The 57,671-nt window shown below is 40.7% G+C and carries 45 protein-coding genes and 1 riboswitch (2 of these 46 only partly in view); of the genes, 25 read left to right on the top strand and 20 right to left on the bottom strand.

The window, feature by feature from the left end; genetic code table 11:
- Positions 1 to 470, bottom strand: partial view of an acyl-CoA thioesterase gene (locus tag QUE03_RS17885; RefSeq protein ID WP_286263326.1) — the 5' portion only. 10 nt of this gene lie to the left of the window's left edge; the window shows 470 of its 480 coding nt (coding positions 1-470); the start codon lies at positions 468 to 470; the stop codon falls past the left edge of the window.
- A 166-nt stretch (positions 471 to 636) separates the two neighbouring features.
- Here QUE03_RS17885 and QUE03_RS17880 point away from each other — a divergent pair, with 166 nt between their 5' ends.
- Complete coding sequence (locus QUE03_RS17880) at positions 637 to 1,761, top strand: MltA domain-containing protein (protein ID WP_286263324.1); 1,125 nt, start codon at positions 637 to 639, stop codon at positions 1,759 to 1,761.
- 49 nt (positions 1,762 to 1,810) lie between these two features.
- Here QUE03_RS17880 and QUE03_RS17875 read toward each other — a convergent pair whose 3' ends face one another.
- The 6 genes from QUE03_RS17875 to QUE03_RS17850 all read right to left on the bottom strand — a co-directional run bounded on the left by QUE03_RS17875 (position 1,811) and on the right by QUE03_RS17850 (position 9,284).
- The gene (locus QUE03_RS17875; protein ID WP_286263322.1) at positions 1,811 to 3,739 is read right to left on the bottom strand and encodes a polysaccharide biosynthesis protein; all 1,929 of its coding nucleotides are present in this window, start codon (positions 3,737 to 3,739) and stop codon (positions 1,811 to 1,813) included.
- A 105-nt stretch (positions 3,740 to 3,844) separates the two neighbouring features.
- On the bottom strand, positions 3,845 to 5,035 hold the full coding sequence (locus QUE03_RS17870) for a DegT/DnrJ/EryC1/StrS family aminotransferase (RefSeq protein WP_286263321.1): 1,191 nt from the start codon (positions 5,033 to 5,035) through the stop codon (positions 3,845 to 3,847).
- An 11-nt stretch (positions 5,036 to 5,046) separates the two neighbouring features.
- Complete coding sequence (locus QUE03_RS17865) at positions 5,047 to 5,667, bottom strand: acetyltransferase (protein ID WP_286263320.1); 621 nt, start codon at positions 5,665 to 5,667, stop codon at positions 5,047 to 5,049.
- A complete protein-coding gene (locus tag QUE03_RS17860) occupies positions 5,667 to 6,260 on the bottom strand; it encodes a sugar transferase (protein WP_286263319.1) in 594 nt (197 codons plus the stop codon). The genes QUE03_RS17865 and QUE03_RS17860 overlap by 1 nt, the downstream gene beginning before the upstream one ends.
- Complete coding sequence (locus QUE03_RS17855) at positions 6,253 to 7,491, bottom strand: glycosyltransferase family 4 protein (protein ID WP_286263318.1); 1,239 nt, start codon at positions 7,489 to 7,491, stop codon at positions 6,253 to 6,255. Before QUE03_RS17855 ends, QUE03_RS17860 begins: the two co-directional genes overlap by 8 nt.
- Positions 7,488 to 9,284 (bottom strand): heparinase II/III family protein, encoded by a 1,797-nt coding sequence (locus QUE03_RS17850; RefSeq protein ID WP_286263317.1) that lies wholly within the window; start codon positions 9,282 to 9,284, stop codon positions 7,488 to 7,490. The genes QUE03_RS17855 and QUE03_RS17850 overlap by 4 nt, the downstream gene beginning before the upstream one ends.
- Before the next feature lie 512 nt (positions 9,285 to 9,796).
- Between QUE03_RS17850 and QUE03_RS17845 the strand changes: the two genes are divergently transcribed.
- From QUE03_RS17845 to QUE03_RS17815, 7 genes are all read left to right on the top strand, one after another.
- Positions 9,797 to 10,792: an MATE family efflux transporter gene (locus QUE03_RS17845; protein ID WP_286263316.1), complete on the top strand. Its 996-nt coding sequence runs from the start codon at positions 9,797 to 9,799 to the stop codon at positions 10,790 to 10,792.
- The gene (locus tag QUE03_RS17840) at positions 10,789 to 11,475 is read left to right on the top strand and encodes a sulfotransferase family 2 domain-containing protein (protein WP_286263315.1); all 687 of its coding nucleotides are present in this window, start codon (positions 10,789 to 10,791) and stop codon (positions 11,473 to 11,475) included. Before QUE03_RS17845 ends, QUE03_RS17840 begins: the two co-directional genes overlap by 4 nt.
- A 1-nt stretch (position 11,476) precedes the next feature.
- Positions 11,477 to 12,733, top strand: coding sequence for an O-antigen ligase family protein (locus QUE03_RS17835; RefSeq protein WP_286263314.1), 1,257 nt, complete (start codon positions 11,477 to 11,479; stop codon positions 12,731 to 12,733).
- Positions 12,733 to 14,607 carry an asparagine synthase (glutamine-hydrolyzing) gene (gene asnB, locus QUE03_RS17830; RefSeq protein WP_286263313.1) on the top strand — a complete coding sequence of 625 codons (1,875 nt, stop codon included), beginning with the start codon at positions 12,733 to 12,735 and terminating at the stop codon, positions 14,605 to 14,607. The genes QUE03_RS17835 and asnB overlap by 1 nt, the downstream gene beginning before the upstream one ends.
- Positions 14,607 to 16,649, top strand: a complete 2,043-nt coding sequence (locus QUE03_RS17825) for a glycosyltransferase (protein WP_286263312.1) — start codon at positions 14,607 to 14,609, stop codon at positions 16,647 to 16,649. Before asnB ends, QUE03_RS17825 begins: the two co-directional genes overlap by 1 nt.
- A 114-nt stretch (positions 16,650 to 16,763) precedes the next feature.
- Complete coding sequence (locus QUE03_RS17820; RefSeq protein ID WP_286263311.1) at positions 16,764 to 18,941, top strand: TonB-dependent receptor family protein; 2,178 nt, start codon at positions 16,764 to 16,766, stop codon at positions 18,939 to 18,941.
- 119 nt (positions 18,942 to 19,060) lie between these two features.
- Positions 19,061 to 19,891, top strand: a complete 831-nt coding sequence (locus QUE03_RS17815) for a mechanosensitive ion channel family protein (protein WP_286263310.1) — start codon at positions 19,061 to 19,063, stop codon at positions 19,889 to 19,891.
- Positions 19,892 to 19,986: 95 nt separating this feature from the next.
- Here the strand turns inward: QUE03_RS17815 and QUE03_RS17810 are convergent, their stop codons facing one another.
- The 3 genes from QUE03_RS17810 to QUE03_RS17800 form a co-directional block, all read right to left on the bottom strand.
- The gene (locus tag QUE03_RS17810) at positions 19,987 to 20,178 is read right to left on the bottom strand and encodes a hypothetical protein (protein ID WP_286263309.1); all 192 of its coding nucleotides are present in this window, start codon (positions 20,176 to 20,178) and stop codon (positions 19,987 to 19,989) included.
- Between the two features lie 142 nt (positions 20,179 to 20,320).
- Entirely contained in the window at positions 20,321 to 21,442 is a 1,122-nt protein-coding gene (locus tag QUE03_RS17805; RefSeq protein WP_286263308.1) for an anhydro-N-acetylmuramic acid kinase, read from the bottom strand.
- On the bottom strand, positions 21,435 to 22,793 hold the full coding sequence (locus QUE03_RS17800; protein WP_286263307.1) for an OapA family protein: 1,359 nt from the start codon (positions 22,791 to 22,793) through the stop codon (positions 21,435 to 21,437). The genes QUE03_RS17805 and QUE03_RS17800 overlap by 8 nt, the downstream gene beginning before the upstream one ends.
- A 204-nt stretch (positions 22,794 to 22,997) precedes the next feature.
- On the opposite strand from QUE03_RS17800, the gene tyrS reads away from it, so the two are divergent.
- Entirely contained in the window at positions 22,998 to 24,197 is a 1,200-nt protein-coding gene (gene tyrS, locus QUE03_RS17795) for a tyrosine--tRNA ligase (protein WP_286263306.1), read from the top strand.
- 81 nt (positions 24,198 to 24,278) lie between these two features.
- Here the strand turns inward: tyrS and QUE03_RS17790 are convergent, their stop codons facing one another.
- The 3 genes from QUE03_RS17790 to folE2 form a co-directional block, all read right to left on the bottom strand.
- Positions 24,279 to 25,712 carry an FAD-dependent oxidoreductase gene (locus QUE03_RS17790; protein ID WP_286263305.1) on the bottom strand — a complete coding sequence of 478 codons (1,434 nt, stop codon included), beginning with the start codon at positions 25,710 to 25,712 and terminating at the stop codon, positions 24,279 to 24,281.
- Positions 25,713 to 25,725: 13 nt separating this feature from the next.
- Entirely contained in the window at positions 25,726 to 30,186 is a 4,461-nt protein-coding gene (gltB, locus tag QUE03_RS17785) for a glutamate synthase large subunit (RefSeq protein WP_286263304.1), read from the bottom strand.
- 409 nt (positions 30,187 to 30,595) lie between these two features.
- Positions 30,596 to 31,522, bottom strand: coding sequence for a GTP cyclohydrolase FolE2 (gene folE2, locus QUE03_RS17780; protein WP_286263303.1), 927 nt, complete (start codon positions 31,520 to 31,522; stop codon positions 30,596 to 30,598).
- 282 nt (positions 31,523 to 31,804) lie between these two features.
- On the opposite strand from folE2, the gene QUE03_RS17775 reads away from it, so the two are divergent.
- Positions 31,805 to 32,152 carry an Hpt domain-containing protein gene (locus QUE03_RS17775; RefSeq protein WP_286263302.1) on the top strand — a complete coding sequence of 116 codons (348 nt, stop codon included), beginning with the start codon at positions 31,805 to 31,807 and terminating at the stop codon, positions 32,150 to 32,152.
- 9 nt (positions 32,153 to 32,161) lie between these two features.
- Here QUE03_RS17775 and arcA read toward each other — a convergent pair whose 3' ends face one another.
- From arcA to QUE03_RS17760, 3 genes are all read right to left on the bottom strand, one after another.
- The gene (gene arcA, locus QUE03_RS17770) at positions 32,162 to 32,863 is read right to left on the bottom strand and encodes a two-component system response regulator ArcA (RefSeq protein WP_286263301.1); all 702 of its coding nucleotides are present in this window, start codon (positions 32,861 to 32,863) and stop codon (positions 32,162 to 32,164) included.
- Positions 32,864 to 33,023: 160 nt separating this feature from the next.
- On the bottom strand, positions 33,024 to 34,655 hold the full coding sequence (locus tag QUE03_RS17765) for a HAMP domain-containing sensor histidine kinase (protein ID WP_286263300.1): 1,632 nt from the start codon (positions 34,653 to 34,655) through the stop codon (positions 33,024 to 33,026).
- A 100-nt stretch (positions 34,656 to 34,755) separates the two neighbouring features.
- A complete protein-coding gene (locus QUE03_RS17760; RefSeq protein WP_286263299.1) occupies positions 34,756 to 35,901 on the bottom strand; it encodes a methyltransferase in 1,146 nt (381 codons plus the stop codon).
- Positions 35,902 to 36,183: 282 nt separating this feature from the next.
- A riboswitch (Lysine riboswitch) is annotated at positions 36,184 to 36,356 on the top strand.
- An 86-nt stretch (positions 36,357 to 36,442) separates the two neighbouring features.
- On the opposite strand from QUE03_RS17760, the gene dapA reads away from it, so the two are divergent.
- The 5 genes from dapA (at position 36,443) to QUE03_RS17735 (ending at position 41,573) form a co-directional block, all read left to right on the top strand.
- On the top strand, positions 36,443 to 37,378 hold the full coding sequence (gene dapA, locus QUE03_RS17755; RefSeq protein ID WP_434020224.1) for a 4-hydroxy-tetrahydrodipicolinate synthase: 936 nt from the start codon (positions 36,443 to 36,445) through the stop codon (positions 37,376 to 37,378).
- Between the two features lie 22 nt (positions 37,379 to 37,400).
- On the top strand, positions 37,401 to 38,153 hold the full coding sequence (locus QUE03_RS17750; protein ID WP_286263297.1) for a 2,3,4,5-tetrahydropyridine-2,6-dicarboxylate N-succinyltransferase: 753 nt from the start codon (positions 37,401 to 37,403) through the stop codon (positions 38,151 to 38,153).
- A complete protein-coding gene (locus QUE03_RS17745; protein WP_286263296.1) occupies positions 38,153 to 39,385 on the top strand; it encodes a PLP-dependent decarboxylase in 1,233 nt (410 codons plus the stop codon). Before QUE03_RS17750 ends, QUE03_RS17745 begins: the two co-directional genes overlap by 1 nt.
- A gap of 44 nt (positions 39,386 to 39,429) precedes the next feature.
- Complete coding sequence (locus tag QUE03_RS17740) at positions 39,430 to 40,572, top strand: succinylglutamate desuccinylase/aspartoacylase family protein (RefSeq protein WP_286263295.1); 1,143 nt, start codon at positions 39,430 to 39,432, stop codon at positions 40,570 to 40,572.
- Positions 40,573 to 40,682: 110 nt separating this feature from the next.
- Positions 40,683 to 41,573 carry a dienelactone hydrolase family protein gene (locus tag QUE03_RS17735; protein ID WP_286267909.1) on the top strand — a complete coding sequence of 297 codons (891 nt, stop codon included), beginning with the start codon at positions 40,683 to 40,685 and terminating at the stop codon, positions 41,571 to 41,573.
- A gap of 90 nt (positions 41,574 to 41,663) precedes the next feature.
- Here QUE03_RS17735 and QUE03_RS17730 read toward each other — a convergent pair whose 3' ends face one another.
- Positions 41,664 to 42,095 (bottom strand): MAPEG family protein, encoded by a 432-nt coding sequence (locus QUE03_RS17730; protein WP_286263294.1) that lies wholly within the window; start codon positions 42,093 to 42,095, stop codon positions 41,664 to 41,666.
- Positions 42,096 to 42,324: 229 nt separating this feature from the next.
- Here QUE03_RS17730 and QUE03_RS17725 point away from each other — a divergent pair, with 229 nt between their 5' ends.
- Both QUE03_RS17725 and QUE03_RS17720 read left to right on the top strand, forming a co-directional pair.
- The gene (locus tag QUE03_RS17725) at positions 42,325 to 42,633 is read left to right on the top strand and encodes a hypothetical protein (RefSeq protein WP_286263293.1); all 309 of its coding nucleotides are present in this window, start codon (positions 42,325 to 42,327) and stop codon (positions 42,631 to 42,633) included.
- Positions 42,634 to 42,711: 78 nt separating this feature from the next.
- Entirely contained in the window at positions 42,712 to 45,162 is a 2,451-nt protein-coding gene (locus tag QUE03_RS17720; protein ID WP_286263292.1) for a TonB-dependent receptor, read from the top strand.
- Positions 45,163 to 45,233: 71 nt separating this feature from the next.
- On the opposite strand, the gene QUE03_RS17715 is transcribed toward QUE03_RS17720, so the two are convergent.
- Together QUE03_RS17715 and QUE03_RS17710 are read right to left on the bottom strand one after the other, a co-directional pair.
- Complete coding sequence (locus QUE03_RS17715; RefSeq protein ID WP_286263291.1) at positions 45,234 to 46,064, bottom strand: CvfB family protein; 831 nt, start codon at positions 46,062 to 46,064, stop codon at positions 45,234 to 45,236.
- A 73-nt stretch (positions 46,065 to 46,137) separates the two neighbouring features.
- Positions 46,138 to 46,593 carry a tellurite resistance TerB family protein gene (locus tag QUE03_RS17710; protein ID WP_286263290.1) on the bottom strand — a complete coding sequence of 152 codons (456 nt, stop codon included), beginning with the start codon at positions 46,591 to 46,593 and terminating at the stop codon, positions 46,138 to 46,140.
- A gap of 213 nt (positions 46,594 to 46,806) precedes the next feature.
- Here QUE03_RS17710 and nagX point away from each other — a divergent pair, with 213 nt between their 5' ends.
- The 6 genes from nagX (at position 46,807) to QUE03_RS17680 (ending at position 54,667) form a co-directional block, all read left to right on the top strand.
- On the top strand, positions 46,807 to 47,958 hold the full coding sequence (gene nagX, locus QUE03_RS17705) for a transmembrane glucosamine N-acetyltransferase NagX (RefSeq protein WP_286263289.1): 1,152 nt from the start codon (positions 46,807 to 46,809) through the stop codon (positions 47,956 to 47,958).
- A gap of 268 nt (positions 47,959 to 48,226) precedes the next feature.
- On the top strand, positions 48,227 to 49,411 hold the full coding sequence (locus tag QUE03_RS17700) for an efflux RND transporter periplasmic adaptor subunit (RefSeq protein WP_286263288.1): 1,185 nt from the start codon (positions 48,227 to 48,229) through the stop codon (positions 49,409 to 49,411).
- Between the two features lie 4 nt (positions 49,412 to 49,415).
- Entirely contained in the window at positions 49,416 to 52,580 is a 3,165-nt protein-coding gene (locus tag QUE03_RS17695; RefSeq protein WP_286263287.1) for an efflux RND transporter permease subunit, read from the top strand.
- Positions 52,581 to 52,707: 127 nt separating this feature from the next.
- Positions 52,708 to 53,253, top strand: a complete 546-nt coding sequence (locus QUE03_RS17690) for an RNA polymerase sigma factor (RefSeq protein ID WP_286263286.1) — start codon at positions 52,708 to 52,710, stop codon at positions 53,251 to 53,253.
- Between the two features lie 6 nt (positions 53,254 to 53,259).
- Positions 53,260 to 53,706 (top strand): hypothetical protein, encoded by a 447-nt coding sequence (locus QUE03_RS17685; protein WP_286263285.1) that lies wholly within the window; start codon positions 53,260 to 53,262, stop codon positions 53,704 to 53,706.
- 10 nt (positions 53,707 to 53,716) lie between these two features.
- Positions 53,717 to 54,667 carry a PDZ domain-containing protein gene (locus QUE03_RS17680; RefSeq protein WP_286263284.1) on the top strand — a complete coding sequence of 317 codons (951 nt, stop codon included), beginning with the start codon at positions 53,717 to 53,719 and terminating at the stop codon, positions 54,665 to 54,667.
- A gap of 74 nt (positions 54,668 to 54,741) precedes the next feature.
- On the opposite strand, the gene QUE03_RS17675 is transcribed toward QUE03_RS17680, so the two are convergent.
- Positions 54,742 to 55,581, bottom strand: coding sequence for a 2OG-Fe(II) oxygenase family protein (locus QUE03_RS17675; protein ID WP_286263283.1), 840 nt, complete (start codon positions 55,579 to 55,581; stop codon positions 54,742 to 54,744).
- Between the two features lie 177 nt (positions 55,582 to 55,758).
- Here QUE03_RS17675 and QUE03_RS17670 point away from each other — a divergent pair, with 177 nt between their 5' ends.
- Both QUE03_RS17670 and QUE03_RS17665 read left to right on the top strand, forming a co-directional pair.
- On the top strand, positions 55,759 to 56,061 hold the full coding sequence (locus tag QUE03_RS17670; RefSeq protein ID WP_286263282.1) for a hypothetical protein: 303 nt from the start codon (positions 55,759 to 55,761) through the stop codon (positions 56,059 to 56,061).
- Between the two features lie 196 nt (positions 56,062 to 56,257).
- Positions 56,258 to 57,671: the 5' portion of a sensor domain-containing diguanylate cyclase gene (locus tag QUE03_RS17665; RefSeq protein WP_286263281.1), read on the top strand. It continues 1,154 nt past the right edge of the window; only the first 1,414 of its 2,568 coding nucleotides appear in the window; the start codon lies at positions 56,258 to 56,260; the stop codon falls past the right edge of the window.

Raw genomic sequence — 57,671 nt, 5'->3', positions numbered from 1 at the left:
CCTAACTTCTCTCCAAAATCTTTGTCCAGTTGTTGAGCAAACTCTTTACCTTGTATCGCTACTTGTTCTAGTTGGATATCTTCTTTATTTTCAGGGGTAAACGAAGGGACAGATACGGGAAAACCAGCATCATCAACCGCCATAAAGGTAATAAAGCAGCGGTTTGTAATAGCAGCCTTTTCAGCTTTAGGATCGACAGCACGAACGACAACATAAATATGCATACTTGTTTTACCGGTATGAACAATGCGCGCTTCCACTGTAATAAGCTGTCCCACTAAAATGGGGCGAATGAATCGAATGGCATTGGCTGATACCGTGACACAGTAGTGTTTGCTCCACTGGGCAGCACAAGCGTATGACGCTTGGTCAATCCACTTCATCACCATACCGCCATGGACTTTGCCGCCAAAATTGACATCGGTAGGCTCGGCTAAAAAACGAAACTCGACAATATTATTTTGTGGCATTCAAAAAACCTTTATTTACTAAAAGATAATGTATGATTTCAAGTATAAGTCAAAATCTGAAATTTTCTTTTCTTAAGCAATTATAGAATAAAGGTTTTTTTGATATTATTGGCTTAATCCCTCGGACATTCCTCCATAATGTAATTAACAAATAAAAGGTCCGCGTATGACACCAATAAGAGTGCTGTTGTTATTAGCAACAATTAGCTTCACCGCACAAAGCATAGCCCAGCCAAAATTTACCAAAGTGTTGCCACCTGAATTTTCAGGTAATTTAACCTTTGATACAGGTGCTTTATGTAAAGTAGCGGGAAATACGCTTGACTATATTAACCGCCATGAAAATGATCGTTACGCGGTGCATGGCGGGGAAATGCTTAACAATAATATAAGCCTTGAACGTGTTAAACGTACCCTTGCTTTCATATGCAAGACAGCTCAAGAAGATCTAGTCACGGGACGCGTTGCACGATTAACAGACCCTCGATTTCTAAAGGAAAATTTTGAGTTTGTGCATTGGCTTCCTGATAAAGAAAAGGCGAATACTGTAGCGAAAAAGAGCACCAACCAAGTCAAACGTCGCTTACTGAGTAATATTCCTGAGCAGCAAATATTTTTGACAAAGTATTACACAAAGCTGTTAAAGGGAAGTGAGCAGCAAACGCCTAAGTACACACAAGCACTTTATGCGTTACCGTTTGATGAACAAGGAGTCTCTATTGAGGAAGCGAGCAAGCGCCAGTCATCATTAACTAGGTATCGGTATACAAGACAGCAGGTGATACAAGGCGCACTGTTAAAAAATAACTTGGCAAAGCCACTGGTGTGGATTAGTGAAGAAGCATTGCACGATGTATTGTTACAGGGAACAGGTGTGCTTGAAGTCAATGGTCAAACGCGTTATTTCAATGTACATCGTAATAATGGTATCGCCTATGACTACCATATCGGTAAGCGAGAACAAGCGCGTTATTGGTATTTTGCTGAAGTGCCTAGCATCATGGGTTATGGTCAAAAAATTGATGAAAAAATTGCCTTGGCGCCGCATGTTAGTGTTGCTGGTAACATCAAACAACTCGGACTAGGTAAGCTATTCTTGCTTCAATATCAGACTAACGGTGCAGACGTTAGCCGACTGGCGATATTGGCTGATGAAGGCGGTGCATTTGATGATAACTTGTTTCAACTTGACTTACTGGTTGATAGTTATTACGGATGGAAAGATTATCATCAAGCCAATAAGCACTTGTCTGATTATGCAAGTGCTTGGATTATGGTACTTAAACAATAATCGCTAATCAAAGTGAAGTCAGAATGCCTACCTTGAGGCTAATGTACTTTTAAGTGGCGAATGCCAATTTTTTTAAATTGAGTTCGGCACTTTTTTGGCTCTCAAGTTCTTGTTTTTCTGGTTGAGTATCCGTTGGTGCATAGCCAAGAGGCGCATCCATCAGTAGTTGTCTGATTGCCGAGACATTCTCCTCTTCCATAGCGTCGGTCAATTGGTTGAGTAACTTCATTACTTCGCTCCAGCTGATTGATCGTTCACTTGCCGTTAAAATACGTCGGTGTGTGGTCGCTTTTGCATGATCATCGATTAAGAGCTCCTCATAAAGCTTTTCGCCCGGGCGTAAACCGCTATATTCAATACTAATATCTCCGTTAGGATTCGATTCATCTTTCACGGTGAGTCCCATTAAATGCGTCATCTTAATTGCAAGATCAACGATGCGAACAGGTTTCCCCATGTCCAACACAAAAACATCGCCGCCTTTACCCATAGCGCCTGCTTGAATAACTAGCTGAGCTGCTTCAGGAATGGTCATAAAATAGCGAATAATGTCGGGGTGCGTTACTGTAATTGGACCGCCCTTTTTAATTTGTTTCTTAAAGAGTGGAACAACAGAGCCAGACGACCCAAGTACATTACCAAAGCGCACCATAACAAAGCGCGTGTCATGATCTCTGTGGGCGAGACCTTGCAATATCAGCTCAGCAAGTCGCTTCGTGGCACCCATAACATTGGTCGGCCGAACCGCTTTATCTGTAGAGATCAAGACGAAGGTTTCAACCTCACAAAATACTGCTGCTTGGGCAATTTCAAAAGTGCCCAATACATTGTTAGTGATGCCGGCTATGACATTGTTTTCAACCATTGGTACGTGTTTATACGCCGCTGCATGATAAATGGTTTGCACTTGATGTGCTTTAAAAATTCGCGTCATTAACATGCCATTTTGCACATTGCCAATGAGTGGGACGACGGGAATGTTGCTTGAAAACTCAGTTTGAAGTTCAACTATCTCCTGATTGACAACGTATAAAAATGCTTCGCTGACATCAAGTAGGATTAACTTAGTTGGTTTTTGCTTAATAATTTGACGACATAGCTCTTTACCGATTGACCCACCAGCCCCAGAGACTAAAACGACCTTATCTTCTATGTTAGCATTGAGCAACTCATCAACGGGAGCCACCGGTTCTCGGCCTAACAGCTCGTCTATTGAAACTTCTCGAAGTTCATCGATCGTCCTTTTGCCTGATACGATGTCATACATTGAAGGGACGGTTAATAGCTCAAGAGCATAAGGCTCAAGGCAATCAACAATATTCTTCATCCGTGCAGGATTGACTTGATTGACCGCAATTAATACTTTGAACTGCCCATATTTTTCAATTAGCTGGTTGATTTCAGCCGGAGAATAAATTTTAACACCGAAAACAGAACGACCATGGTAACGGGCTTTTTGATCAACTACGGCAAGTACTTGATATTTATTGCCCGTGGTTAAAGATGTTAAAAGTTGACGCCCAGTTGTTCCTGCTCCATAAATAACAACCCCTTCACGCTCATCAAATAAATGCTCTTCGATTGAAAAACCAACTAATGCACGTGCTCCAGCAACCATGATGGCGGATAAAACTAAAAAGGAAAAAGGAACCGAGCGAGGTACAAATGCGTCAAATACTTGCGCAGACAAATAACAAACACATGCCGACAGAGTCAAAATTGCGATGATTTTGATAGAGGCTTTTGCGTTAAAAAATCGAACAATAGATGCGTAAACGTCAGTGACGTAAAAAGCACCTAATGTAAATATTGTGGTTGTTGTGAAAACGGCAAGTTCAGCAAGTGTAAAGCTATATATATCTCCTCCAAGCCTTAAAAAATAAGACAGGAAAAAAGCGATACATAGCGCACTAAAGTCGTAACCTAAGATTATAGCAAACTTAAACGGAGCCGGAATCAGATCAATTCGTCTGATCATATGTCATACACCTTTAGCTTTTTATTATTTTAATATCCGTATCGGGGTGTATTCCTTTATTGCTCCTCAGTGTGACAACTTTTGTTACGATTGTCACCTTTGTATTTACATCGTATCAATAAGTTGAGTGACTTTTTCGTCAACTTGCGTTAACGCACGACAAACTTTGCTGATTTCTTGTTCGGTTAACGTGGGGTGCACCAAAAACATCAGACTGGTTTCACCTAACTCTTTTGCATTTTTCAGCCTGTATGCCGGTCGATACGGCGTATTGTTAAACGCATTTTCTCTATAGACTTCGGAGCAGCTACCAGAAAAACTTGGAATACCCAAGCTGGTAAGTTGATCAATTACGGTATCTCGCGTCCAGTGTTTCGGTAATTTATCTGCAGCGACACGCACATAGCATTTGTAATATGCATGGGTAATATAGGAAGCTGGCGTGTCAACCACTAGCCAGTCAAATTGCTCGCAGATAGCAAAAATTTGGCTAGCGTACTGGTTTCTTAATTTGGTCCATTGAGGCATCCGCTTCGTTTGAATGCGGCCAATGGCTGATTGCATTTCTGTTAATCGCCAGTTTGTACCAAAAGACTCGTGTAGCCAACGGTAACCTGGGGGATGTTGTTTCTCATACACCGCAGCATAAGACTTACCATGATCTTTAAAGGCCCATGCTTTACGCCATAACTGTTCATCATTAGTGGTCAGCATGCCTCCTTCACCGCCGGTGGTGATGATTTTATCTTGGCAAAAAGACCAGCAACCGACGTGACCGATACTGCCTACTGAACGCCCCTTATATGTAGCACCATGAGCTTGAGCACAATCTTCAATCACTAATAAATTATGCTTATTTGCTAATGACATTATAGAGTCCATATCGCAGGGCCAGCCCGCTAGGTGGACGCACATGATCGCTTTGGTGTTATCTGTTAGTACGGGCGCTATTGTGTCTGCGGTAATGTTTTGACTAACTAGGTCAACATCCGCAAAGACAGGGATAGCCCCTGCATTAATGATGGTACTAATTGACGCAATAAAGGTTCTAGGTGTGACTATGACCTCATCTCCCGCACCAATATCTAAAGCATTAAGGGCAAGATCTAACGCTAGTGTGCCATTGGCGACGGCAATAGCGTGTTTACTGTCGGTGAAATTGGCAAATTCATGTTCAAATTGTCGACCTTCTTGTCCTGTCCAATAATTCACTTTATTTGATTGTAGAACGCGCGTTACAGCGGCCGTTTCTTCATCTGTAAAACTAGGCCATGGCGAAAAGGGGGAATTGAGCACGTTATTACCTTCTATTTAATTTTTTGAGTAGGCGTACCGACGTATGTGCCTGACGCTGAGATATTGTTAAGGACACAAGCTTGTGCGCCGATTGTTACGTTATTGGTGATATTAACGCATTGGATAATCGCACTGGCAATTCCAACCCAGCAGTGTTTGCCGAGATTAACGCCGCCCGCGATATGAGCGCCAGGGCAAACATGGCTGCCATCACCTATTTTGCAGTCATGATCAACGGTTGCACTTGTGTTGATGATGTTGGCAATGCCAAGCTCCGTTGAACAATTTATGACAGCATTAGCAAAAATGACCGTGCCTTGCCCAATGGTGCTATAGGAACTTACTTGTGCTGACGGATGAATTATTGATACTACGTTTGCATTTCGCTCAATTAATTCCTTCGTTAATCGCAATCGAGTCTCATTGTTACCAATCGCAACGACAAAATCTGCCGAGTTGATATATTTTTGCCAATCTTCACTACTAGCTTTGATATGCCAATGTAGTACTTGTGTTGTATTTGGGTAGATTGCATCAATAAAGAATATTTCATCATATTCATCAGCTTTTTCTGCGCAGTCTGCGACCACTTTTCCGTGTCCGCCAGCACCGATGATAGCCAATCTTTTCATTAGTTGTTACCTGTAAATTTTGTCATGGTTGCTTCACCCTGCGCACTGATGTCGCTGCGTTTGACGACTTTATATACGGTTAAAAACAAGATTTTGATATCTAACCCAAAAGATTGGTTTTCAACATACCACACATCTAGGTCAAATTTTTCAGCCCACGACAGGTTGTTTCTGCCATTAGCTTGTGCCCAGCCTGTAATACCGGGTTTAACCTTGTGCCTTCTCGCTTGCTGTTTATTGTAAAGCGGCAAATACTCTACGAGTAATGGACGTGGTCCCACTAAGCTCATTTTTCCGATAAGTACATTCCAAAGGCCAGGTAATTCGTCCATGCTTGATGCACGTAAAAACTTGCCAAATTTTGTCAAACGCACTGCGTCAGGTAGCAGCTCACCAGTTGCATCGCATTCACTGGTCATCGATCTAAATTTGAACATATTAAAAACTTCGCCATTGAGACCAGGTCGAGCTTGGCTGAAAATAATTGGGCTACCTAAATTGATTCTAACTAAAAGTGCCAGTACCAATAATATAGGGAGCAGTATTATTAAACTCACAAGTGAAACCAAAAAATCAAAGCATCGTTTAAGCATTTTTATAGGCGACCTTTTCTAACTGGGCGACAAATTTTTCGGCCAAAAGTGATCGAGAAAACTGTGCACTGGCAAGTGTAAAGGCATTGTCAGACATTTTTTTGTGCAAAACTCTATCTTCACTCAATGTAATCAGTGCTTGGGCAAAAGATTCTGGGTCATTTGCTTTTACAGCAATACCACAATGGTGCGAATTGATTAAATCAGCAACCCAACCTGGGTAGTTATTGATAACGGGTAAACTAGCGCTAATATAATCAAAAAACTTGTTAGGTGACGTGCCATAATAAAATGCAGGGATGTCAGCAAGTACTTGCAAACCTACATCAGCCCTTTTCATAAGTTGCGCCAATTTTTGTTTATTAACTGGCTCAAGGAAAATAACGTTATCGAGATGTTCGTTTTCCGCACGGGCTTTCAGTTGTTCTTTCAATTTACCTTGACCAATGAGAATGATTTTTACCTGCTTAATGTCATTTATTTTTAGCTTAGCGGCAACATCTAAAACACTATTCAAGTTGTTGGCGATGCCGTGTGTGCCTGAAAAAATCGCGACAAAATCATCATTTTCAATTTGCTCGGGTTGCCAATGCGCTTCTGCTTGAGAAAAAATATCAATGTCGCAGCCATTAGGGATCAAAGCTATATCATTTCTGGATTGATAGGTGGCACTAAGGTGTCTAACAATACCTTGTTCTATGCCAGGCGATAGCGCTATATGGGCATCCGCTAATTTGTATGCAATCCACTCTAGCGCCCCCATTGCAGCCAAAATAATGGGGTTTGATATTACGCCCATGGCTTTAGGTAACTCTGGCCACAAATCTCTCACTTCAAACACAAATGGCTTTCGTCTAAGTATCTTCGCAAAAATGCCTGGTAAGGCGGCGGTGAGCGGTGTCGTTGTGGCAAATAGAAGATCGTATTTTGCGGTCAAAGCGACCTTTATACTTTTGAATGCAAAAGAAAGGAAAGTCGTCGTTCGCTTCAAAAAGCTTTGTTCATTGGCATAATCAAGTTCAAATTCGATCACTTCAATACCGTCGACAAGCCCTTGACGTTTGCCATTGCTAAACGGTACAGCTATGCCAGTGTTTCCGCCTTTGTATGACCCACACACCATCGTGACTTGATGTCCCTTGGCCACCAACGCTTTGGCCATTTCGTAGGAGCGAATGCCGGTTGCACCTTTTGGTGTTGAAAAATGTTGATGGAAATACAGTATTCTCATTGGGACCAATTTATTATTGTTGTGATTGTCCCTGCTTTACGCAGAGTAACTTCAAGCACAGGGATTGTGCGCTTTTGTAGATAGTAACGAGACTCAAGCCCATCAACAAGCGCCAACGTGAATTTTGTATTTTCCGATGCAATAGTCAGCTCGCCCAAATCAGAAGTTAATGTCGCGCCATCAAGTTGCCAGTTACTTGCGGCTAATCGCCATCTAAGTATCGCCACGTCGTCAAAATTGGCTACATCATCTATCACTATTAAGTTATTGGTTGATAGCTGAAGTGATCGCATATGACGGCACTGTCTATAGTCTTGATAGCTAGCTGTTAAGCTTTTTTCATTGACTTTCGATACTTTTGTCTCTATCCAATTTGAATAAAGAAAGCGAGACAATTTGGGCATTTGTTCCCTATCATCAAATTGCACGGTGTTGTGTGCTTGGGTTGAAGAAAAATAATGTTGTAGCTCGGGCTCACAGTTGTAGCTATAAGAGCCTGCGTCACATAATAAATTAACACTCCCGAGCCATAAATCGACATGCAATGCATCGCAGCTTGAGGCTCTAAAGGTTGGTAATGGCGTTTTTATAAACACTCTTGCATGCTGACAAGTAAGCGCGTGTACTTGCGTGGATAACCCGACATAGCTTGCTAGTTCTCTTTGTGCTGGAATTGCAGTTTGAAAAAAGCTCTTCTCGACATCAATCGATTTTGTTGAGGACATTAAGTCAGTCAACTGTTGGTATATACCGTTGGGAGGGTATGCATCGCATGACACGAATAGGTTAAATGCCCACTGAACAGATGGCCGATAATCTCGGTAATCACAGGTGGTAATGGCAAGTATTTGTGCCCCATCATTTGCGCCAATATTAGGTACGTCACCTGTTGTTTTATCGGTCAATGAATAGAGCCAAAGAGAGGCTAATTTCGCTTTATTATAGAAGGTACTAGAAAACTTAGGCGCTGAGATGTTTTTTCTTATTTGCTCTGCTAACGATAAAGTGTCAAGCATTAGTCGATGATAATTAACAGAAAATTGACTAAATAAACCATCTTCAGCGATTAAGTGCTTTGCTCTATTTTCAAGCCAAAATCGTCCTTGTTTTTCCCATACCCTGCCTTGTGCACGTAGTTTATTATCTAATGATTTTTGTAGGACTAAACCGCCAATAAACAAAGCGCAAGCTTCACTCGTTCCGTGATTGTTATCTTGCGCCACCGCGTAAAATCGCGTTGGAGAAATACGCATCAAATGCTGAAAGAGGAAATTGAACAAGGCTTGCGAGATGGTGTCTTGTTGCTCGAGCATATAAATAGCCGATACAACATGCATCACTCGAATTGATGCTTCTTGACCGCAACGCCAGTTCACGCCTTGGTTGATAGGGTTGTGCTGACACCAGTCATTTATCCAAAGATTCATTTTCTCGATAATTTGCTTGTCATTAGTAGACAAGTACTGAGCGGCGAAGTTTACTAGCCAATCAAATCGAGACAATTCCCAAACTGTTTTAATGTCGCCAATATTAAGGGAAAATTCGTTAAACTCACTCCAGTGCATGGTGTTGTCAGCGAGCACAGCGTCATTGTCGACTGGTTTTAACCAGTTGGGAGGGCGCTTATTATCAACATTGAGCCATCCAAATGCCTTTATTGCTCTAGGTTTTACCGGTCGTTTGTTTGCTTCACTACTGATTTTTCCATTGACGTCAAAAAATTGTGTATCCGGTACATAATGCCATGAACACACCGGCTGTTTTTTTTTGAAGTATTCCAGCTTTAAAGCCAAGCGATATACTCCGACAAAAAAAATATTAGTAAAGCCTAGTTGTTTATATGTTTGGAAAGAGGAAGAAAAACTAGATTTGTTGTTATCCATATTGTTCGACAATGTTCAACAATAATTGGCCTCAATAGTTACACATAATTTACTGAAAGTATAACGATGGAAATAATAATTTAAGGTTACTATAAATTGATATCTTTAGGAATTGTCACAAATTGTTGGTAAGCTAGCCCCAATAATAAAAACTATAAGATCTTGCTAAAGTGCGACTGTTGTTCTTAGTAAATGCAGTAATAAAATCTTCTACACTTATTTTCGGTGTCGCTATTAGCTTACTATTGAGTCGCTTATTTAATGAAGAGACGTTAGGCATATACGTTCTTTATATAACGCTCTTAAATTTATTTTTGATTGTAGTGAAATGCGGTCAAGACAGGTTTCTATTAAAAGCTCTATCTCATTCAAAAACTAGCCAACCAGGCATAATCTTAAACGCGTTAAAAATTATCATTGTAATGAGCCTGTTGGCCAACCTGCTGATTGCCGGGTTGATATCGCTCAACCTTATTTCAATGGGCGGTAGCGTTAATCAATTTTCCATGTTTTTAGCATTTCAGCTCTCGTTATTAGGTGGGGCGCTTATTGCAATATTAGTGGCTATTGTTCGAAGTCGAAATAGAGTAACAATTGCTAATGCTTATGAAAGCTTGCCCATCAATGGTATTTTATTTTTAGCGTTGATAACAGGCGGAATTTTTTTACAACAAAGCCAAAACTTGATGTACCCAATTATTTCACATGGTGTTATTAGTTTTGCAGCTGCTGCCGTCATAGCGATAAAGGTGCTTTCAACGGTACAATTGAGACATCCTACATTCAATTTCTCAATGTTTCGAAGCATGAAGTGCGGCTTGCCTTTTTCGTTAATTGCAGGAGCCACGGCTTTAAACACGAGTATAGATACACTAATGGTAAATCATTATTTATCATTGAATGATGTTGCCTTTTACAATATTGCGCAAAAATTATCGTCATTAGTGCAGTTTAGCTTGGTGATTGCTACAAGTTTAGTCGCGAACAAATTTGCGCAATTGTATGCAAACGGGGACGTGGTGCAATTAAAGCAATCATTGTTTACGGTGATAAAAATATCTTCTAGTGCAGCATTTATTGTATTGGTTCTTATTTTTTTTGCTTCAGACATGCTCTTAAACTTGTGGGGCGAAAGTTTTATTACTGCTAAAGTTTCTTTGTTAATTTTGGCTGGGGCTCAATTTATCAACGTGCTGTTCGGTCCTTTAGGTGTGTTGTTAACGATGACAGGAGTTGAACGAAAAGTGCTCGTTGGAACCGTTTGTACACTAATCGTAAATATCGTTTTGAATAGTCAACTTGTTCCCTTGTTCGGTATCAATGGTGCGGCAATAGCAACAGCCACTGGAATTATAATTCAAAATTCGATATTTTTAGGACTTGTGATGCGTCAAGGCGTTCTGAGAGAAGTAGTTTGAAAAAAGTAGTGCAATATCTTTATCACAATGTAATTCCAATGGTATTAAAAAATGCGATTGAAAGGTTACGTTACCCTGAAATGAACCCTAAGAATGCCTATTTGCCTATGTTTAAGGAGAGCGAAACTATTTTTGTTCATATTCCTAAAACGGCCGGTACTAGTGTGTCACAGGCTTTATATGGAGAGCAACCTTGGCACCACCCAATTAAGCTGTATGCTGAGCTTGACCAAGAGAAATACAACCAGTACTTTAAATTTGCATTTGTTAGAAACCCGTGGGACAGGCTTTATTCCACGTTTTGCTACGCAAAAAAAATTTCCCACCCTGTTTTGCGCGGACCATTGTCTGACATAGCCAAAATCGAGTCTTTTGAAGAATTTGTCTTAGATTGGTGTACCCACAAAAAAATAAACGAACATTTCTTTTTAATGCCTCAATTTAATTATCTAACCCTTGATGGCGAGACATTGGCGATCGATTATGTGGGCTATTTTGAGAACCTTGAGAATGATTTTCAGCATATTGCGAAGAAGCTTAACATCACAGTAGAGCTACCTGTTACCAATCAAAGCAAAAAGAAGGTGAATAAAGGTGCTGTTTACACACAAGAAATGAGAGAAAAAGTCGCTGAGCTATATCATCTAGATCTTTTACATTTTAATTACTCATTAACGGACTAAGATGAGAATTCCTTGGGGGGAAAGTTATATCATTCGGCTGACTGTCTGGACGTTAGCCGCATGCTGTATGTTAAACCTCAATGGCGTTGGCATGTTGGTTTTGGGGGTTAATCAGCTTTTTTCCCCTGTTTTATTGCTAGTTTGTGGCGTGCTCTTGTTACTTGCATTTACAAGACAACTACCTACGTCAAATGAAATGCAGCTCTACATTATATCGTTGTTTGTTTATCTCACCATAGGTACTTTTGTTGCGATTTTTTCTAATGTAAATACCATAAATTTGGGCTTGGTACCTTCATTACTACTGCGATATTTTACGGCATCCATTGTTGTTATCTCCGCCTTCTACAGTGTTTTCTTTGCGTTAAACACCAAGCTAGAACCAATGAAGTTGTTGCTGATTTTGTGCGTTGTGGCTTCGATGTTTATTCCGTTTGGTGAGCTGATAAATGTCAGTGGCAAACTGGTTGTTGATAGCCAACGAGGGGCCGGTGTATTTGGTAACCCAAATGAAGCGAGTATTGTTACTGCTGTTGGCTTCGCCTTGACGGTCAATATAGTTAAAAGAAAATGGCTAAAACTTAGCTTGATGCTGTTTTTTGTTGCAATGTCATTACTGACATTCTCAAAGACAGGATTAATGCTCATTGCCTTAATCTATTTTGCTAACATTTTGCTAGCAGGTAATTTTTCAATGGCCGTCGCTAGATTACTAACTATGTTAGTCGTCATTTACACCTTACTCATATTCTTTAAGGTCGATATCCTGAATCAATTTGAAGGAAATCAAGCAAAACGCGTAGAGCAATTTCTCAATATTATGCTATTTAACCCATCCGAGGGCGTCGTTGAATCTTCTCGAGGATACTTATGGCGACAAGGGCTAGATAAAATTGCTCAACACCCAGTCTTAGGAAATGGTCTAGGTGCGTTGCACTCAATGCAGGGAGCACAAGTTTCGGTAAATAATAAAGTTGCACAAGGCGTGCATAACACCTATTTACTTAAAATAGGCGATGCAGGGGTTTTGGCTTTAATCGCCTACTTAGGCTTTATTGCGGTAACATCTTTACGTGCTATTAAATTATCTAGAAAAGAGCCTGCCGCCCGTTTTTGCTTTTTATATATGATCATTTTTTCCATCGATTCGCTTTCTTCACATAACGTAGAGCTTTTAAGGTTTCATAACTTCTTGTTAGGTTATTCATTGGCTCTCTTATATTTGGCAAAACGAAATCAGCATAAGGTGTATGCGTAATGTGCGGTATAGCAGGAATATTCTCAAACACTTCTATGGAGAGACAATCGCTTAGGCTCTCATCCATGCTTTCTTGTTTAGAACACCGAGGACCAGATAGCCAAGGTCAATGGAATAATGGTAGTTTGTTTTTTGGGCACACGCGATTGGCTATACATGACTTATCAATTGAAGGTCATCAGCCAATGCTCTCTCCAGAAAAGACACACACACTTGTTTTTAATGGAGAAATTTACAACTATCATGAATTGAAACAACAACTTTCCTCGTTGAAACTGACGTTTAGAGGTGACAGTGATACTGAAGTTCTACTGGCTTGTTTGGTGCATTGGGGGGTTGAAAAAACACTAGAAAGCATTGACGGCATGTTTGCATTTGCGTACTGGTCAGCAGCAAATAACCAGCTTTTCCTTGCACGAGACCGGGTGGGTGAAAAGCCACTTTACTGGATGCGGCGTGAACATGAGCTTGTCTTTGCATCTGAAATGCAGGCCATAGTGGCATCGCAAGATAGGCCTTTGGACATTTCTACTGATGCTGTAAATCAATTTCTACGATTTAGCTATATACCCGCGCCGTATTCTATTTATTCTGATGTGCAAAAATTATTGCCAGGTCACTTGTTGAAATTCGACTTATCTCAACCTCATTTTAAGCCTGAAAGTATTTATTATGACCAAAAGGTAAGGATTGAAAAAGACATTGATTGTCGAGAAACGGCTTCGAATACATTAGAAAGGTTACTAATAAAGAGTATCGATGAACGTTTAGATGCGGATGTACCTGTTGGAGCTTTCTTATCCGGCGGCATCGATTCAAGTTTAGTCTGTGCATTGGGGCAAAAAGCGCTGGGCCGGGATATTGATACGTTTACTATCGGGTTTAATGAAAAGTCATTCGATGAATCAAATTTTGCCTCAGACGTTGCTAAGCACCTTGGTTGTAGAAACCATATAGAAATAATTACCCAACAAGACATGTTGGATGTCGTACCGAACATGGCTGCAACTTATTCTGAGCCTTTTGCGGATTCATCACAGCTGCCTACTTATATTTTATGTAAAAAAACACGTGATGCCGTTACAGTAGCGTTGTCTGGTGATGGTGGTGATGAGCTGTTTGGAGGCTACAGCAGGTATCAAAAAACGCTGTCTCGTTGGCAAGCAGTTAAGCAAAAACCAACTATAGTCGCAAGCTGTGCGTCTGCATTGTCTAAAACGTTTGATCAAACCCTTGCTATGTCGGATCACTTTGTTGGCTCAAAAGAAAAGTTGCGACGAGCCCTTCGGTATTACGGTGCCAGTAGTTTACGGCAATTGTACATTGACAGTATTTCATTTGATTGGCAAAAATCAGCATGCAACAATCATACGCCAGCTTTGAATTTAGTTGGTCAAGATGATCTAAATTACTTGATGGATTTTGACCGCTTGCAATATTTGCCAGACGATATATTAACGAAAGTTGACAGGGCTTCAATGGCCCACTCATTAGAAGTTAGAGTTCCTTTATTATCTAAAGATATTCTTAATTTCAGCTCTCGTTTACAACCTGAACTCTTGTCTCACAATCAAAAAACAAAGTGGCCATTGAGAGAGGTGCTATACAAGTATATTCCTCAAGACTTAATTGAAAGGCCTAAAAGGGGATTCGCTGTGCCAGTAGGGCAATGGTTAAGGCAAGCACTTAAGCCATGGGCTGAATCACTGATTAACGATCAGCACGCAAAAGACTATCTCCCCTATGTTGATCATGAACGATATGAGCATTATTGGCGGCAACACCAAAGGGAGTTATTCGATTGGAGCGGACAGTTGTGGAACTATATACAGCTGTTAAGTTGGGTTAACACAGTACATAGACCGAGTACTTAATGGCAAAATTATTATTAGTTATCGACTGCCTAGGCTCAGGCGGGGCGCAAAGGCAGTTAGTATCGTTAGCAAGGCAATTTTGTTTGCAAGGTCACCAAGTTGAATTGTTTGTCTATTTTCCACAATTTTTACACTTTAAAAAGGAACTTGAAGAATTCAATATTACAATTCACTCCGTTGAAAAACGTTCTCGTTTTTCAATCAAGCCGGTTTTGGCCATAGCTAGGTTATTAAAAGAAAAAGAATATGACGGTGCCTTGTCATTTATGCAATCTCCAGCTATTTATCTGCAAATTGCTTATTTATTTCATCGCACCATCGGTGGTAAATACTGCAAAATCGTATTTTCTGAGCGGACAACTTATCCGCATGATAAGCCTTTATCATGGGCGTTTAGATTAAGTCAGCAAGTCCACCGAATCGCACATAATATTGTTGCTAACAGTCATCATCAGAAGCAAAAAATGGCTGAAACCTTTCCTTGGATGAAAAAGAAGCTCTTAACTATTTACAATGGATTAGATGACACACAATTTGCTGAAGTTAATCCTATAGACGGCAAAGAAAATTATCTGTTGTGCGTCTCACGTGTTGTTCAATATAAGAATTATTATAATCTTGTCCTGGCACTCATTGAATATAATAAAAAGTGGGGAAGGCCGCCAAAAATAAAGTGGCTGGGCAAAATTTTTCAAGATAAAGAAAATCTACAAACACTTAAAAAAGTTAATGCATTACTAACCGCTGAAGGGTTGGCTGAACAACTAGAGTTTATTGGGGAGAGTAGTGATGTTTCTCACTATTATCAGCAAGCTGCTGCTTTGATTCATCCTTCTTTTATTGAAGGTTTTTCAAATGTTGTTATGGAGGCTAGTCGTTATGGTTTGCCATTGTTACTTGGTAACATCGGTGATCATCGGTGGCTACTAGAAAAATACCCTGCTGGCCTAATTTTTGATGTTAACAATCCTACAAGCATCGCCCAAAGTATTCGGGAGTTTACACTTGCGCCTGAACAAGAACTTGTACAATGGCAACAAGCATCCTATCAAGCAAGCAAAGATCTTTTTCAAATTACTCAAGCTAGCCAGCAGTACTTAGAACTGTTGCTTGTCGAGAAAAGCACTCATATTAATTCTTTTCTCATGCTTGGCACGTTACCTCCGCCGGTGGGTGGAGTAACCATTAGTGTTAAAAATCAAATGATTGCGTTACAAAGCAAGGATATAGAAGTTAATGTTTTTCCTAGCAAAATAATACGTTTTCATGATGTCGCTCATGTACACAGTTATCAACCGTGGAAGCGACTTTTGCTGTTAATGTTGGGAAAATTACGAGCTAAGATCAACGTTTTCACTATTCATGGGATGCACTTTGATGAAAAAAGCATTTTCGGTCGTCTTTGTGTTGCTCTAGTCGATGGCGTAGTTGTATTGAATGAAGATGTTTTAGAAACAGCGCCTATTCTCAAAAAAAAGCCATTTTTAAAGTCCACGTCGTTAGTTGCTGAAGGTATTGAACAGGAAAAAGACAGAAAACTAATACTGCCTCGGGTGAAGAGCAAACCGCGAGTACTGGTATATGCGCAGCATGGGGAGAGTTATGATGGACAACCAATTTACGGCGTGCCTTTCATTCTAGAGAATATCGACACCTTAATTCAGCATTATACTTTAGTTATAGTTGATTTAAGTGATTGTTATACTGAGTTTTCAAGTTTTTGTACGGAAGATGTTATTCGATTTAACAAGCCAGTTGATTTTATTCAGTTATTGAATGAAGTTGATGTGTATTTACGGCCAACATCGAAGGACGGGGATGCAATTGCGATACATGAATCTTTAATTCAAGGAACCCCAGTTGTTGCATCTAATGTTGTTAGCCGACCCATAGGCGTGCATGAGTATGATTACCTTAATATGGATAGTTTTCTAGATGCGATTGAACAAGCACTTACTTGTGAGAAGATTGTCAAAAAGCCCAATTTATCAAGCATTAATGAATATCTGCAGTTTTACAATGAGCTACGTGATTCGAAATAACATTGCTTAATATTGATCCAAATCATAAAACTCAACCTAAATGATATTGATTCGCATTAGTGATTATGTTTTAATACGCGCAATTTCCGAAACCTTGAATTTAAAGGCCTTCAAATGCGAAGCACAATGCGTTTTAAAACATCTCTAATTACGGCAGCGTTACTGGCTACTGTCTCTCAATCAGCATCAGCAACTAAAGTTGAAGATGATATGGAGCATTTAACTATTTTTGGCAGTGCTCAGTCGCTCAACGACGTGCCGGGCAGCGCCCACATGATTAGCAAAGATGAATTAGAAAAGTTTGATTACACCGACATTATGCGCACTCTGACATCTGTTCCTGGTGTTTATGTATTGGAAGAAGATGGTTACGGATTACGCCCTAACATTGGAATGCGTGGTACGGGTCAGAACCGTAGTGAAAAAGTCACTATCATGGAAGACAATGTATTAGCTGCTCCTGCACCATATGCGGCGCCATCAGCTTATTACTTCCCAACGTCTGGTCGCATGGAACAAATTGAAGTGCTTAAAGGTACTTCTAGTGCCATGTATGGTCCACGCACAACAGGTGGTGTGGTTAACTTATTATCTCGTCAAATTCCAGATCAAGATTTAGCAGGTAAAGTAAAACTAAATGCTGGCGAAGATGGCTTTGCTAAGGTACACGGTTATGTTGGCGGTAAAGGCGATAATGTTGGTAGTGTACTAGAAGTCTTTCGCTATCAAGCAGATGGCTTTAAAGATATTAATCACAGTGATAAAGAGACCGGCTTTGTCAAAAACGACATTTTAGCTAAAGTGATGATTAACAGCGATCAAAGTGCAAAGTACTATCAAGAGCTTGAGTTTAAATTAAAGTATTCAGACGAAGACTCTGACGAAACTTATATGGGGTTGACGGAAGCAGACTATAAAAGTAACCCGTACACACGTTACTCAACTTCACAGTTAGATAACATGGATACAGAGCACAAGCAGCTGCAAATCAACCATTACATCAAATTATCAGATCGTTTCTCGTTAGGGACTTCTGCTTACTACAACGACTTTAGCCGTAACTGGTACAAAACCAGCAAAGTGGGTGGTAAAAGTTTAGGTAGTGGTGGCATTGAGTTAGCGGCTGCGTTTGATGAAAATACGAATGGCGAGTCTTTATCATTCGATGTAAAAGCTAATAACCGCGATTATCTATCTAAAGGAATTCAAACGGTTTTAGACGCTGATTTCAATGAACACCAAGTTAAGTTTGGTGTACGTATTCATGAAGATGAAATGGATCGCTACCAGTGGGTAGATAAGTATGAGCTTGATAGCAACTACAATGTGTCTCAAACAAGCGCTGGTGCGCCTGGTACCGATTCAAATCGAATCGACAGTGCTGAAGCTATAGCGTTATTTGTTCACGATGAGTATACCGTAGGTGACTTTATCATCAATGCAGGATTACGTTACGAAGACATGACAATTGAGCGTCATGATTGGGGTAAAACAGATCCAGGTAGAACTGCTACACCGAGCCAAAAGAAAAACGATGTAGATGTTGTACTTCCATCTCTTGCGATGACGTACAAAGTGAACAATGAACTCGTTATCTTGGGTGGTATCCAAAAAGGTTTCGCGCCACCAGCACCAGGTAATGAGGATGCGGATAACGAAGAAAGTATCAACTATGAATTAGGTGCACGATACAATCATAACGCAATAAATGCTGAAGCGATTTTCTTCTTCTCAGACTACGACAACATGCACGGCAACTGTACGGCGAGCCAAGGGTGTGATGATGATAACATTGGCAATCAATACAATGCTGGTGAAGTTGAAGTTAAAGGTCTCGAGCTAAAAGCAGGTTATACGCTTGATATGGGTAAGCTATCGATGCCAATCGACCTAACGTATACATTTACTGATACCGAATTTTTAAATGATTTCTCTTCAGGTTTGGATACTTGGGGCGATGTGACTAAAGGCGATGAGCTACCATACGTGCCCGAAAATCAATTACAGTTTTCAATTGGTGTTGTGGCTGATGACTGGCGTGGTGACATGATAGTTCGTTACATGGATGAAATGAGAACTACTGCTGGAACTGGTGACATTGCTTCTGATGAAGTGATCGATAGTCGTACCGTGGTAGATTTAGCTGCACACTACAATATTGATAAGCACCAAGAAGTAACTTTCGGTGTTGATAACTTGCTTGATGAAGAGTACATGGCGACACGCACACATGGCTCAATTATGATAGGTAAGCCAAGAAGTGTTGTTGTAGGTTACAGCTACAGTTTCTAATAGAATATATGTTAAATATCTGAAAAGGCGAACGTTATGTTCGCCTTTTTTTTCATCTTAAAGAAAACCAAGCTACACTATGCATAATTATTAACAATCATCATCCCAAGGGAATAATTATGGATATAAGCGTAGAAAATTTAGAGCATTACATGAATTTGCTCGGAGAAATGGGCTTAACCTTCGGCAGCAAAATTGTTGTTGCTCTATTAGTCTTCATCATTGGTAGCTGGATCATTAAGCGCATTATGAAGCTTTTTGAATTGGCCATGACCAAGAAGAAAGTAGAAATTACTTTGCATCAATTCTTGATAAGCATAGTAGGGATAATGTTCAAAGCTGTTTTGATCATTATCGTCGCCTCGATGATCGGTGTTGAAACAGCGTCGTTGATCGCTGTGCTGGGTGCTGCAGGTTTAGCGGTAGGTTTGGCGCTTCAAGGTTCTCTAGCTAATTTTGCTGGCGGTATATTAATCTTATTCTTTAAACCATTTAAAGCAGGTGACGTCATTGAAGCACAAGGATATGTCGGTAAAGTACAAGAAATACAGATCTTTAATACTATCATGCTCACACTAGATAACCAGCGTGTCATAATTCCGAACGGCTTATTGTCAAATGGCTGTGTGAAAAATTTGTTTATTGAGAAAACTCGCCGTGTAGATATGACTTTTGGCATTAGTTACGACGATGACATATTAAAAGCGAAAGCAATATTACAACAAGTAATGGACGCAGATGATCGCGTATTGAAAGACCCGGTTGTTGATATTTTTGTGTCAGCACATGCTGATAGTTCAATTAACTTTTTCGTGCGCCCTTGGGTTGACTCGGAGAACTACTGGCCAGTGTATTTTGGTACAATGGAAGCTGTTAAATTAGCATTCGACAAAGAAGGTATTACCATTCCTTACCCACAAAGAGATGTACATTTAATTCAAGCTCAATAATTGTGGATTCAGCATTAAAAAAGCCTAATCAATGATTAGGCTTTTTTATCTAACGCAACTGAGCAATTTAATGTAGTTATGTAATTATCGAGTAACTAATAGTAAGTGTCTTGACGGTTATGAGCTTGTGGGTCTTCTATTAGCTCTTCGATGTTCACTTCGAAATTGCTGTTATTCTCAGTGTTAGCCATATACACCGTACGTGTAGAGCCGTCTATCCATGTGATTGTGCCACTTCCTTTTTTACTACCGCACTTCATACCAATATGAATATCTTTAAACTCCATTGCTCCTCCTGATTTATCAGCTCTAAGCTCAAAGGCTTAGATTGCTTTTACTCGTTTTAGTTCAAAAAAACCTCTTTATGCGCAAAAATCAAACGCACGAACTTCCAGTATAGAGTCAAAATTTGTGAAAGCGAACTTTATTTTACGGGGTAAAAAGTACACCTAATGTCGTACTTTCCGCAGCGCCCGTCACGCTTGGCATGTTTGAAGGAATATTATTTTTGTAGGCAAAAGCGAGCCATGCAAAGGCCATTGCTTCAAGTGAGTCACTGTTAATTCCTATCTGCTCTATTGAAGCAACACTAAAAGTCGGCAGATTGGATTTCAGCAGTTGATGTAAGAACACATTGTGAACACCGCCACCGCAAAGGTAGATTTGTCCGTCCGAGCTTAACGGATTTATCGCATCTGCAATCGTGGTTGCAGTCAAGGCGGTCAGTGTTGCTTGTACATCCTGTGGTCTAATATTCATACTACTTAAAAAAGGAGAAAGCCATGACAAGTTGAATACCTCCCTACCAGTGCTTTTCGGTATTGTTTGGGAGAAATATTCGTCCGCCAATAATTGTTCGATGAGGACTTGGTTGATACTGCCTGATGCTGCCCAGTTGCCATTTTCATCATAATGTCCGCGCTGATGTTGTTGAAACCAGTCATCCATCAAGGCATTACCTGGTCCTGTATCAAAGCCAAGTACGGCTTTCGATTCATCGCGCGGCAAGTAAGTGATGTTTGCTATTCCTCCAATATTAACAATGAATGTATCCTGTTCTTGGCAGCTAATCAGATGACGGTGAAACGCTGGAACTAATGGCGCTCCTTGACCGCCAAGTGCAATATCTTTTTGTCTAAACTGGCCAATCACCTCAATTCCCGTTAAACAGGCTAAGGTTTGATTGCAGCCAATTTGTAAGGTAAAAGCAGGATTGGTGTTATCTTTGGTTTTAGGTCTATGGCGTATTGTCTGGCCATGATTACCTATCGCTATGATGTCATTTGGTGTCAGTGCTTGTTCATTTAAGAAAGCATGTATTGCATCAGCAAAGCAGGTTGCAAGAAATTTATCTAATGCAAACGCCTGATCAATTTCATTGCTGCCAGGGAGATAGAGCGAAGTGATATGTGCTCGAGTGGCGTCATCATAAGCCTGATAATAACTCGCAGCTAACTTAGTTCGTTCTCCTGAAAAGTCGACCAGCGCTAAGTCTATACCATCAGCACTGGTTCCTGACATTAAGCCGATGTAATATGCGGGACTATTCATCCGACGTTAGCATGGCTAATAGAGCTTGTTTTGAGCCACTAAGCTCTTTCACGCGCTGTTGAGCGATTTGAGTAAAGGCTTTACGGTATTTTTTCGCAATCGGTTGTGCGTCAGGCAGTTTCACTGTCCGTGGGTTGCGATGGGTTCCATTAACAAGAAACTCATAATGTAAGTGAGGCGCCTGTGACATGCCAGTTGAGCCAACATAGCCAATGACTTGCCCTTGTTTAACACGTTGACCTTTTTTCACTGCGCGCTTAGAAAAATGCAGGTACTTAGTGACGATGCCATCACCGTGTTGAATAAACACATAGTTACCGTTGTATTTGTTATATGTTGCATGGGTCACTTTACCGTTACCGGCGGCAACCACTGGTGTGCCTTTGTTTGCGCGATAATCGGTACCGTTATGTGCTTTCCAGCGCTTTTGAATCGGGTGGAAGCGTTTAGGTTTAAAGTTTGAACTAATATACCGAAAGTTAACGGGCGCTCTTAAGAAAGCCTTGCGCATGCTATCACCATTTGGTGTGTAATATTCACCGTCGGTAAAACGTATTGCCTTAAATTCTTCGTCTTGATTAACAAATTCAGCTGCTAAAATATTGCCCGTGCCGATAAACTCACCGTCGACATAACGATTCTCATAGACAACATGGAAGCTATCGCCGTTTCTAATATCTAAAGCAAAGTCGATATCCCAACCAAAGATATTTGCGAGATTAATGATCTGATTGTCATCCATGCCAGCTTCAATGGCTGAGTTCCAAAAGTTGCTTTTGATCACACCATGGGCAAAGCCTTGACGGATTTCGATGTCTTTGACCACCATTTCGGTGACATAACCCTTGTCCGTCGCGTCGACATGTAGGGTCTCGACTTTTGATAGGGCGTACTCTAATTTAACCAGCTTGCCTTGTTCGTCTGAGCCAATCCGTAAACTGTCACCCGGTTTTAACTTGGTTAGTTGCTTTGCTTCCTTACCTTTTGCTTTACTGACTTTATAGGTTGTATTGGCACTAAAGCCTAAGCGTTTAAATATCTTTGCGAGGGAATCACCGCGTTTAATTTTAGCGGTTTGCCATTTTAATGTAGGCAACGTTTCAATCGGCTGAGTTGCGATGCCTAATGATTCTGTTTTTGCGGTAGAAGTTGAGTCAGATGCCTTAGGCTTTGATAGCGGTTGCTCAACTAACTTGATTTTGCCTTGTTCGCTATTATTGCCAGGTAAAGCAACACTATAACGCTTTCCAACTTCCAAGTTAATTTCGTCGCTTTGTTTACTAGCGGTTGCTTTTTCGGACGGTATGAACAGCATCAACAACAATAGCGCTGTTAATGTGCTGATGATCATCTTGTGCTGTTTTGGCAAATCTAAATAGATTTTCTTTATATTTTTCAAAAGAATAGCGCTTTTACTACGAATGAATTACGACAAAGTTCCTGTCACTATACCAAAAAATTACAAAGTAAACAGTAATCAGGCTTTCAACCCAAGTCGAAATTACATAAAATCGTCGTCCTATACGTATTTTGTGAATAATGTGGAGCCGAATAAATGACTGATGCTAGCCAAGCGTTTGCTGAGATTAAACGTGGTGCAGAAGAGATCTTGCTTGAAGATGAGTTACTGGAAAAACTGAAGCAAGGCACACCGCTAAAAATCAAAGCAGGTTTTGATCCAACGGCTCCTGATTTGCATCTTGGTCATACTGTGCTGATCAACAAGTTACGCCAATTTCAACAATTGGGCCATGAAGTCATATTTTTGATTGGTGATTTCACTGGCATGATTGGTGACCCAACGGGCAAGAACGTCACGCGTAAGCCTTTGACTAAAGAAGACGTACTTGCCAATGCTGAAACTTACAAAGAACAAGTATTTAAAATTCTAGACCCTAAAAAAACTCGTGTTGAGTTTAACTCAACGTGGATGGAAGCATTAGGTGCTGCGGGTATGTTAAAGCTAGCTTCGCGTCAAACGGTAGCCCGGATGATGGAACGTGACGACTTTAAAAAACGTTATACAGGTGGTCAAGCGATTGCTATTCATGAATTTATGTATCCGTTAGTGCAAGGTTGGGATTCAGTCGCACTGGAATCTGACGTTGAATTAGGCGGTACTGATCAGAAGTTTAATCTGTTAATGGGTCGCGAATTACAAAAGTCAGAAGGGCAACGTCCACAAACCGTATTAATGATGCCACTGCTTGAGGGGTTAGACGGTATTCAAAAAATGTCTAAATCACTCGGTAACTATATCGGTATTACCGACGCACCGAATGACATGTTTGGTAAAGTAATGTCAATTTCTGATGACTTAATGTGGCGTTACTACCAATTGTTAAGCTTCAAACCGCTTGAGCAAATTGAGCAGTATCAAAAACAGGTAAATGAAGGCGCTAATCCGCGTGACATTAAAATTGAATTAGCAAAAGAGCTCATTGCGCGTTTTCATGACGAAGCAGCGGCAGAAGCTGCACATCAAGAGTTTAATAATCGCTTCCAAAAAGGTGCCATTCCAGACGATATCAAAGAATTAGACGTGGTAATTGAAAGTGATGAAATAGCCATTGCTAATTTGCTGAAAGAAGCAGGACTTGTTGCAAGCACGTCAGAAGCTATGCGAATGATCAAGCAAGGCGCTGCAAAAATTGAAGGCGAAAAAGTTACTGATAATAAGCTTGCTATTGCTGCAGGTACTACAGCTGTTTATCAAGTGGGTAAACGTAAATTTGCTAAAGTGACGGTAAAGTAAAGTCACTTTATTTCAGATAAGAAAAGGGCGATAAATATGAATTTATCGCCCTTTTTTATAAGCTAAACAGTGTGCTTGTGTTTAAATTGCAACCACTTGTTCGCTGTAAACAAAATCTAATATGCCCATGGCTGCTTTTCGACCTTGATCGATGGCGGTAACCACTAGATCCGAGCCAAGTACCATATCACCCCCGGCGAAGATGTTGGCTTTTGATGTTTGAAGCGCAAACTCACTGCTATCTTGTGCGATGACACGTCCTCGTGAGTCTACTTCAATACCTGCATCTTTCATCCATTGTGGCGGGCTTGGCAAGAATCCAAAAGCGATAACAACGGCATCAGCGTTCATAACAAACTCAGAGTCTTCTATTGGTTCGGGGCTTCTGCGTCCATTTGCATCAGCTTCCCCTAGTTGCGTCTTAACAAACTTAACCCCAACCGCATTGCCATTCTCGTCAACCGCAATATCGAGTGGTTGAAGATTGAATTGAAAATTAACTCCTTCTTCCTTGGCGTTTTGAACCTCACGTGGTGAACCCGGCATATTTGCTTCATCGCGACGATAGGCACAGGTGACTTGCGTTGCACCTTGACGAATTGACGTTCGAACACAATCCATCGCAGTGTCACCGCCACCTAAAACAATCACTTTCTTATTGTTAAAGTTGACGTAAGGTTTTGCATTTTCTGTCACGCCCATTAAGTTTTGTGTATTACCAATTAGGAAATCTAGCGCATTATATACGCCTGATGCTTGTTCATGCTTAAAGCCGCCTTCCATATCAGTATAAGTACCTAAACCTAAAAAGACGGCGTCATATTCATCGCTTAAAGACTCAAATGAGACATCAATCCCAACGTTAGTGTTTAATCTAAACTCAATGCCCATGCCTTCAAATATCTTACGACGTCTGACGATCACTTCTTTTTCAAGTTTAAAGGCAGGAATACCAAAAGTGAGTAGCCCACCAATTTCTGAATGACGGTCAAAAACAACACAATCCACCCCGTGACGTGTTAGTACGTCAGCGCAGGCAAGTCCTGCTGGACCTGCACCAATGACAGCGACTCGTTTCCCTGTTTTAACCACATGAGATAAATCAGGTGTCCAACCTTGTTCAAACGCGGTATCGGTAATGTATTTTTCAATATTACCGATAGTGACAGCGCCAAACTCGTCATTAAGGGTACAGGCAGATTCACACAGCCTGTCTTGTGGACATACGCGACCACACATTTCAGGTAAGCTGTTGGTTTGATGACATAAGTCTGCCGCTTCAAAAATTTTTCCTTCAGTGACCAGTTCAAGCCATTGTGGGATATAATTGTGCACAGGGCACTTCCACTCACAATACGGGTTACCGCAATCTAGGCAGCGTTCTGCTTGTCCTGCACTTTGCACGCTACTCAGTGGATGGTAGATTTCGACAAAGTCTATTTTTCTTTCGTCAATAGCTTTTTTGGGAGGATCAATGCGCTTAACGTCGATAAATTGATAAACATTCTTACTCATAATATTTCCCTAACTATTGCGCTTGTATACGTAATTCAGATGCTGAGCGAGTTTTATGCCCTAATAGAGCTTTCACATCAGTGGCTTTAGGTTTGATCAATTTGAATTTCGTCGAATATTGATCAAAGTCATGTAAGATTGCTTGTGCATGCAAGCTACCTGTTTCCTCAAAATGTTGATTAATAATGCCGCGTAAATGTTCTTGATGAATGATCAAATCACCTATCGGTAACATTTCAATTGATTCGTTATTTAGTCGAACATCTAAATCATCTGATTCATCCAAAACATAAGCAAACCCACCCGTCATACCGGCGCCAAAATTAAGCCCAACTTGACCCAATATTGTAACGACACCGCCTGTCATATATTCACAAGCGTGATCGCCAGCGCCTTCGACAACGGCATGGCAGCCTGAATTTCTAACGGCAAAACGTTCACCTGCTCGACCACAGCCAAATAGCTTTCCACCCGTTGCGCCATATAAACAAGTATTTCCCATGATCATGGTTTTATGGCTTTCGTATTCAACACCCTTAGGTGGCTTAATCGTAATTTTACCGCCGGCCATACCTTTACCGACATAGTCATTCGCGTCACCGGTTAAGGTCATTTCTAAACCGCCGGCATTCCAAACACCGAAACTTTGTCCGGCGGTACCCGATAGGTGTATCTTAATAGGTGACGCAGCCATACCTTGGTCACCGTGGTGTCTAGCGATTTCACCTGAAATTGCAGCGCCTACAGAGCGATCTGTGTTACTTATATTAAAACGGTATTCGCCGCCTGAGCTATGCGAGATAGCATCTTTAGCCGCATCGACCATCTGTAAATTCAATGTTCCCTTATCAAATGGCACATTGGCTTCAGTTTGGTGCAATGCCGTGTTTTCGTCCGCTACAACTGGCGCAATAATAGGCGTTAAATCGAGTTTTTGTTGCTTAGCACTTATGCCTTTTAAAGGCACCAGTAAGTCAGTGCGCCCAATAATCGCCGTTAAGCTCTCGACACCCAGTTTGGCTAATATTTCACGTACATCTTGTGCAACAAACTTAAAGTAGTTCATCACTTGATCAGGTAATCCTTTAAAGAACTCTTCACGAAGTACTTCATCTTGCGTAGCAACACCTGTCGCACAGTTATTCAAGTGACAAATTCTTAGAAATTTACACCCTAGTGTCACCATAGGCACTGTTCCAAAGCCAAAGCTTTCAGCACCTAAAATAGCGGCTTTTACAATATCGAGGCCAGTTTTTAAACCGCCGTCTACTTGTAAGCGTACTTTGTGACGAAGGCCATTATCTACTAATGATTGATGCGCTTCTGCAAGGCCTAATTCCCACGGACAGCCCGCATATTTGACAGAGGTTAGTGGGCTAGCGCCCGTTCCGCCATCATAACCGGAAATTGTAATAAAATCGGCATACGCTTTAGCAACACCTGAAGCGATGGTACCAACACCTGGACCAGACACCAGTTTTACGGAAATGACGGCTTTAGGGTTTACTTGTTTTAAGTCGAATATAAGCTGAGCCAAATCTTCTATAGAATAAATATCGTGATGTGGCGGAGGTGAAATTAAGGTAACGCCAGGGACCGAAAATCTTAACTTTGCAATAAGCGGCGTGACCTTATCTCCGGGCAGTTGCCCACCTTCACCGGGCTTAGCACCTTGTGCAACCTTAATTTGTAATACATCGGCATTCACTAAGTAATGTGGCGTGACACCAAAACGGCCAGAAGCTATCTGCTTGATACGGGAATTCTTTACGGTACCAAAGCGACGTTCATCTTCACCACCTTCGCCAGAATTTGAAAATCCACCAAGACGGTTCATGGCAATCGCAAGTGCTTCGTGGGCTTCAGGGCTTAATGCACCAATTGACATAGCAGCACTGTCAAAACGCTTGAACATGTCGTTTTCAGGTTCAACCTTAGAAATATCAATCTCTTGGGTATCGTCTTTTAAAGACAATAAGTCGCGTAATGTAGCTACAGGACGGTTATTCACTTCATCCCTAAACTTCTTATAGTCATCAAATTTACCCGATTGCACTGCTTTTTGTATATAGGTAACTACATCTGGATTGAACGCATGATATTCGCCGCCATGGACATATTTAAGTAAACCGCCATGATCAATTTTTTGATGAGGCAAGAAAGCCTTACGGGCTAGGTTCAAATTATCTTGTTCGATGTCTTCGAAATCTGCACCTTGAATTCTACTTGGTAAATCAGGGAAACAAATGTCCATGATATTACGGTTTAAACCAATCACTTCAAACAAGCCGGCACAGCGATAACTGGCAATCGTAGAAATTCCCATTTTAGAGAGGATTTTCAATAACCCTTTATTGATACCGTTTCGATAATTGACGATTGCATCACGAGCGGTTAATTCAATTTGGCCTTTTTCAACTAGTTGCTCAATGGTTTCAAAAGCAAGGTACGGGTAAATAGCCGTTGCACCTAAACCTAGTAATACAGCGTATTGGTGCGAGTCTCGTACCGATGCTGTTTCAACAATGATGTTTGAGTCACAACGTAATTGTTGGTCTACTAAACGTTTTTGCACCGCACCTACTGCCATCGCTGCTGGGATAGGCAATAATCCTTGATGAATTTGACGATCAGACAAGACCAATATTACCGTGTTCTTCTCACGGACGAGCTCTTCAGCTTCATCACATAATCGTATCACCGCCGCTTCTAAACCTTCGTCAGGATCGTAATTTAGCGTTAAAGTATCGCTTCGGTAATGTTCTGGATCGAGCTCTCTTAGCTGCTTCAAACCGGTGTACATTAATACTGGAGTTGCAAATAAAATACGGTCGGCTAAGCCAGTGGTTTCATTGAAAACATTATGTTCACGGCCAATACAAGTGGCTAATGACATGACGTAACGTTCACGCAATGGATCGATCGGTGGGTTGGTAACTTGCGCAAACTGTTGTCGGAAATAATCATAAAGTGTGCGAGGCTTGCTTGACAACACCGCCATCGGCGTATCATCACCCATCGAGCCGGTGGCTTCTTGTCCGTTTTCAGCGAGTGTTTTAACGACTTGATTAATTTCTTCATAGCTGTAATTAAATAGCTTATGAAACTGTGCCATTTCTTCATCATTAAAAACGCGTGTACCAATTAAATTCGCTTCCAACTCATCAAACGGAACTAATCTACGAATATTGTTATTTAGCCATTCACGATACGGGTGTCTGACTTTGAGTTCATTGTCTATGTCTGTTGAACTAAAAATGGTACCCGTGTACGTATCAATGGCCAACATCTCGCCTGGTCCGACACGGCCTTTCTCTATTACTTCATCTTCGCCATAGTCCCAAATGCCCACTTCAGACGCGAGCGTGATAAAACCGTTTCGGGTAATAACATACCGTGCAGGGCGCAATCCGTTTCTATCTAAGTTACAGGCCACATGACGGCCATTGGTCATTACGATACCCGCGGGGCCGTCCCAAGGCTCCATATGCATGGAGTTAAACTCATAGAATGCTTTTAAGTCGTCATCCATTGTTGGGTTGTTTTGCCATGCAGGTGGTACTAAAAGTCTCATCGCGCGATAGAGATCCATCCCGCCGGCTAAAAATAGCTCCAGCATATTGTCTAATGATGAAGAGTCAGAGCCACTTTCATTGACAAAGGGGGCAGCATCATGAAGATCGGGTAATAATGGTGTTTTGAAACGGTGAGTACGAGCGCGAGACCATTGTCTATTGCCTTTAATAGTATTAATTTCGCCGTTATGAGCTAAATACCTAAATGGTTGAGCTAAATGCCACTGTGGCGAAGTATTCGTTGAAAAGCGCTGATGAAATACACAAATTGCACTTTGCATTCGAATATCGGCAAGATCTAAATAAAAATTAGGCAAATCTACAGGCATCATCAAACCTTTATAGATGGTGACCAAACAAGACAAACTTGCGATATAAAATTTTTCGTCTGTTATTATTTTTTCTGCACGTCGACGCGCCATGTATAGACGACGTTCAAGTTCTCGATTTCTCCATCCAGGAGGCGCATCAACAAAAATTTGCTCGATGGTTGGTAAGTTACCAGCTGCAATAGGTCCTAAGATGGAGGCATTGACAGGAACAGTGCGCCAGCCAACAATGGTTAAGGTTTCCTTACTTAGCTCTTCTTCAAGAATAGCCTTAGATTGTGCGGCAATAACGGGATCGGTATTCAAAAATACCATGCCTACGCCATACTTACGGCCGAGTTGCCAGCCACTTTCATCAGCGATTGAGCGAAAAAAACTATCAGGTTTTTGAATCAATAAGCCACAACCATCGCCAGTTTTGCCGTCAGCTGCAATACCACCACGGTGTTGCATACGATCAAGTGCAGCAATAGCTGTTTTAATGAGTTTATGACTTGCTTCACCCTGTTGGTGTGCAATTAAACCAAATCCACAATTGTCTTTTTGAGCGTTAGGATCATAAAGCTGCATGATTTCTCCCCCTAGAAAAATATGACGCGATTAAGATAAAAAGGGCTTCGAATAGAAAGGTGTTTTTTTTGCATATATACCCCTTTTACGAGCAAAGCGAACCACAAACACTAACCAGTTATTGATAGAAGGTCAACAATTATAGAGTATTTGCTCGTAATAAAATTTCACAATTAAGATGGAACCATTATAATGAAGGGGATAATTTGGACATAAATTGCATGAATAGGCTTAAAACAAAGCAAAATTCGTAATTTTCATGATGTCCTCGAATTTTTAGTGTAATTTAATTACACTTTGTTATTTGACGGAAATATTGGGTAGTTATGCGTGATGTGGCAAAAAAATGTAAAAAAAAGCCTGTTGTGATAACAGGCTTCAAAATATTTAAGAGAACTTCGAAAAGGAGTTAAGGCTGATATCCGCCCGTTATTCCTTTTGTTGTCACGCTCACCGCATCATGAGCATGAAGAGATTCTAAGTGGTTGACTCGTAGCCAAAAATCATCAAATTCAGCAGCCAAGTTCATCGCGTGTTGTAAACGGCGAGCGGCATCTTCACAAAACATCAAGTTTTGACCATTTAGGCGAGCAAATTCTTGCTCATCTTCGCGTTTAACTGCGGCTTGAACAGGGGTTTGTAAAGCGCTTTCAATAAGATCTACAAGATCGGTAATAGGAAAGTCACTTATTGATTTGTTCAGCTTAACTTTAACTTCGGCGACTGAACGCTGGCTATGAGGCGTAGCCACTATACCTTCAGTACTGCCTAGCCATTCATGGACAGTCTCTTTACTGATATTTTGCTCACTAGTAAATTTATCTGTGAAGGCTTTTTGAATCAATTGTCTCGCTAGTGCTGCTGAGCATGGACAGGTAGAAGAATAACGAACATCGATGGCCAGCTCTATATCTAACACGCCTTTATCTAAGCGACCTGTCAAAGTTACAGGATATGCTTTCCAACCTAATTTACCGCTGATCAATGACTTACGGCGTAAATGATAATCAAAGGCAATTGTTACTTTGGCGTTATCACTTAAATCTTGGTGGCTACTAATAAAGCCATCAAGTAATGTGACTAAGCTTTGATAGTTCAACACGTTGTTGCTAGATAGTTCATCTAAGAGTAAGTAAAGGCGAGACATATGAATGCCTTTAGCCTGTGGCTCTTTTAAGTTCACAAACGCATCCACGTAGGCTGACACCATACGTTCAGCTTGGCCTTTTGACGCCACCATGAAGGGCATTTCGATATTGCTCATACCGACCCAATCCAGCGTACCTTCAGTCTGTGCTGTGGTGTGGTTGGCGATATCTGGCATGGATGTTGGCATTACAACTCCGCTATTAAGTACTTCAGTGTTAAGTTAATTGCTACTTGAGTCTTGATTTTCAAGAGCTAAAGGCATCTATTTTTCATGGCAATACGATTATTGCATACAGACCATTAAAAAAGGGCGGCTATTCTGAACGAAATTCACACGAAAATCAATAAAAGTAAGATATCTAGCGCAGTTTAAACTGGAAAGATCATGACGTTTTTGTTGCATAAGGCGATTTACATCAATTGAAATAGTGTTTAGTCTGTCATTTTACAGTGATTAAGGTGGGTAGCAGTGCCAAATTCAGAAATAATTGATCGAGCTTTACTGCAAGGTTACTTAGATAATCTTGGCTCGAGTGTAGTTCAAAAAATGTTAGATATGTATATTGGTCAATCTGAAATCTATTTAGCAGATATTCAATCGGCAATCAACGAAGGTTCACAAGCAATGTGGGAACAACATACCCACAAAATGAAAGGTGCAGCTGGTAGTGTTGGAGTGAAGCAAGTTCATGCACACATAATGGCGATTGAAAAATCCAGCGATAATAGTGTACAAAAACAGCGTTATTTGGAAGAACTCAAACAGCTGAATAACCAGGGTATAACAGTGTTTAAGCAGTGGTTAGCCACTGCTTAAACGTGTGATTTAGGATACGGAGCCAATAAAGCGGTAACCTTCACCATGGATGGTATTGATTAGTTCAGGGGTTTCTTTTGACGATTCAAAATGTTTTCTCAAACGTCGGATCGTAACATCCACTGTACGATCATTGGAACGTAAATCACGGCCTGTCATTTCTTTAATTAACTGCTGACGCGATACTATTTGGCCAGCGTGATCAATCAATAATTTCAGGGCTCTAAATTCACCACGAGGGATCGGAATAGTTTCTTGCTCTGGTGATGTCATTTTACGAGAATTACTGTCTAACTCCCAGCCGTTGAATGTAATAATTGCAGAGCTTTGTTCTGACTTGTTCACTGAAATACGGTTCAGAATATTTCTTGCTCTTATGGTCAGCTCTCTCGGATTAAAGGGCTTAGTTAGATAATCGTCTGCACCAATTTCTAATCCTAAAATTTTGTCAATGTCACTATCTCGACCGGTTAAGAATATTAAGCCTAACTCACGGTTGTTGGTCAGTTCCCTTGCTAACAATAACCCGTTCTTACCAGGGAGGTTTATGTCCATGATGACAAGGCTAATTTGATTGTTCTTTAATTGCTCATCCATGGCTTCGCCATCTATGGCTTCTGATACGTCGTAACCTTCCGCTTCAAATAAGTTGCGAAGGTTGAATCGTGTTACGTCTTCATCTTCTACGATCAGAATATGAGCTTTGTGCATGGGTTGGTCCAATTATTGATAGTTTTCGAAGGCATTTATCATTAAAAATAACGATATAACCCTAATTTATAGCAAGTTTTCCATTAATAATAAACTCTGTTGATTAAAAAAAGGATACTAGTGACGTAATAATATGTTATGAAATTGTAACTTCCTCTTTTTAGTTGCTGCCAATAATTACCGGAAAGACTATATCAAAGCTGATCCCTTTGTTGACCACACTGTCAAACTGTATGCTGCCATTTAAAGCTTGAGTAACCAAATTATAAACGAGGTGCAGCCCTAACCCACTGCCGCCTTCGCCGCGTTTAGTGGTGATGAACGGATCAAATATTCTGTTTTTTACTGATTGATCTACTCCTTTACCGTTGTCCTTATATTGAATGTGTAATTGACCACTCAATACCATAATGCATATTTTTATGGTGCCATCGGGTTGTCCATCAAAGGCATGAATCAATGAGTTCACTATTAAATTGATAAGGATTTGATTGATTGGTCCAGGCTTACTTGTGATCACTAACTCATCAGGGCAATCTACTTCTAATGTCACAGGGGAATTTTTCAATTGGGGCGCCAAGGTTAATACAACCTCATCAATAAGTTCAGACACCATAAACTGTCGATCTTCTTCGCTCGACTGATCAACGGCCACTTTTTTGAAGCTAGAGATTAAGTCAGCAGCACGGTTTAGGTTGCGATAAATGATACCAATATTCTCTTGCCCGTCGGCTAAAAATCGTTTCAACTGACTGGACTTAAGTGTTTTACTGTCAAAGCACTCCTTAATTTCATCTAACCTGTCTGATAATAAGGTTGATGCGGTGACGCCTAAGCCTATTGGTGTATTTACTTCATGAGCAACGCCGGCAACCATATCACCCAACGAAGCCATTTTCTCACTTTCGACCAGTTGCCCCTGGAATTGGTGTAATTTTTCTAACGTCGATAACAATTCTTCATTTGAATCTTTTAGTGCTTCTGTTCTTTGGCTGACTTTATCCTCAAGCTCATGATTCAACTTTAAAATTTGTTGCTCGGCATCAACTTGACGCTTAACGTGCTTTTCTGTTCGGGCTAACATGTTGTTGATGCTACGAGCGAGTAATTCAAATTCTTGATAATCTTGGATCTCACACCGTAAATCGAACGCCTTTTTATGTGACACTTTTTGCACGGTAGTTGTAATAGAGTCCACCGAGTTAAATACTTTGTTTTGTAGACGGGTGGCCAGAAAAATTGAGAAACACAAGATGAATAAAAAGCAGACGCTGAGGCACAAATAGGTTTTGTTTTTTAAAGATTGCAGCGACTGGAGATCCATCTCTAAATAAACATATCCAATAATCGTGTTTCCTTCAGTTATAGGCTGGATATATTCAATGATAGCGCCGTTTATCTGTGGAGATTTCAATCGTTCTTTTCGATTAATTTGTGATGGTATGTGCCTTATGCCTTGATTGCCTGTGTAGTCTTTGTTGTAGCTTGAGGTGACAGAAACTTGATTATTATTGAGGTGGTAAATATGTACAGTATTCATTCTCGATATCGAACTTAACCGGGATAGCCTCTTTTCTAAGCCGATAACATCTTTAGAGATCAGGTAGGCTTTAGCTGTTTTGCTTGTAATAGCGCTACGTTCAATAATGTCTTGTTTGAAGTCTTTTTCAAGGTGAGAAAAAATAAAGTAAAGAGTAACTGAAGCTGTCACCAAAAAAGACAATGTCGTTAAAGACACTATCGAGGTGATAAAAATGTGTTTTAAAGAAAGTATTTTATTATTTGTCGGCATTGATGCTAATTTCACGAACCGTAATGTTGTTATCTATGATTAGATGATTGTTTAAAAATGCGTTTATTTCAACTACCAGTTCACTTTCTGTTAACAGACGTTACTGTCGATTACTGAGGTAGACGGTGAATCCATTGCTGATCGTCGTTTTTTCAGTGCCACCAATAAATTCTCTCATTATCGGTTGGTACTTTAAAAAATTGTTAGCAACAACGATTAAGTTGCTGTTGGGAGTCATATGCTTTGTACATTGCTGAAGAAAAGTTTCCGTTGCGGCATAGTAAGTCTTTAACCCCTGATGAAATGGTGGGTTAGAAATTATCGTGTCAAAACTATCCGATACCTGACTTAATCCATCTGACGCTATACATCTTCCGTTGAGTTGATTTATTGCTAAGGTTTCTTTTGCACTTGCTATCGCTAACGCACTAACATCAATCAGTGTTAACTTAATATTCGGATAAAGCTTAGCTAATGCGACACTGATGGTGCCTGCACCGCAGCCAAAGTCCAACACCTTGCCTTGAATTTTATCTGGCAGGTTATCTAACAAAACCTTAGTCCCTTTATCTAACCCTTTTTGGCTAAATACTCCGGGAAGAGCCGCTATTTTAATGCTCTCGTTTGCGATAATGATCTCGTAATAACTGAACCAATCACTTAGTTTAAACGCTTGTGCTGGCTTGATATAGCGGCCGGTAAACAGCAAACAATGACGTGCATTGTCTTGTTTCATGCAGCAGTCAATATAATCGCTGCTTTGCTTAGCGACTGATTTTATTCCGCCCTTGTTGTCACCAACGAAAATAACGGTAGCATCATCTGCCACAACATCAGCAATCATCGATAAGGTAAATGCTAACTCGGGTTTACTTTTTGGGAAGGCAATGACAATAACATCGTGGCAATGTTCGCTTTGATAATGACTACCAAATCTAGTCTCTATCTGGGTTGGAAATCGCTCGCTAATCGCTTGATACTGTGAAAAGTTATTGTTAAAGCAAGTGATACTGGCATCAGGGTAATGTGCTAATAACTCTGGAACTAAACCAGCGGCTTCAAGATTAATCAGTAATGGTCTTGAACCTTCAAGTAATTCGATATTTCTTAATAAAATTTGATTGATATTTGAAAGTGCCATTATGTTGTTAATTTGCCATGAATAAAATAAAGCGAGTTTGTAGGCTATTTTACGCGAACTTGCCTTAAGATAGCCACCCATACCTGCACACTCATCAGTAATCATATCTTTTGGATATGAGGATTCACATTGTGTACCTGTTAATAGTCAAGTTTCGTCAGAAATGGCAAATTGAAATTGATGGTATGGAACTAAAAAGTAAAATGGCGGTTTATAGTGTTTACTAAATCATCGGGTATGTTTTTCAGCTATGTCGTAAATAAATATCTTATGCAAATAAACGTATAGACGTCTATTGACAAAAAATGCGCAAACGAGTTTAATACACCAGTTCCTTATTCCAAATGAAGTGATCGCTTATTCAAAGTGTCATTTCATTGTCGAAAAAGGGTCAGAAGAGGAGCGTTAACCAGGTATTTAATGTGAGGAGATCAAACTCCATTGAACATTAAAGAGGGGGATTAACGCCGAGATGAATACATTTTTGATTGATGTATTTGTCGGTTAAGCAGGTTGAATCCTGCTGACTGTCACCAATTAGGTGGAGAGCTTCTGGCCTTTACGAATGCCTTTAGATTTCACTATAGGTGTTTTGTAAACGCCTTATAGTTCTCCGAACGAAATGAGTTCGAGAGAAATGAATCAAATATCATCTGAACACCCTTTTGAGCAATATCCGTTATGGACTGCATTAGTCACGCCTTTTGATCAGCAAGGCAAAGTGGACTTTGTTAGTCTTGGTAAGATTGCTCATCAACAAAACAGCGCAGGTAATGCTATTTTGCTGCTTGGCAGCACTGGTGAAGGTCTTGCTTTAATCCAAGAAGAGCAGCGCACCATAGTTGAGTATGTTTGTGGATTATCATTAAACGTTCCCATAATGGTTGCTGTGGGCGGCTTTCAACTTATAGAGCAATTACAGTGGATTGAACAATGCAATCAGCTACCTGTTGATGCCTACCTTTTAGGAAGTCCTTTGTACGCAAAACCTGGCGAGGAAGGTCAAAAACTCTGGTTTGAAGCTTTGCTTGATAGAGCAAAATTTCCTTGCATGCTCTATAACGTGCCATCACGAAGTGGCCTCAGTTTGTCTACATCGGCTTTAGCATCTCTGCAACATCACCCAAAATGCTGGGCACTGAAAGAAGCAAGTGGCGATGTAGCTCAATTTAAAGAGTACCAAAAAGCTTGCCCTGACATTGCGCTTTATAGTGGCGAAGACGCCTTGTTACCAAAACTCGTTGAAGAAGGTGCCAAAGGCTTGGTCTCCGTTGCCGCTAATGTTTGGCCTATTCAAACACGAGCTTATGTTCAGCAATGTTTAACAGGTGAAACTACAGGGCTCTTTCCAGTTTGGAAAAATGCAGTAGACAGTTTATTTGCTGTCTCAAACCCTATTCCTGCAAAAATATTGATGGCAAAAAATAATGATATTGCTAACGCCACTTTACGTCCACCATTGACTAATAAAGAGCTGAGTAATCATCAGTCGCTTGAACATGCAGATCAGCAAATCACTCATTGGCATCAACAATACTCAAGTCGCCAAATATCTCAACAAAACGTATTAAAAACAGCTTAATTTATAAGGTTTTAGAAAGAACATGTCAGATTGGAAAGAAATACTAGAACAACTACAGACCGGCGAAGTGAGAGCCGCAAATCAGGATGGAAACGGAAATTGGCACGCTAATATTGAGGCGAAGCAAGCCATTTTATCTGCATTTAAGGCTGGAGAAAATGAAGAGTTTTCGGGGATTTACCAAGGATTTGTTGATAAACATAATTTACCTGCCAGAGAATTTAGTCGCGATGATGGTGTTCGTTTAGTGCCTGGTGGCTCATCGGTACGAGCCGGTGCATACGTCGCCCCTAGTGTCATTATCATGCCGCCAGCGTATATCAATGTAGGTGCTTATGTCGGTAAAGGCACTATGGTTGATAGCCATGCCTTAGTTGGCTCATGTGCACAAATTGGTGAAAATGTTCACTTATCGGCTGCGGTACAAATAGGCGGCGTGCTAGAGCCAATTGGTGCAAGTCCTGTGATTATTGAGGACGATGCATTTTTAGGTGCTGGAGTGGTGGTGGTTGAAGGCATTGTGATCAAAAAAGGTGTGGTATTAGCCCCCGGCGTATCGCTGTCAGCATCTGTGCCGGTATTTGATCTAGTCAATAATCGCCGTCTAGAAAAAGGTGAGCCTATTCCAGAGCGTGCGGTAGTGATTCCTGGGACTCGTCCTATCGATGGAGAATGGGCGAAGCAGCAAGGATTGAACATGGCTTGTGCGTTAATTGTGAAATATCGTGATGAGCAAAGTGACGCATCGCTCGAATTGGAGTCGGTATTAAGATAATGAACATGATTGAGCCAAAACTAAAAAGTGCATTGCAGCAGCACAGTGCAATGCAATCCACTTTGGATGATGAGCAAGAAAATGGCTATTTCGTTTATAATTTAGATAAACTCAATCAGCATTTGCAATGCCTCACTGATCAGAGCGTTGTAAAGCTTTGGTATGCGGTAAAAGCCAACCCGTTGTCGAGCATTCTGCGTTCAGTATCCCAAAGTGGGATCAATTTTGATGTAGCCAGTAAAGGAGAGCTTGATCATGTATTGGCTCAAGATATTGAACCTAAGCGTATTCTCAACACCGGTCCAGCCAAATCGAAGCAGCAATTGCGTCTTTTTTTAGAGAAAGGCGTCACAACCTTTGTCGTTGAAAGCATCAATCAACTGCAATGGTTGCAAGAAGTCGTCGAGTCTTCATCTACGATAACTAAGCCAACAGTGTTGCTGCGTGTGCAGCTACAATGGCCTGAAGGAGATAAAAACCCGCTAGGTGGCAACGCCGTGACGCCATTCGGACTTGGCTGTGAACAGTGGCAGCGAATCCAGGTGGCGGACTATCCGTCGCTTGATTTGTGTGGATTGCACATTTTTCAGTGGGGCAACATGCTAAGCAATGCCAAAATGTACTCGTTGTGGCAACAAATGGTTCAGCCTTTGACCACACTGGCTTCCGCTATTGGCATGGAGCTAAAAGTGCTCGATTTGGGGGGCGGGCTTGGTGTAGATTATCTGAATTCAGGTGAACGTATTAGCTGGCAACAAGCGATGTCAGATTTGGCTGATGTCAAACGAAAGGCCAAAGTAGACGAGCTCTGGTTGGAGTTAGGACGATATGCGGTGGCCGATTGTGGCTATTACGTCTCGCCGGTTGTTGATCGTAAAAACAACTTTGAACATCAGCAACTAGTGCTGGCTGCGGGCATCAATCATTTGATAAGACCAGCGATAACCGACCAACCTTTTCCTGCATCGCTGTTGCGAGACTCAAATGCGGCAAGCGAACCATTTGATGTTCATGGCCCGCTGTGCACCAGCTTAGATCATCTAGGTAAACTTGCATTACCAAACGATTGTTCGGTAGATGATAGTCTTGTGTTCGGTCTTTGTGGTGCATATGGATTTACTGAAAGCATGCCATTCTTTTTGTGTCATGAGATTGCTGCTGAGTATGTATTTGAGCAAGGCAAGCTTATACAGGTAAGAGCACAACAGCCAGCGAGCTGGTATTTACGTTAGCTCACAAGTAATTGATTCGAGCTATAAAAACTTAAAGATAACAAATGAATAATCAAACGCAAAATAAAGTGATTAAAGATGTGATGCACGTTGGTGAAATGGCTAGCGGCGCTCAGTTGACGGTACCTGTATACAAATTCACAGCACAAGGGGCTACAGATGCGCCCAGTGTCTATATTCAAGCAAATATGCATGGCGCTGAAGTACAAGGTAATGCGGTTATTTATCAATTGCTTGAGTTAATTGGCAATATTGAACTATTTGCTGATGTCACATTAGTGCCGTACGCCAATCCAGTTGGCTGTAATCATAAAAACGGTGAATATACACTTGGCCGCTTTGACCCTATCACCGGTGTAAACTGGAATCGTATGTACCACAATAATCCTAAGTTGGTTGATGTGGCAGTCGAACAATATATCGAAGAGAGTGATAGGGAAATTGAGCAAGCATTTAAACAATCGTTATTGGATGATATCAACGAGCAGCTTGATCACAACATATTTGGCCTAACTACGGGACAACGTATCGCATATCAGTTGCAAAAGCTCGCGCACCAAGCGGATCTGGTCTTAGATTTGCACACTGGTCCTATATCAAGTAAGCATTTATACTGCCCAGAATACGCCAAAGAGAGTGCCAAACACTTTAATATTGAACACACCCTACTTATCCCCAATGAGTTTGATGGCGCATTAGATGAGTCGACTTTTTGTCCGTGGTGGAGTTTAAGTGAAGCGTTTAAAGCCAAAGGTAGATGCATTAATTTCAATAAAGAAAGCTTCACTGTGGAGCTTGGTTCACAAGAACAAATTGATCTAGATATTGCTCTCACCGACGCCAAAAGTATTTTGTGCTATCTACAGTACAAAGGCGTAGTAAAGCCGAATGGACAGCAAGACTTTGTGCCAGATGAAATGATCCGTTATGCCTGTTATCTAAAAGACTACAAAGCCTTTTATTCGCCAATGGGTGGCATGGTGGATTATTTGGCTGAGTTTGGCAAACCATTAAAAGCTGGGGAGCCTTTGGCACGTATTTTACGGATGGACAATTACGGTGATGGTGATGCACTGCATTACATCTCACTTGACCATGAGGTGCTACCAATATTGCATTTTGCGTCGGCGAGCGTTAATCAAGGGACAGAGCTTTACAAAGTCTTTAGTGAATTTTTTACGCTTTAACCATAGCGTTGGCTGAATTCGGCATTGGCGACAAAATTTATTTTTTGCGAAACAGCTTAGGTAGTTATATGTTTACTAGCGGAGTAATAAATAACTTACTTGAGGTAACCATGCTAGCAAAAATAAAAAGCGATATTCCACAAGAAGCATTTGATTGGTACGACTCATATGCACATGGTGGTATGGATCGCCGCACTTTCATGAAAAAACTGGGCACTTTGGTCGCCGTTGGTTATTCGATGAGTGTGCTGACTTCCGCTTTACTACCAAATTATGCCTTAGCAGAGCAAGTTTCTTTTAACGATGTGGATATCAAAGCAACATATGAGACCTTTGACTCGCCACTCGGCCATGGCAAAGGACAAGGTTATTTAGTTACTCCCACGAACGTTGATGTCGATTTGCCTGTGGTGTTGGTGGTTCATGAGAACCGGGGTCTAAACCCTTACATTAAAGATGTGGCACGCCGCTTGGCAAAAGCGGGTTATTTGGCCTTTGCACCAGATGCGCTCTATCCATTAGGTGGTTACCCTGGTAATGACGATGAAGGTCGAGCTATGCAGCGCTCGATGGATCGCAATAAAATACAACAAGACTTTATTGCCGCAGCAAAATTTTTAAAATCGCATCAACGCAGTAACGGAAAGTTAGGTGCAGTAGGCTTTTGTTTTGGCGGCTATATTGTCAACTACCTCGCCGCCGTAGAGTCTGATTTACTGAGTGCTGGTGTGCCATTTTACGGTACGCCTGCTAAAGCCGAATTAAGGCAAAACATACAGGCGGCACTGCTTATTCAATTAGCCGCTTTAGATGAGCGAGTGAATAAGTCATGGTCGGGTTATGAAGCTGACTTAAAAGCACTCGGTGTGCCATATAAAATGCATATGTATGAAAACGCTAAACATGGCTTTCACAATGATTCAACCGGACGATACGATAAAGAAAACGCAGCATTAGCATGGCAACGAACCTTATCGTTTTTCAACGACAAGCTTACTTAACCATTGCCTTGCTCACATTATTTATTCCTATAAGGTGTTATCCTCAACCCAAAGCAGCATTAAAGGCTGCTTTGTTGTCTGCTAGTTTCGCTATTGCTGATTAAACAAGCTCAAGAGAACATTGGCAATAAGTACGAATAATGACAGTGATGAAAGAACATATACGATAAACCTTGCGAGCACCTTACCGTTGCTGCAATGAATAATGGAGTGGATCACTCGAAAAAACAAAAATGACCAAGCGGCTAAGTTACTGATGATAGAGTGATCTGGAATTTGACTCGCCACTAAGATCACACCGTAAAACAGCACCGGTAATTCGAATAGATTCTTTAAGTTGTTCGATGGCGCATTAACGTGATCGGGCAGTAATAATGAAACTTGCTCTGGTGCGTGCAATTTATCTGCATGTATGCGGGCTTTCATGACGTAGTTAAGGCGCAGGGTGTACATATAAAACCATACGATCATGGTTAATAACATCATCGCTAACATGGGGATAAATAATGGGTAGAAGCTCATTGTATTTCTCTGTTTTTGCTTTTGTTATAGGATATTAATGCAATATTGTTGTGAGTTCACTGTCTTCTGCTTTGAGCTAAATGTCTAGTACTAATTCTCCACTTATTACCTTTCACCTCAAATTAAACTCCAGTTATCTTATTTCGTTGAGAATTGTTCAGTAGTGTTATATTATCACGTTACTCTTAACTCCGATAACCATGAAGTAATGTCTATCCACAACAAAAATATGAAAATATTTAGTCAGTTTATACTGACTGTGTGGTTATGTGCGTTATTTTCTCATGGAAGTCATGGTCTCAATGCATTAGTACTAGAACGTGATGTTTCTGGTGATAATGAAACATTTTTACATCTTGGCGCTGACGTTGATTGTCACTTATGCTACAACACTTTAGATAGAGTAGAAGATGTTGATTTGGTTGGCGCTTTTGCCGATTTTAGTCAATATGCATTACTCACTTTTAGCAAGCCTGCAGTAAATGTTGCGCAATATTACCGATTACCACAGTTGCGTGCCCCGCCTTTTTTAACCTGAATACGACAAACACAAATATTAAAATTATAAAACGAACGGTTTGACGACTTTCGTGAAATATTATTCAAGGTTAAAAAAATGAAATTCAATAAATTGATGGCGGCTTTTGCTATCTCATCTTTCGTGTCATCGCCTGTGTGGGCGCAAACTATCACAGGAAAAATTATCGATAAAAGCGGTCAGCCTATAGCTTTTGCAGAAATACATCTAGATCAAGAAAAAACACATGTTTTTAGTGACGAACAAGGTAACTTTGAACTAAAAAATGTCGCCGAAGGTATTACTGAACTTCATGTGAGTGCGGAAAACTTTTCTCATTATAATCAAAAGATTACCGTGGCTGGTCAAGACATCAGTGGTTTAGAAATTAGCTTAAATGACACGGTGATGGAAATTATTGATGTCCATGCCACGCCGCTTCATTCGTCGACTATTGAGTCGGCATTACCCGTTAATGTTCTTTCTGCGGATGAATTAAGACTAAAACAAGCATCAACCCTTGGTGAAACGCTTAAGAATGAAGTTGGTGTTCACTCGAGTTATTACGGACCGGTTTCAAGTAGTCCAATCATTCGTGGCCTTGATGGCCCAAGGGTATTGATCAGTCAAAATGGCTTAGATGTGGGGGATGCTTCTCGTGTTGGCGGAGATCATGTTGTTTCAAGCGAAACGAGCACTGCGACACAAATTGAAGTGCTTCGTGGCCCAGCGACTTTGTTTTATGGCAGTGGCGCAATAGGTGGCGTGGTCAATATTGTGGATAATCGCGTACCGACCAGCACCGATACGATGGCTGAATGGCAACTCCAACACAACGATGTTGCCGATGAAAATGAGGCGTCATTTGCGCTAAATACAGGTAGTGGACAAGTTGCCTTACACCTTGACGGATTTTGGCGTGAATCTAATGATTACGACATTCCAGGTTATGCCACATCAGAAGACGAACATGACGACCATGAGGAGGAACATGAAGAAGAGCATGATGAACATGAAGGCGAAAAAGGCACGTTAGCGAACAGTGCATCAAAATCTTCAGGTTTTACCATTGGTACAAGTTATCTTTTAGAAAATGGTTTTATAGGTTTTTCATACGGACGAATGGATCGTGAATACGGTATTCCAGGCCATGGTCATCATGAAGAGGAACATGAAGAAGAAGGTCATGAAGATGAAGAACATGTAGAAGAAAATGTTTTTGCTGACTTAGAGCAGAATCGTTTTCAGATGATCAGTGATTTAAATTTTGATGATAAATTCTTAAGTCGCTTGGCGTCGAAATTTGCGTACACAGACTACCAACATCAAGAAATTGAGAATGGCGAAGTTGGCACAACCTTTAAAAATGAAAGTATTGAAGCCCGTGTTGATGTCTATCATCAAGAATGGAATGGCTGGAACGGTGCTTGGACACTGCATTTTAAAGACAGTGATTTTGAAGCGCTTGGTGAAGAAGCTTTTACGCCCCCTTCATCTACAACGTCATTTGCCTTTGCTTGGTTAGAAGAAAATCATTTAAATGAACAATGGTTGTTACAGCTTGGTGCACGAGTTGAATATGTTGAAATAGAACCATTTGGTATGCATGATAATGAGCATGAAGAGGAGCACGACGAACATGATGAAGAAGAACATCATGATATTGAAAAGCAAGACTTTACCCCAGTCAGTGCATCTGTTGGTTTAGTTTGGGATTATCAGCAAGGTTACAATTTAGGATTTTCTGCCTCGTTTTCTCAACGAGCACCTTCAGCCGCCGAGCTTTTCTCAAATGGTCCTCACATAGGTACTAATACTTTTGAAGTCGGTGCTTTATATGAAGTTGAGCCGCATGGTGACCACCTAGATATTGAAGTAAGCAACCAAGATGTAGAACTTGAAACCTCTTATAACCTTGATATGACTTGGCGTAAATTTGAAGGTGATTTCGGCTTCGTTGTCAGCGCCTTCTACAACCATATTGAGGATTACTACTATCAGCAAGATACGGGTTTATTTATGGAAGGTGGCCACGATCACGACGAACATAACGCGGTAGAAGAAGATCACGGTGAAGAAGAGGGATTACCTGTGTTTGTCTATCGTCAAGATGACGTTGACCTTTATGGTCTAGAGGCCGAATTTGTTTATCAAGTCACCTCATCATTAAAAGCGACGGTGTTTGGTGATTATATCCGTGCTGAACTTTCTGATGGTGGTAACTTACCACGAATTCCGCCAATGCGTGTCGGTGGACAATTAAACTACCAAGCAGAACAATATGCTGCTGAGCTGTCTGTCAGCCACTATTTTGAGCAAAACGATATTGCGGCATATGAAACTAGTACCGATAGCTACACCATGCTCGATGCAAACTTTAATTACTACTTAAGCGGGGTGAGCGATAGTGACTGGGCATCTGATACGATAGTTTTTGTCAAAGGGCAAAATTTAACGGACGAAGAAGCACGGGTGCATTCATCATTCTTAAAAGAAGATGCGCCATTGCCAGGACGTAGCATTAGCTTGGGTATTCGAGGCAGTTTCTAGGCGTATTTGAAATGTAGTAGAGATAAAAAGTGCGGCCACTTAGCCGCATTTTTTATTCGATTGAAGTTATGTTATTTCAAGTGAATGCCATCTGCTTCAATGGTAATCTTACCTTGCTTTAATAAGTGGCCAACAGTTGCTTTAAAGGCTTTCTTACTGACACCAAATACTCTAGATATTTCTTGTGGACTGGACTTGTCATTAATGTGGCTTACGCCATCATTGTTGGCTAAATAGCTGATGAATTTATCGGTAAAATCAATCACTTTACCTTTACCTGAGCGGGCTAAGGATAAGTCGATGCGGCCGTCTTCACGCACTTTTTTGATGTAACCTTTGAGTTGTTGACCAACAAAAATTTTCTGATGGATTTCATTGTCATAGATTAAGCCCCAGTTTAGGTGATTAACAATGGCTTTGTAACCTAAATCTGTTTTGCCGCCAATGACCAAATCAACCTGATCACCTTCTTTGCAATCTGCTGGCCAAATATCTAGGTATTTATCTAGTTTGCTGGTGGCGGCAATACGTTCTGTTCTTTGATCTAAGAAAACACGTACTAAATAACGCTTTCCTACTTCCATCGGGCTGTGTTGAAGTGCTTTTGGTACTAACAAATCTTTTGGTAAGCCCCAATCTAAAAAGGCGCCAAGTTTATTTGCCTGCACTACTTTTAATGAAACAAATTCACCTACTTGCGCTAATGGTTTATCAGTAGTGGCAACAAGGCGGTCGAGAGAGTCGGCGTATATGAACGCTTCAATTTTATCATCCGGCTGACAATTTTCAGGCACATAGCGGTTAGGGAGCAAAATTTCGCCTTGCTCGCCTCCGTCTAAATAAGCACCGTTTGCCGTCAGTGCGATGACGTTTAAAGTATTAAATCTGCCAATGTCAGCCATAAGGGGTTCTTGTTGGAAAAATAAAGCACTATTTTACCTGATAAAGCCAAGCTATTGGTAGTTTATGACATATTTATTCTTGAACAGGTGGCGCGCTGGTTAACTTAGTCTGGATAAATTCACTTTGGCGTAGGTGGAGTAAATCGGCGATTTTTCGGATGATGTGCTCTTCAATGCTAGACAGTTCGCCGTCAGAGTATGCAAGTTGCCACAGTAATTCGATCATTTTTACTCGTTGCTCAGTACTGTAATGTTGATTGAGAGTTGAAGTGAATTGATAAAAATCAGTAGCATTTTCACTCAAGTATATTGCTTGCTCGATAACATCGTCGACTTCAATAGGGGTTAGTGTGAATTCTCGCATTAGCACTGTTGCCATATGTTGCTGCTCTTCATCGGCCATTAACCCATCTGCCTTCATTACTTCGCATAAAAGAACCGCGCAGGATGTCTCTAAGCTATGGGCTGGTTGTGCGTTTTCTGACGCTTCATTTAACGACGCCAAAAACTGCTGAATTTTTTTAAGCATATTGAACTCCTTTGCTTTAATACTAATGCTCAGCAATGATTTCACAAGCAATAAAATGTAGCAAATCTTTACAACTTACCCTATACGTAAACAATTGAGTGAGTAAAGATTGCTATTTTCAGATGAAGCGAATAACATAAATGACAACGTTGTCATTACTGTCCGAACCAACGAGTGAAAGCTTGTTTATTAAACGCTAGGTTGAAGCACTTTATGTCTCAAGTCATGCCCGAAATTGCACCAGAAACCCCCACAAAGCCTAAACGATTGTTGTCTGTTGATGCTCTACGTGGTTTTGATATGTTCTGGATCATGGGGGCAGAAGGCCTCTTTGCTGCGTTGTTTGTAATCACCGGATGGTCATGCTTGGAGCTATTTGACCAACAAATGAAACACAGCGCTTGGCATGGTATTACCGCCTATGACTTAATTTTTCCGTTATTCATATTTTTATCTGGCGTCAGTATTGGTATCGCGGCAAAGCCAATAAAGTCGTATTCACCACACCAAAGAACACAGCAATACAAACACGCATTTAAGCGCCTTTTTCTATTGTTGCTGTTGGGGGTAATATACAACCATGGCTGGGGAACTGGTGTACCACCAAACCCAGATGAGGTTCGATTTGCAAGTGTACTTGGGCGTATAGGAGTAGCATGGTTTGTGGCTATCTTACTGGTTTGGCATTTAACCATTAGGCAGCAATGGATCGTCAGTATTAGTGTATTAATTGGTTACTGGTTGCTATTAAGCTTTGTCACTATTGGCGACTACGGTGCCGGAAATTACAGTGCAACCTTGTCACTCAATGTATGGTTTGATCAACACTTTCTACCCGGTGCTACGTATCGAAATCTGCCAATGGATCCTGAAGGACTGCTCTCAAATATTCCATCAGTAATCAATGCCATGGCAGGCGTCTTTGTCGGTCGCTACATGAAACAAATGCAGCAGAGCGCCAATACGTTATTTATGCATTTGCTTATTGTTGGCTGTTGTCTGTTAGCAATTGGTTTTGCGTGGGGAATGGTATTTCCAATAAATAAAAGCCTATGGACAAGCTCTTTTGTGTTAGTGACTTGTGGCTACAGTGTGTTGTTGTTGGCTGTATTCTATTTACTTATTGATGTACTAGCGTGGCAGTTTTGGGCGAAATTTTTTGCGGTGATCGGCATGAATTCCATCGTCATCTATTTGAGTGCAAGCTTGGTCAATTGGAAGTTTAGTGCACACAGCTTGGCTGGTGGATGGATCAGTGCATTACCGCAAGGTTGGTCGTCACTGTTGGAAATCTGCGTGATTTTGTTGTTGCAGTGGGGTGTACTTTATTGGCTTTATCGCCGAAATATTTTCATAAAAGTTTAAAATGTGGTTAAAACCACTAAACCGCTATTCCAGTAACAATCAGATTAGGTGCTTTGTCGTCTCTATTTATTCGTATTTATATGACTGTAAGTAGTTGTATTAAAGGTTTTTTATAAAGTTTTTTGTAGAATTTTTATTGTTTTTCCCATTTCGGCTCAGTTTTTGTAATAGACAGTTACAAACCATTTCAATTTGTATGTACTTAATTCGATATTCTTAACATATTGAAACATTGAGCGTACAAAGAATAAAAATTGAGGATAGTAAAGTGGCACGGAAAAAACAGATCATCGTCCCTATTGTGATATTAGCTGCTGGTGTATTAGCTTTTGTTGGTTTTTCTGCAATGAAAAAACCACCTGAAGAGAAAGCAGAAGTTGATAATACGCCAATTGTTGCTGTAGAGCAGATTACCGTTGAGTCAATGCAATTAACGGTTAAGTCCCACGGCATTGTCATGCCGAAATATGAAACTCGCCTTGTTTCACAAATCAGTGGAGAGATCGTTGAATTGTCTGAGGCATTTGTTCGTGGTGGATTCGTCAAAAAAGGTCAGCTGCTGGCAAGAATAGACCCAAGTGACTATGAAGCGGCTTTACTTGATGCTCAAGCCAATCACGCTTCCTCACTTGCTTCGTTAGAAACTGAACGAGCGAAAAGTAAAGTTGCCGAAACGGAATGGAAGCGCATTACTCACAGTGCTCCAACGGAGCTAAGTTTACGTAAGCCTCAGCTTGCACAAGAACTTGCACATGTTAAATCGGCAAAAGCAACTATCTTACGTGCACAGCGTAACCTCGAACGTACTGAAATCAGAGCACCTTATGATGCAATGATCGAGTCACGTCATGTTGGTTTGGGCTCATTTGTCACGGTTGGCTCTGATATTGGTAAAGTACTAGGCACCGCGATAGCTGAAGTAAGATTACCTGTAGCGGATAATCAATTGAAATTCTTGATTGACCAAGGACAACAGGCTCAAGTTCAACTCTCTGGTACATTTTCGGGCACTCAAAGATTTTGGTCTGCACATGTTGCTCGAAATGAAGGGGTTGTCGATAACAAGAGTCGTATGGGTTACCTTGTCGCAGAAATAAAAGACCCTTACGGATTAAATGAATCAAAAACAGAATTGCGCTTTGGTTCGTATGTAAACGCCGCTATTTTTGGTATTGAAGTGGCTCAGGCAAGCGTCATTCCTAATTATCTAATTTCGGATGGTCGCATTGCCCTGCTTAATGATGAGTCAAAACTGCACTTCGCCGAGGTTGAAATTATCCGTCAAGATGGCGCGAATTCTATTATTTCCAATGGGTTATCAACCGGTGACCGAATGATTACATCGGCGTTAGACTACCCAATTAATGGTATGGCGCTGGCTTTGCCAAAAGATGAAGAGCAAACACCAGAACAAAGCGTCGTTGATACCCAAATAGCAAGTATTCAGGAGTAGGCTAATGACGGCTATCGAGAAAGACGACACACATAAAGGTCTTATCGCCTGGTTTGCGCGCAATAGTGTTGCAGCAAACTTGTTGATGATATTTATCATTATCGGTGGTTTGTTAACCGCAGGTACTATCAGTAAACAAATGTTCCCTCCATTTGAAAGTAACTGGATCAGTTTTAGTGCGGTGTATCCTGGCACAGCACCACAGGAAGTCGAAGAAGGGATCACCATTAAAATTGAGGAATCGTTAGAGTCTGTTGAAGGGCTAGACCGTGTTATTACTTATTCCAATCGGAATTTTTCTAACGGTTGGTTCCGTGTTGATGAAGGATACGATCCACTGGTTGTTTTGGATGAAGTGAAATCGAAGATTGACAGCATTTCAACTTTTCCTGATGGCATGGAGCGCGTTAAAGTAGAACGTGAACAATTCAAACAAGAAGTGATGTACATCAGTTTGTATGGCGACCTGACATTTAAAGAGCTGAAAGAGTTAGGTAAGAAAATTCACGATGAAATCCAACAACAACCGCTGGTTAATATCTCTGAATTCTATAGTGGATTGGGGTACGAAATATCTATTGAAGTCAGTAAAGATAAACTACGTGAATACGGACTAAGCTTTAATGATGTTGCAACAGCGGTAAGAAGCTACTCACGCAATATGTCAGCAGGTCAAATCCGTGCTCAAAATGGCTATATCAACCTTCGCGTTGAAAACCAAGCGTACAAAGGACATGAGTTTGAGCTTATTCCACTAATTACCTTGACCGACGGAACTAAAATATTATTAGGTGAAGTTGCAACCATTATTGATGGCTTTGAAGAAGGTATTCAATACTCAAAATTTAACGGAAAAAATTCCGTTACATTTTTTGTTGGCGCGGCAGGTGAACAGAGCATTACCAATGTAGCTGACGTAATGAATAAATATGTTCTAGCAAAGCAAAAAGAGCTACCAGACGGTGTTAAATTAGAAACTTGGGTAGACTTAACGTATTACTTAGAAGGTCGTCTAGATATGATGTTAGACAACATGAAAAGTGGTGCGGTGCTTGTATTCTTAATGTTGGCACTATTCTTACGCGTTCGCTTAGCCTTTTGGGTCATGATGGGCTTACCGGTATGTTTCTTAGGTACGTTACTGGTTATGCCAATGGAATTTGTTAACGTAACAATTAACATCACTAGCCTATTCGCCTTTATCTTAGTTCTAGGTATTGTGGTTGATGATGCAATAGTCATGGGTGAAAGTGCCCATTCTGAAATTGAAAAAAGCGGCCATTCTACAGAAAGCGTTATTCGCGGCGTAAAACGCGTTGCTATGCCTGCCACCTTTGGTGTATTAACTACAATCGCAGCATTCTTTCCTCTAATTTTAGGGGATGGACCGGGCTCTGCTTGGAGTAAGTCTATCGGTTTCGTGGTGATATTTTGTTTATTGTTCTCATTGGTTGAGTCGAAGCTAATTTTACCAGCGCATTTGGTCAGAATGAAAAATAAACCCGTAAACCCTAAAAATCCACTGCACCGTTTCCGTCAAGCATTAGACAATGGTTTAAAGCGTTTCATTGAAAACAAATACAAACCATTTTTAGAAACCGCTTTGCATTATCGCTATGGTGTGATGACTTTTTTCATCAGTATCTTATTGATCAGTGCAGGCTTATACGCAGGTGGTTTGGTGCGCTTTATTGGTCAGCCTAAAGTACCTCATGACTTCCCGCGTGTTGCAGTGGAAATGAACACAGATACTGCTGAGAAAACAACGCTAGATACTTTGTTAACATTAGAAAAAATCCTTTACGATGTTGATAAGAAAATCGAAGCAGAGCATGGCAAACCAATGATTGCCGATATGCAAGTTGATCTTCGCAGCCGGATAAGTGGCCGTATCATGGTGAAGTTAGTAGAACCTAAAGACCGTGCAATGAATACCTTTGAACTGGCTGATTTATGGCGTAAAGCTATCCCGCCACTACCAGGTGTCAAACGTTTCAATATTGATGATAATTTATTCGGTGGTGGCCGTGATGATGGCGATATTAGCTTTAGATTAGAAAGTACCGATGACCGTCAGCTGTTAGGTGCAGCCAAAGAGCTAAAAGCTAAATTGAATAGCTTAAAAGGTGTTGGTGACGTTAATGATAGTCGTCAAACCAGTGCTAAAGAAGTTCAGTTTACCTTGAAGCCTTTGGCATACAGTATGGGATTGACCTTGTCTGATATCGCTTCTCAAGTGAGCTACAGTTTTTATGGCTTAGAAGCACAACGTATTTTACGTGAAAGTGAAGAGATTAAGGTCATGGTACGCTACCCGCTCGATGAACGCAGTTCTGTGGGTCATGTTGATGATGTGATGATCCAAGCACCAAACGGTGCTGAGTTACCTTTATCAGAATTGGCAGATATTTCTTTGCATGACGGTGTGACACGTATTCGTCGCGAAAATGGTAACAGAACAATCAATATTTGGGGCAGCGTTGATGCCGCACAAGTTGAACCGTTTGAAGTGACCAAAGAGATACGTGACGAATATTTACCTGAGTTATTGAGAAAGTACCCACAAGTACAAAGTGAAGTGTCTGGACGTATCCAAGAAGAGATGGAAAGTGCGAATAAGCAAATGCGTGACTTTGTCTTGTCTTTGATGGTGATATTCACTTTACTTGCGGTACCGTTGAAGTCGTACTCTCAGCCATTAATGATAATGACGGTAATTCCGTTTGGTATTGTTGGTGCAATGATCGGCCATATGGCACTGGGGATGGATTTAAACGTTCTGTCTATGTTCGGTATCATTGCGGCAGCAGGGGTGGTCATTAATGACTCTTTAGTGATGGTTGACCACGTTAATAAGTCGCGTGAGCAAGGTATCCCGCTACGAGAAGCGGTGGTGTATTCTGGCTGTCGCCGCTTTAGAGCAATCTTGCTGACATCATTAACCACCTTTATTGGCTTAGTGCCGATTATGATGGAAACTAGCATGCAAGCGAAAATGGTGATCCCAATGGCGGTATCTCTAGCGTTTGGTGTGTTGTTTGCGACGATAGTGACATTAGTGATGATTCCAGCACTATATCTGGTCATAGAAGATGCTCGCAACGTCTTCAAACGTAAGAAAAATCAGCCTGAAACTACGAGTGAAACAGAAGCTATCGCAGTTAATTAAAAATACTGTATGATAAAGATTAAAAAGAGGATATATCATCCTCTTTTTTGTTTTCTGTACCTTAATTGTCATCAAAGTAGTGTCACAAAAATTGGATTCGCCCGTCTTATAGGAAAGTGGGAGATTAATGAGTAAGCAAGGATTTGGACAAGCGTTAACGCGTCAGGAGTTTACTATGTTGCAAAAAGGCAAGCATAGTGGCTTTGATGCGGCATATCATTTGTATGCCGACCATGTATATTCGCTAAGCCTTCACCTTGTTTGTGATGAACAACAAGCCGCTGATATTCTTCAACAAGTGTTTGAAATCTTATTGAGAAAACGCGCTTCTATTAAACAACCTGATGCGCTTGGCTCATGGCTAAAGCGTTGCACAATTAATGAGTGTACTGATTATTTTCGGCGTATTAATAAAGAGTCTAGTTATCAATCGACGGTTGATGTCCAACAAGCGGCGTCCTCGCTACTTGATGAACAAGCAAGCATTGACGATACTAAAACGGCACAACTTATCAATGAGTTGCCTGTTGCTCAACGTTCGATTGTTTATTTACACACTGTTCAAAACCTTAAACACAAAGAAATAGCACAGCAACTTGGCGTAAAAGACACCAGTGTAAGGCAAAATTATCGGCGTGCATTGAGCAAACTGAAAAAGTGGCTAACAAGGTAGTTGGGTATGACGCATTTTGAAGAACAGTTAAAATGGCGAATTGATACGGCGGATACGTCGATGTTAGTTCAACCTGCGCCACCTTTAGCTGAAAAAATTTGGGAAAAACATCAAGCCAGAAAAACAAACAATGTTATCGCATTAATTGCGTGCCTATCATTGTTAAGTTTTGGTTACTGGCTGCAACTGTCGCTACAATCTAATCAAGCGCCGAGTTTTATTGCTCAAGGGCATCAATATGAGCGAAAACTAGCACAACTATCTCATATACAGTTGTCGGACCATCACAGTGCTGTGATGACGAACTGGCATCATGAACTCGCTGTTATCGATCAAATCATCGACCAAAGCCAAGGCAAAGCAAACTACACCGAGCTTTGGATACAGCGCACCAACTTGTTAAAAACGATGGTAGAGTTTTATGAAAAACCTATCGATGTTTATGAAATATAAAGGCGTAATTATGAAGTTATTTTGTTGGCTTTTAATACTTTTAAGCGGTTCACTTCAAGCTTATGAGCTTAAGTCTGCTCAGTCCAAGCAGTTAGCCACTCAGTTGGTGGAATTGGTGAATCAAAAAATTGCTGAAATCACCGCATTGGAAATTGCTTCTGGTGTCCCGGTTGATGAGATTGAACTTGATATTGTTCAGCAGATGAGATTTGATAGTGGCCGCTTTGGTGCAGTTTTAAGTGCTAATCAACTAGGCCAGATATTATCGGTTACCCCACGAGGGCAAGCAGCCGCTTTAGGCTTGCGAGGGGGGGACATAATCTTGTCAATTAATGATACTAAACTTGCTGATGCAGGCGAAGACTGGTCGATGTTACTACAATATTTGCCTAATGATTCGAGTGTGACATTAGAGGTTGATCGCCAAGGTAAGAAAATTAAACTGCAAGGTAAAATTAAGGCAAAGTATATCCCTCAATGGCAATTGTTAAGCTCAGATCATTTGTCGTTTTTAGACACCAATCGATACAAACAAATTCCCTATTGGCAAAATGATGTTGACCAACCAATTTTCTCTAGCGAAAACAGCTGGGGGGTTCCTCAACTGAATGATACCACTAGTTGCGGTCAGGTGATTTTAGTCAACAGTTTATCCATTTCACCACCGCGCTTTAGTGGTTTAAAAGATACAGCAGTGATTAAAGAAGTGAATGGTGATTTATGGGGAAACAAGTCGAGGCAAAGACTAAAGGTAGGCAACCACCATTTAAAAATTGGTAGTAAGTATGATACGCCGCAGGAAATCAAAAACCTGTCCATTAATGTTGAAGCTAACACAAATTATTATATTGCTTACGTAAGAAATAAAGCTTGGGTAGATAAGAAAGGGCATGACATTAATATTGGCAAATACACAGGGCCGGTTATTTGGAAAACCAAAACCCAATCTTGTGTTATGTAATCACTAACGGCGGTCAATCGCTGTTAGTGATCATTCACCAGAGGTAAATTAATGACCTCTGGCGAAAAATACAGTTAGATCACACCAAGTTCACGTAATCTTTCTTGTAAATATGATTTTTGTGTGTGTCTTTCAGACAATACAACTTCATCTCTTGGATGCAAAAATAGTGGTAAAGAAATACGTGATTTAGTGCAAGCCTTACCTGTTGGGTTGATGACTCGGTGACTAGTCGATGGGAAGTATCCGCCTGAGCATTCTTGCAACATATCACCAATATTAATAATTAAACTGCCAAAATCACAAGGCACATCTACCCACTTACCATCTTGCTGCTGAACTTGTAAACCAGGTTCATTTGCTGCCGGCAAAATGGTCAGTAAATTGATATCCTCGTGAGCCGCTGCACGGATCGCGCCAGGCTCTTCCTCGCCGGTTAATGGTGGGTAATGTAATACACGGAGTAGCGTGTTTGGCGTGTCCTTAATCATATTTGATAGCGGCTCAGCATAAAGCTTTGCTACATCGTTTGGACTGTGACGCTCAACCCAATCTAATAATTCAGCAGCTAAGTCCGACGCCATCTTATAATAATTTAAGATTTCATCCGTCAGTTGGGCTGGGATTCGGCCCCATGGGTAAACGTGATAATACTCTTTAATGTCTTTTTTGGTATGGCCTTTTGCCGTTTCTGATATTTCAGGAGCAAAGTAACCGTCTTGTGTTTTAGGATCGAAAGCATATTCTGTTTTTTGCTCTCCATTAAAAAATTCATACCAATTTTTATAGATAGACTCGACTAACTCTTGACTGATTGGGTGATTAACTAGCACGCCAAAGCCTGTTTCCTTTAAACTTTTCGTAAAAAGCTCAGGGGCTTTTTCATCCTTATAATCAACAACTTGAACCTTCATTCTGGCAATTCCTATTAAAGAGTAATTAAATTACTAATACTAAATTACAATAACTATAGTTAATTATAGCTAATCTAACATAAGTTAACCAATTGGTCAGCTTTAATAACAGCTATCGCTTTGCTATTGTCTGGTTATAATGATCAAGTACCTATAATAATTAATAGAAGTTCCATTATGAAGAAAATTGCCCAATTTCCACTTTTGACGGTTATGTGTGCAGGTTTTATACTATTAGCTGGTTGCTCTTCTCATGGAAAAATTTGTGAAGACGTCACTGTGGCTGCTGAGCAAGTACAGCAATGCCAAGTCTTACAGCGTCAAATTTCAAATACTAAAGATAGCCCTATAGTTAGAGCAGAGCTTGAAAGACGATATGAACAAGATTGTATCAATTTACGGTATTATCGTGATGATCAGCAAGCAGCAGTTTGTGCAAACAAAGAAAAGGTAAACTCACTTGCAGATCAAAATAATTAATGAAGTGACAGTATGATTGAATCTAATGATTGGTGATTATTGGTTTGCCATCTTGGTAACATGATTAATCATTGTTTTTGAATGTACGTTAAGTGGAGCTGATTTGTTTTCAGACTTGTAACTAATGTGCATATATATATGAAGGTTCGCTTCGTTTTATAATTTAGGTAATTGATTAAGAGGTTCTAATATCAGCATGCCTAGACTTGTATCAGCAAGTAACACATTGAATCAACGCCATGACGAATTGTCAGGCGAACTTGAGCGTTTGCGTGCAAGTTATCAAAACCTCCAAGATCGCCATACTGCGTTATTTAAACTTAATAAACTGTCTCAAGAATGTACCGAGCTTAATAGTTTTTTTGAGCAGGTCCATCAGGTAATTTCCGGTTTAATGGTCGCAAAAAATTTCTATGTCGTGATGTACGACCAAACACTTGCAACATTGGAATTTGTTTATCATGTCGATGAAGAAGACACCATGCCTATAGGAACGATTCCGTATGATAAATTGAAAGGCTCAATGACACACTATGTGATTGAAACAGGACAAGCCATGCTGGCAACTCCTGAGCTTATTTCGGGATATGTTGAACAAGGTATTTTAGGTCATGTTGGTGCCGTTGGCATGGACTGGTTAGGAGTTCCCTTGATACACGAAGGCTACGTCATCGGCGTGATGGCAGTGCAGAGTTATTCGGAGTCCACTCGATATTTAGAGCAAGATAAAGAATTATTGATGTTTACTGCACAGCATGTAGTTACAGCAATGTTACGCTTGCAAGACCGAGAACGATTACAACATGCCGTTAGCTCTAGAACAAGTGAACTTATGGAGCAAATCAGGGAGCGTGAACGTGCTGAGTTATTACAGGAATCTCTCTACCGCATATCAGAATTAACCAATGATGCATCGATTGAAATAGATAAATTCTACAGTCAAGTGCATAACATTATTGGACAGTTGATCAACGCATCGAACTTTTTTATCACAAAGTATGATAAAGAAAGTGAAACGATAGATTTTGTTTATTATGTCGATTTAGCTGCAATTAATTTAGCGAAAGACTTTCAACCGCAAAAATTATCCGATCAATTCTTAGCTCATGTTATTCGAACAGGTAAAACTCAGCTTTTATCTCAACAAGATATGCAACAGCTGCATAATCAAGGTAAGGCTAAAAAGCCTCAACAAGAAACTCATTCATGGCTTGGTGTTCCCCTTGTATATTCTGATGAAGTGATCGGTGTCATGGTGGTACAGAGTTACCATGAATCAACAATATATGATGAAAACGACGCTGAATTGATGAATTTCGTTTCACATCATGTCTCCACTTCCATTAAGCGTCGTGAAGTGCTCGATAACGAACGCCAATCTCATGAATTACTCGAGCAACAAGTTAAATTAAGAACCATCGCACTAGAAGAAGAAATTCGCCAGCGCAAGCAAGCTGAAAAAATGCTCACCCATAATGCCTCACATGACTCATTAACTGGGTTACCTAATCGTGTCGTGTTTAATGATTTGTTAAATCGCGCAATCGCATCGGTCAAAAGGCATCGCCGTGAAGAATTTGCAGTCCTATTTTTAGATCTAGACAGATTTA

Source organism: Thalassotalea atypica (assembly GCF_030295975.1).
Taxonomy (GTDB): Bacteria; Pseudomonadota; Gammaproteobacteria; order Enterobacterales; family Alteromonadaceae; genus Thalassotalea_F; species Thalassotalea_F atypica.
Note: the sequence above shows the minus strand (reverse complement) of the source record. Positions and strands in the feature narration are given on the sequence as shown.

Bases quoted from the DNA above. Each gene is read 5' to 3' on its own strand.
- QUE03_RS17880 (WP_286263324.1), top strand. From the start codon at position 637: ATGACACCAATAAGAGTGCTGTTGTTATTAGCAACAATTAGCTTCACC.
- QUE03_RS17875 (WP_286263322.1), bottom strand. From the start codon at position 3,739: ATGATCAGACGAATTGATCTGATTCCGGCTCCGTTTAAGTTTGCTATA.
- QUE03_RS17865 (WP_286263320.1), bottom strand. From the start codon at position 5,667: ATGAAAAGATTGGCTATCATCGGTGCTGGCGGACACGGAAAAGTGGTC.
- QUE03_RS17860 (WP_286263319.1), bottom strand. From the start codon at position 6,260: ATGCTTAAACGATGCTTTGATTTTTTGGTTTCACTTGTGAGTTTAATA.
- QUE03_RS17855 (WP_286263318.1), bottom strand. From the start codon at position 7,491: ATGAGAATACTGTATTTCCATCAACATTTTTCAACACCAAAAGGTGCA.
- QUE03_RS17845 (WP_286263316.1), top strand. From the start codon at position 9,797: ATGAGCCTGTTGGCCAACCTGCTGATTGCCGGGTTGATATCGCTCAAC.
- QUE03_RS17835 (WP_286263314.1), top strand. From the start codon at position 11,477: ATGAGAATTCCTTGGGGGGAAAGTTATATCATTCGGCTGACTGTCTGG.
- asnB (WP_286263313.1), top strand. From the start codon at position 12,733: ATGTGCGGTATAGCAGGAATATTCTCAAACACTTCTATGGAGAGACAA.
- QUE03_RS17825 (WP_286263312.1), top strand. From the start codon at position 14,607: ATGGCAAAATTATTATTAGTTATCGACTGCCTAGGCTCAGGCGGGGCG.
- QUE03_RS17820 (WP_286263311.1), top strand. From the start codon at position 16,764: ATGCGAAGCACAATGCGTTTTAAAACATCTCTAATTACGGCAGCGTTA.
- QUE03_RS17815 (WP_286263310.1), top strand. From the start codon at position 19,061: ATGGATATAAGCGTAGAAAATTTAGAGCATTACATGAATTTGCTCGGA.
- QUE03_RS17810 (WP_286263309.1), bottom strand. From the start codon at position 20,178: ATGGAGTTTAAAGATATTCATATTGGTATGAAGTGCGGTAGTAAAAAA.
- QUE03_RS17805 (WP_286263308.1), bottom strand. From the start codon at position 21,442: ATGAATAGTCCCGCATATTACATCGGCTTAATGTCAGGAACCAGTGCT.
- QUE03_RS17800 (WP_286263307.1), bottom strand. From the start codon at position 22,793: ATGATCATCAGCACATTAACAGCGCTATTGTTGTTGATGCTGTTCATA.
- tyrS (WP_286263306.1), top strand. From the start codon at position 22,998: ATGACTGATGCTAGCCAAGCGTTTGCTGAGATTAAACGTGGTGCAGAA.
- QUE03_RS17790 (WP_286263305.1), bottom strand. From the start codon at position 25,712: ATGAGTAAGAATGTTTATCAATTTATCGACGTTAAGCGCATTGATCCT.
- gltB (WP_286263304.1), bottom strand. From the start codon at position 30,186: ATGCAGCTTTATGATCCTAACGCTCAAAAAGACAATTGTGGATTTGGT.
- folE2 (WP_286263303.1), bottom strand. From the start codon at position 31,522: ATGCCAACATCCATGCCAGATATCGCCAACCACACCACAGCACAGACT.
- arcA (WP_286263301.1), bottom strand. From the start codon at position 32,863: ATGCACAAAGCTCATATTCTGATCGTAGAAGATGAAGACGTAACACGA.
- QUE03_RS17765 (WP_286263300.1), bottom strand. From the start codon at position 34,655: ATGCCGACAAATAATAAAATACTTTCTTTAAAACACATTTTTATCACC.
- QUE03_RS17760 (WP_286263299.1), bottom strand. From the start codon at position 35,901: ATGATTACTGATGAGTGTGCAGGTATGGGTGGCTATCTTAAGGCAAGT.
- QUE03_RS17750 (WP_286263297.1), top strand. From the start codon at position 37,401: ATGTCAGATTGGAAAGAAATACTAGAACAACTACAGACCGGCGAAGTG.
- QUE03_RS17745 (WP_286263296.1), top strand. From the start codon at position 38,153: ATGAACATGATTGAGCCAAAACTAAAAAGTGCATTGCAGCAGCACAGT.
- QUE03_RS17740 (WP_286263295.1), top strand. From the start codon at position 39,430: ATGAATAATCAAACGCAAAATAAAGTGATTAAAGATGTGATGCACGTT.
- QUE03_RS17735 (WP_286267909.1), top strand. From the start codon at position 40,683: ATGCTAGCAAAAATAAAAAGCGATATTCCACAAGAAGCATTTGATTGG.
- QUE03_RS17730 (WP_286263294.1), bottom strand. From the start codon at position 42,095: ATGAGCTTCTACCCATTATTTATCCCCATGTTAGCGATGATGTTATTA.
- QUE03_RS17725 (WP_286263293.1), top strand. From the start codon at position 42,325: ATGAAAATATTTAGTCAGTTTATACTGACTGTGTGGTTATGTGCGTTA.
- QUE03_RS17720 (WP_286263292.1), top strand. From the start codon at position 42,712: ATGAAATTCAATAAATTGATGGCGGCTTTTGCTATCTCATCTTTCGTG.
- QUE03_RS17715 (WP_286263291.1), bottom strand. From the start codon at position 46,064: ATGGCTGACATTGGCAGATTTAATACTTTAAACGTCATCGCACTGACG.
- QUE03_RS17710 (WP_286263290.1), bottom strand. From the start codon at position 46,593: ATGCTTAAAAAAATTCAGCAGTTTTTGGCGTCGTTAAATGAAGCGTCA.
- nagX (WP_286263289.1), top strand. From the start codon at position 46,807: ATGTCTCAAGTCATGCCCGAAATTGCACCAGAAACCCCCACAAAGCCT.
- QUE03_RS17695 (WP_286263287.1), top strand. From the start codon at position 49,416: ATGACGGCTATCGAGAAAGACGACACACATAAAGGTCTTATCGCCTGG.
- QUE03_RS17690 (WP_286263286.1), top strand. From the start codon at position 52,708: ATGAGTAAGCAAGGATTTGGACAAGCGTTAACGCGTCAGGAGTTTACT.
- QUE03_RS17685 (WP_286263285.1), top strand. From the start codon at position 53,260: ATGACGCATTTTGAAGAACAGTTAAAATGGCGAATTGATACGGCGGAT.
- QUE03_RS17680 (WP_286263284.1), top strand. From the start codon at position 53,717: ATGAAGTTATTTTGTTGGCTTTTAATACTTTTAAGCGGTTCACTTCAA.
- QUE03_RS17675 (WP_286263283.1), bottom strand. From the start codon at position 55,581: ATGAAGGTTCAAGTTGTTGATTATAAGGATGAAAAAGCCCCTGAGCTT.
- QUE03_RS17670 (WP_286263282.1), top strand. From the start codon at position 55,759: ATGAAGAAAATTGCCCAATTTCCACTTTTGACGGTTATGTGTGCAGGT.